Origin of the sequence: Pseudomonas akapageensis (assembly GCF_011355085.1) — a bacterium.
Classification (GTDB): Bacteria; Pseudomonadota; Gammaproteobacteria; order Pseudomonadales; family Pseudomonadaceae; genus Aquipseudomonas; species Aquipseudomonas akapageensis.
Window position 1 is genome coordinate 55,376 of the sequence record NZ_VXCP01000041.1, and the last position, 57,671, is coordinate 113,046.

The following is a 57,671-nucleotide window of genomic DNA, read 5'->3' on the forward strand; positions in this document are numbered from 1 at the left end:
TGCACTAAGTCCTGCGCAAAAAATACAAAGCGGAGCGAGCGTCGTATTGGGGGCTCTATCGCGTTGTGCTGGCCGGTTAGGACACAATCACGAGAGATGATTCCCTGAGCCTGGAACGTGCCAAGCGGCTTTCGTGCCAGGTTTCAAAGATGGTCACAAATTGAAATAAATTGCCTGTTGCAGGGATGTTTGGTCGCGCTTCAGATGAAAGCTTTGCGCTAATGGTTCCCAAATCTGGGGGGGCCATCACCGAACTCGGGGGAATGCAGGGGGATTAAAAAATTGCAGGTCAGGTGAGGCGTATAACCTTGTTCCCACGCTCTGCGTGGGAATGCAGTGTCAGGCGCTCCAGCATCGACTTGTGCGATCGCGACGCCGAGCGTCGCTGGAGGCATTCCCACGCGGAGCGTGGGAACGAGGGGAGGGTTAAAGCGGTCGCCTACCGCAAAAATGCCAACCTGTATTCCCCAGGCGTCGCCCCCACCACCTGGCGAAATCTATTGGTGAAATGACTGGCACTGGCAAACCCGCAAGCCAATGCAATCTCACCCAACGGCAAGCAGCCCCCGCGCAACAACTCCCGCGCTCGCCCCAAACGGCGGGCCAGCAGGTATTGGTGTGGTGGCAAGCCAAAGCTTTCCCGGAACATCCGCGCAAAGTGGTACTCGGAAAGGCTGCACAGCCCCGCCAACTGCCCCAGGCTCAGCGGATCTGCCAGGTGCGTGTCGATGTAGTCGGCCAACTGCCGGCGCTGATGCGCGGCCAATCCGCCCTTGAGCTTGAGCCCCGAGCGAACGCCGACCTGGCTGAGCAAGGCATGGCTGAGCATTTCGTGGGCCAGGCTGCTGGTCAGCAGGCGCTCGCCGGGTTCGTCCCAGTTCATGGCGATCAGCTGGCGAAAGCGCCGGGCCTGTACTGGGTCGTCGAGGAAAGTGCTTTCACGCAATTGCAATTCGCGGGGTTCGCGGTCCAGCAGGCTGATGCAGCCGAGGGCGAACTGTTCCTGAGTGAAATACAGGTGGGCCAGGCGGATCTTGCCGTTGATCACCCAGGCCGATTCATGCCCGGCCGGCAGGACGCACAACTTGTCCGGAGCGCCTTTGGTGCCGGGTTGCTCGCGACGGAACGTCTCGGTGCCGCCGGCGATATAGCACGATAGGGTATGGTGGCTTGGTCCGTGATAGTCCCGGGCGTCGTGATGGTTGTTCCACAGGGCTGCGACCATGCCATCGCCCAGCTCGGCGCTGTGCTCAAGGCGAGCATTGGGCGAGCTGTTCAGTGCTTGAAAAACTTGTAGGTGGTCCAGGGTCATGGTCGTTTCCTCAAGGCCTATCCTACTCTGCCGGCCTGACGCTGCCAGCGTTGCGCGCTAAAAAGCGCAAGATTATGCAAGCGGCGACGCAGCTGCGCCTTGAAACTGAAGGCTCTGCCGAGGAGCCCGATCATGAACCTTTCGCTTTATCTGTTGACTGTACTGATCTGGGGCACCACCTGGATCGCCCTGAAACTGCAACTGGGCGTGGTCGCCATTCCCGTGTCGATCGTCTATCGCTTCGGCCTTGCTGCACTGGTGCTGTTCGGCATCCTGCTGATCAGCCGTCGCTTGCAGAAGATGGGCCGGCGTGGGCATCTGATCTGCCTGGCGCAGGGCTTGTGCCTGTTCTGCGTCAACTTCATGTGTTTCCTGACGGCCAGCCAATGGATCCCCAGCGGTTTGATCGCGGTAGTGTTTTCCACGGCGACCCTGTGGAACGCGCTCAATGCCCGGGTGTTCTTCGGACAGAAGATCGCGGCCAACGTCCTGGGTGGTGGGGCCTTGGGGCTGCTCGGGCTGGGGTTATTGTTCTGGCCTGAACTGTCCGGCCACGCGGCCAGTCGCGAGACGGTGATAGGCCTGGCGCTGGCCTTGCTCGGCACCCTGTGCTTCTCCGCCGGCAACATGCTCTCGAGCCTGCAACAGAAAGCGGGCCTCAAGCCATTGACCACCAATGCCTGGGGCATGCTCTACGGGGCATCGATGCTCGCGCTGTATTGCCTGTTCAGCGGCATTCCTTTCGCGATGGAGTGGAATGCGCGCTACATCGGCTCGCTGCTGTACCTGGTGATTCCGGGATCGGTGATCGGGTTTACCGCCTACCTGACCCTGGTCGGACGCATGGGGCCGGAGCGGGCGGCCTATTGCACGGTGCTGTTCCCGTTGGTGGCGCTGAACGTGTCGGCCTATGCCGAGGGCTACCAGTGGACGGCACCGGCCCTGTTCGGGCTGGTGCTGGTGATGCTGGGCAATGTGCTGGTGTTTCGCAAAGCCAAGGCCACCAAGCCATTGCCGGCAATGCCCAACGCGTTGAAAACCCGCTAGGCAAAGTTCGACTACACTCCTGGCGGCGGCAGTCATGGGGAGCGGCTAAGCGATGATTGCCCTCCTCATGAGGTCTGACGATGGGCAGCAATTCACTGTTCGAGCGGGCGCTTTCGCCCCGTGAAACACTGGTCTTTTTTGCAGTCGCAGCTTTTCTCTTCGTCTATCCGCTGTTCCTGGCGGATAACTTCTATATCGATGACAGTTGGCGTTCGCAGCTGGCCGGCACTCACTGGAAAGAAGAGGGCCGCTTGTTCGTCGAGTGTTTCTATGGAGTGCTGACGTTCACCGCGGCGGCTCCCAATATTTTTCCGCTGCCGCTGATCATTGCGACCCTCGCCATGGCATTGGCGCTGAGGCGACTGGCACAGCATTATTTCAAGACGCCCAATTTCAGCGCGTGCCTGGTGGTCTTGCCGTTGTGGTACAGCCCCTACTTCCTGCAGAACCTGTCGTATCAATACGACGGGCCGACCATGACCCTGAGCCTGGTCGCCGTCATTTACGCCATCACATTCAACTCACGTCACGCAGTATTGAATGTCCTGTTGCCCGGTGCGCTGATTGCCCTCGCGCTGGGGTTTTATCAACTGAGCCTGAATGTGTTCATCGGTTTGTGCTGCATCGAGGTGGTCCGGCAAGTGGCCGGGGGCGCGCCGTTCAAGGTCGTGCGCTGGACAGTTGGGCACAAGGCGATGCAGTTGCTCGCGGGCCTGGTGATCTATTACCTGACGGCTTACCCGTTCATGGCCGAAATGCGCCAGGGATTGCTGGGGTTGAACCCGCAAATAGTGGGAGACCTGGCAGCGCGGCAGACTCTGGTCATGGAGCGTCTCGGGTTGTTGTTCAACGATGGCAATCGCTGGTTCTACATGGCATTGGCCGTCGGCGCGGGCATCGCCTGGCTGTGGGCAGGCATGCGGGCCGCTGCCAGTGGCCAGGGCCTTGCACAAAAGGTGGGCCTGATTTTGCTTTACGGGCTCTCGTTGCCCCTGTTGCTGCTTTGCGTTTCCGGCGCTGCGTTATTGTTCAAGGTTTTCAACGATGGTGCCAGAACCTTGATGGGGCTCTCGGCACTCTTGGTGGCGATGTTCTACCTGAACCACTGGCTGCTGGAAAAGATCCACCCGCGATGCTGCCTGCTGCTGTTGGTGCCGGTGTTGAGCATGCTGTCGTTTTCCTACGCTTACGGGCGAGTCATGAGCGTGCAGAAAGAGCTCACCAACTCGGTCATGCAGCAGCTGAGTTACGACATCGCCTCACGCCAGGAACTGCGCGAAGCCCAAAAGCTTTACATGGTATCGATTGGAGTGAGCGGCAACTGGCTGCCGGCGGCGAGCGGCTCCACCCGGCTGATGCCTGCGCTCAAGTATGTGTTGAACATCAATTACTTCGTACTGGCGGAAATGTTGCCCAGGGTCGGGCTGGTCAATGTGTCGGGAGACAAACCACCGCTGACGGCACGCAGTTTTGCCGAAGGTAGCTTCGTACCGCTGGTGGAGAACAAGTTCTATCGGCTCTATGCCCTCGATGGTAATGGCTACATCGTCATGAAGCATGTGGACGATGCCGAGGTGCTCCGATGGTAACAGGGAGCGGCATCAGGACATCTCGGGAGATCTCATCGATGTTCAGGCAATTTCGCCGGTATGTCGCCATCGGCCTGTTCAATACGGGTCTGCATTGGATGGTTTTCCTGCTGTTGTGCTTGCACTTCCAGATGGCCCAGGCACCGAGCAACTTGCTGGCATTTTGCGTGGCCGTCAGCTTTTCTTTCTTTGCCAACGCCCGCATCAACTTCCGGGTTCGCCCCTCGGGTTGGCGCTATGTATTGTTCACTGGTTTTTTGGGGTCGGTCAGCCTGCTGATCGGGAATGTGGCCGACCATTTGACGCTGCCACCCATGTTGACACTGGTGCTGTTCTCTTCCTTCAGCCTGGCGGTCGGCTTTTTCTTTTCCAAGTTCGTGGTGTTCAGGAGCGCATGAACCGTGAAAATTTCGCTGATCGTCCCGGTGTTCAATGAAGAACAGACCATCGAAGTATTCTACCGGACCGTGCGCAACGAGCCCTCGCTATCGGAATTTACCGTCGAGATAGTCTTCGTCAACGACGGCAGCAGCGACCGCACGGAAACCCTCATCAACAGCCTGGCCGAGGTCGATGATGAAGTACTCGTCATCACCTTTTCCCGTAACTTCGGCAAGGAGTCGGCCTTGTTCGCCGGTCTGGAACATGCCACCGGCGAGGCGGTGATTCCCATCGACGTTGACCTGCAGGATCCTATCAATGTGATTGCCCTGTTGATCGAAAGGTGGCAAGCAGGCGCGGAGGTCGTCCTGGCCAAGCGCCGTAACCGCACCAGCGACAGCTACCTCAAACGCCACTCGGCGGCGATTTTCTATCACCTGCACAACCGCATTGCCTTTACCAAGATCGAGGAAAACGTCGGGGACTTTCGGCTTATGGACCGCAAGGTCGTGGATGCGATTCTGCAGATGCCGGAACACCAGTTGTTCATGAAAGGGGTGCTTTCCTGGGTGGGGTTCGACACCGTCATCGTCGAATACGACCGTGCCCCGCGCGTGGCCGGCGTCAGCAAGTTCAACGGCTGGAAACTCTGGAACCTGGCGCTGGAAGGCATTACCTCATTCAGCACCGTGCCCTTGCGCTTGTGGACCTACATCGGCGGCGCCGTTTCGTTGTTCGCTTTGAGTTATGCGGTCTACATGGTGCTGAAGAAAATATTCCTGGGTAATGATGTGCCCGGGTATCCGTCGCTGATGACGGCCATTCTGTTTCTGGGTGGGGTGCAGTTGATCGGCATAGGCGTACTGGGGGAATACATCGGGCGGATCTATCTGGAGACCAAGCATCGGCCCAGGTATGTGTTGAAGCATGTGGTGGGGCACAAGCGGCTAAGTGTCTTGTTGTCCGGGTCGGACCCGTCCCGGACAACAAATCCGGCGAGCGTTAGCCCTTCCACACCTGCGGATTGACCAGATCCCGCGGTCGCTCGCCCAGCAGCGCACTGCGCAGGTTGTCCACAGCGCGGTTGGACATGGCATCGCGGGTTTCCGAGGTAGCCGAACCGATGTGCGGCAGGGTCACCGCATTCTTGAGTTGGAACAGCGGCGACTCGGCCAGGGGCTCCTTCTCATACACATCCAGGCCGGCACCGCGAATGGTGCCTTGCTGCAATGCCTGGATCAGCGCCGGTTCATCGACCACCGGCCCGCGAGAGATATTGATCAGGTAGGCGCTGGGTTTCATCAGCGCCAGTTCGCGGTGGCTGATCATGTGTTTGGTCTTTTCGCTGAGCGGCACCACCAGGCAAACAAAATCCGCTTCGGCCAGCAGTTGCTCGAGGCTGCGGTATTGCGCGCCAAGCTCCTGTTCCAGGGCGGTCTTGCGGCTGTTGCCGCTGTAGATGATCGGCATGTTGAAGCCCAGGCGACCGCGGCGGGCGATGGCGGCGCCGATGTTGCCCATGCCGACGATGCCCAGAGTCTTGCCGAACACATCGCTGCCGAACTCCGCCGGCGACACGGTGGCCTTCCACTGGCCGGCCTTGGTCCAGGCATCCAGTTCGGCGACGCGGCGGGCGCTGGCCATGATCAGTGAAAAGCCCAGGTCGGCGGTGCTTTCGGTCAGCACGTCCGGGGTGTTGGTCAGCATGATGCCGCGTTCGTTGAAGTAACCCAGGTCGTAATTGTCGTAACCGACCGAGACACTGGAGACCACCTGCAACTGGCTGGCGTTCTCCAGTTGCGCGCGACCAAGCTTGCGACCGACGCCGATCAAACCGTGAGCCTGGGGCAGGGCTTCGTTGAACTGGGCCGCGATATCGCCCTGTTTCGGGTTCGGCACAATCACATCGAAATCTTGCTGCAGGCGCTCGATCATGGGGGCAGTGATGCGGCTGAAGGCAAGTACAGTCTTTTTCATCAGGCGAACTCTCGGCGGGCGGTAAAGAATGGCTAGCAAGCTATCATTCTCTACCGTTCTTGTGCAGTCCGAAATCAGTTGGCGATGAGCAACTGGTGCGTCTTGAGGTCCGCTTCGTGGGCGGCGAGGATTTCCGGCAGGGAGTTGCGCAGGTACTCGACCCAGGTCTTGATCTTGGCATCCAGGTACTGGCGCGATGGGTAGATGGCGTACAGGTTCAGTTCCTGCAGGCGGTACTGCGGCAGCACGCGCACCAGGGTCCCGTTGCGCAGCCCTTCGATGGCCGAGTAGATCGGCAACACACCGACGCCCATGCCGCTGCTGATGGCGGCGTTCATGGCATCGGCCGAGTTCACCTGGAACGGTGCGTGGGTGATGTTGACCAGTTCCTGGCCTTCAGGGCCGTCGAACAGCCATTTTTCCAGGGGAATGACCGGGCTGACCATGCGCAGGCAGGAGTGGTTGAGCAGTTCCTTGGGCTTCTGCGCGATACCGTGGGCTTTCACATAGTCGGGCGAGGCGCAGACGATGCTGTAGGTGATGCCCAGGCGTTGCGAGACGAAGCCCGAGTCCGGCAGTTCGCTGGCCAGCACGATGGACACGTCGTAACCCTCGTCGAGCAGGTCGGGCACGCGGTTGGCCATGGTCAGGTCGAAGGTGACGTCCGGATGGGTTTTGCGATAGCGGCTGATGGCATCGATCACGTAGTGCTGGCCGACCCCGGTCATCGAATGCACTTTCAGTTGCCCGGCAGGGCGCGCATGGGCGTCGCTGGCTTCGGCTTCGGCTTCTTCGACGTAGGTCAGGATCTGTTCGCAGCGCAGCAGGTAGCGCTTGCCGGCTTCGGTCAGGGCAATCCGCCGGGTAGTGCGGTTGAGCAGGCGGGTTTGCAGATGGGCTTCAAGATTCGAGACCGCACGCGAAACGTTGGCGGTCGTCGTATCCAGTTGCACGGCGGCGGCGGTGAAGCTGCCGACCTGGGCAACGCAACTGAAAGCACGCATGTTTTGCAGGGTGTCCATGGGGCGCTCTCTGGAAAGACGCCAAATTGTGACACGAAGTTACGGCTTCAGTCTTCCGACTAAAGACCGATTATCGCAGGATCGGTAATAAAGATTCGCAGGAATCCCGGCTTATCGGCTTTCAAGGCGCCCCCTAGAATTGCGCTTCTCAACGCCGTCTCCATCCTTTCTTCGGGAACTCGCAGCTGTGCCGCGTCGCATCATCAAAGAGCTCAGTGCTCTTAGCGTTCTGGCTTTAACCTTGAGCATCAGCGGCTGCATCGGAACCGGGGGGATTGCCCCACAAGGCAAGACACTGGCTGCCAATGGCCTGGCGACCGATGAAGCGATCCAGGCCGCTGCCCGGGATGCCCACTGGCCGAACCAGCAATGGTGGAAAGCCTACGGCGATCCGCAGCTCGATCGCTGGATCGAACTGTCCGTGCAGGGCAGCCCGAGCATGGCCATGGCGGCTGCCCGGGTACGTCAGGCCAAGGCCATGGCCGGGGTCGTCGAATCGGCCGAATCATTGCAGATTAATGGCCAATCCACACTCAAGCGGCACAACTGGCCCGCCGACCAGTTCTACGGCCCCGGCGAGTTGTCCGGCACCACCACCTGGGACAACAACGCCGCGCTTGGCTTCAGCTACGCCCTGGACCTTTGGGGCCGAGAGCACAATGCCAGTGAGCGTGCCGTCGATCTGGCGCACATGACCGTGGCCCAGGCCCGGCAGGCCCAGCTCGAATTGCAGAACAACATCGTGCGCGTCTATATCCAGCTGTCGTTGCACTATGCCCAGCGTGACATCGTCAAGGCGACACTGGTGCAACAGGAGCAAATCCTGGAACTTGCCGAGCGTCGACTCAAGGGCGGCATCGGTACTCACTTCGAAGTCAGCCAGGCGCAGACGCCCTTGCCCGAAACCCATCGCCAGCTCGATGCGCTGGACGAAGAAATCGCCCTGAGCCGCAACCAGTTGGCGGCCCTGGCCGGCAAGGGGCCGGGTGACGGTGCGCAGCTGCAGCGCCCGAGCCTGGCCTTGCACACTGCTCTGAAACTGCCGTCGGCACTGCCGGCCGAACTGCTTGGTCAGCGCCCGGATGTGGTCGCCAGCCGCTGGAACGTTGCCGCCCAGGCGCGCGGCATCGATGTTGCCCATGCCGGTTTCTACCCCAACGTCGACCTGGTCGGCAGCCTTGGCTACATGGCCACCGGTGGTGGTGCATTGGAATTCCTGACGGGCAAGAAGCTCAATTACAGCGTCGGCCCGGCCATCACCTTGCCGATTTTCGATGGTGGGCGGTTGCGTTCGGAACTGGGCGAAGCCTCGGCAGGCTATGACCTGGCCGTGGCCAACTACAACCAGACGCTGGTCGAGGCGCTGAAGAGTATTTCCGATCAGTTGATCCGCCGCGAATCCATGGACAAGCAGCAGGCCTTTGCTGCCGAGTCGGTGGCCTCGGCGCAGAAAACCTATGACATCGCCCTGATCGCTTTTCAGCGGGGGTTGACCGACTACCTCAATGTGCTCAATGCGCAAACCCTGTTGTTCCGCCAGCAGCAGATCGAGCAGAAGGTTCAGGCCGCGCGCCTGAGTGCCCATGCCGAACTGGTGACGGCGCTGGGTGGCGGCCTGCAGGCCGGCGACGACGTGCCTGCCGAGCAGAAGACCGAGGCGCCGAAAACCCCGGCGACTCTCGCCGTGTTCGACCACTGAGTAGGCGGCCATGACTGCATTGACAGTACCTTTTCGCTGGCTGGGCGCGCTTGAGTGGCGACGCGGTTTCTTTGAGTGGGCGCGCAGCGACGGCGTGACCTGGGTCTACATCTTCAAGGTGCTGACGGCGGCCTTCCTGACCTTGTGGCTGGCCATGCGCCTGGAGTTGCCACAGCCGCGTACGGCGATGATCACGGTGTTTATCGTGATGCAACTGCAGAGCGGGCATGTGTTCGCCAAGAGCTTTTACCGCTTTCTCGGCACCCTGGCCGGTTCAGCGGTGACGGTGGCCCTGATCGCATTGTTTGCACAGAACACCGAACTCTTCCTGCCGAGCCTGGCCCTGTGGGTCGGGATCTGTTCGGCGGGGGCGATGCGCCATCGCAACTTCAAGGGCTACGGTTTCGTACTCGCCGGGTACACGGCGGCGATGGTCGGTTTGCCGGTGTTGTCGCATCCTGATGGCGCCTTCATGGCGGCGGTCTGGCGAGTGCTGGAAATCTCCCTGGGGCTGGTGGTCTCGACGGCGGTCAGCGCCGCGATTCTGCCACAGTCGGCCAGTGCCTCCATGCGCAATGCGATGTACCAGCGCTTCGGCGTGTTCGCCGGTTTCGTCATCGAAGGGCTGCGTGGCACCAGCCAGCGCGATGGCTTCGAGAGCGCCAACGTGCGCTTCATTTCCGAAGCGGTGGGCCTGGAAAGCCTGCGTGGTGTGGTCGCTTTCGAAGACCCGCACATGCGCAGGCGTTCCGGCCGGGTTAGTCGCTTGAACAGCGAGTTCATGGCCATCACCACCCGCTTCAACGCCTTGCACCAATTGCTCGAGCGGATTCGCGACCGTGGCCGTGCCGAGGTGGTGACCGCCATCGAGCCGGGCCTGCATGCCCTGGCCAGCGTGCTCGAACCATTCTGCGGGCGTGCCTTGACCGATGCCGACGCTGCACGGCTGGCCGAACAGTTGGCGCTGTATAAAGAGGAACTGCCGTCGCACGTTCGGCGTTTGCGCGATCGCTTTGTCGAAACCGCTCCCAGCGATGCCGACCTGCTGGACTTTCATACCGCTTATGAACTGCTCTACCGCTTTGTCGACGACCTGCACAGTTATGCCCAGACCCACGCCTCGCTGGCCGATCACAGCCACGCCAGGGAAAACTGGGACGAGCCGTTCATGCCTCAGACCAACTGGCTGGTGTCGCTGGCAGCCGGGATTCGCGCTTCGTCGATCCTGCTGATCCTGGGCAGTTACTGGGTCGCCACCGCCTGGCCCAGTGGTGCGACCATGACCCTGGTCGCTGCCGCGACGGTGGGTTTATCAGCAGCTACGCCCAACCCCAAGCGGATGTCGTTTCAGATGGCTTGCGGCACGCTGATCGGCGCGCTGGTGGGTTTTTTCGAAACCTTTTTCGTGTTTCCCTGGATCGATGGCTTCCCGCTGTTGTGCATGGTGCTGGCACCGGTACTGGTGGTGGGGGCCTTTCTCGCCTCCAGGCCGCAATGGGCCGGTTACGGGGTGGGCTTGCTGATCTTTTTCTCGATCGGCTCGGTGCCCGACAACCTGACGCTCTACAACCCCTACGGCTTTATCAATGACTACATCGGCATGGTCATCGGCATGCTGGTGTGTGCCGCCGCCGGGGCGATCATCCTGCCGCCCAACAGCCGCTGGCTGTGGCGCCGGATGGAGCAGGACCTGCGCGCGCAGGTGGTGTTCGCCATCAGCGGTCGCCTGCGCGGGCTTGGTTCGGCCTTCGAAAGCCGCACCCGCGACGTACTGCACCAGGCCTACGGGCTGGCGGCGGGCAAGCCCGAAGTGCAACGCAACCTGCTGCGCTGGATGTTCGTGGTGTTGGAAGTCGGCCACGCGATCATCGAGTTGCGTCGCGAGCAGGCCGTATTGCCGGTGCACCCGGCCTATGCCGAAACACAACCCTGGCGCCAGGCGATCCGGGTCATGGGGCGCTCGTTGATACGTCTGTTCATCCAGCCCAATGCCAGTAACCTTTCGCGTAGCCGGGTGGCGGTCGATCATGCCATCACCAGCGTTCAGAACACTGAAGAGCCCTTCGCCCGGCACTTCGACACCTCCGCATTGCGCCGGGTGCAAAGCTATTTGCACTTCATCCGCACCTCATTGCTCGACCCGCAATCACCGCTGTCTGATCTGATACCTGCCATCGAGTCGCAAGGACTGACCCATGCCCCGTGAAATCGCCTTCCACGGCATCTACATGCCGACTGTCTCGCTGATGTTCCTGATCGCCGCGGTGGTCGCCTGGGCCTTCGACCGGTTGTTCAGCAGCCTGGATGTCTACCGCTATTTCTGGCACCCGGCGTTGCTGCGCCTGAGCCTGTTCGTCTGTATTTTCGGCGCCATGGCGCTCACTGTTTATCGTTGAGACCTACCTGATGAAAAAGCTTTTCAGCCTGCTCGGCACCTTGCTCGTCCTGGCCGTCGCCGTGGTGATCGGCCGGGAACTCTGGGTCCACTACATGAACACACCCTGGACCCGCGATGGCCGTGTGCGCGCCGATATCATCAACGTCGCCGCCGACGTGCCGGGCTACGTGGTCGACGTACCGGTGCGCGATAACCAACTGGTGAAAAAGGGCGACCTGCTGATGCAGATCGACCCCGAGCACTACGAGATCGCAGTCAAGCAGGCCCAATCGCTGGTGGCCTCGCGCAAGGCCACCTGGGAGATGCGCAAGGTCAACGCCAATCGCCGGGCCGATCTGGACAACCTTGTCATCTCCAAGGAAAACCGCGACGACGCCAGCAACATCGCCAACTCCGCATTGGCCGATTATCAACACGCCCAGGCGCAACTTGCCGCCGCCGAACTGGACCTCAAACGCACACGCATCCTGGCCACTGTCGATGGCTACGTCACCAACCTCAATGTGCACCGGGGTGACTACGCGCGCACCGGCGAAGCGAAGATGGCCGTGGTCGACAAGGATTCGTTCTGGGTTTACGGCTTCTTCGAAGAAACCAAACTGCCGAACGTGCGGGTCGGCGATCAGGCCGATCTGCAGATGATGAGCGGCGAAGTGCTCAAGGGGCATGTGGAGAGCATCTCGCGCGGTATCTATGACCGCGACAACCCGGAAAGCCGCGAGCTGATCGCCGACGTCAACCCGACCTTCAACTGGGTACGCCTGGCCCAGCGGGTGCCGGTGCGGATTCATATCGATGAAGTGCCGGACGGATTCCTGCTGGCGGCGGGGACTACCTGTACGGTGGTGGTCAAACAAGAATGAGTCGAGCAGCGAGATCCATCAAATATTGTTGTGCTGTATCGGAATGATAAAAGGAGACACCTACAAGAGCTCCGGCGCCTCTTGAGTTAACACTTCTTCAGCTATAGGCCCAAAAAACTGGCGTGTGAGACTAAAGAAAGGACTCAGTGCTTGGTTTCTAGGTAGAAGGTCAACGCCGGCGAGGCTGCGAAGACACATCTCGTCTGTGATGTGTTCTTCGACTAGATCATCAAGCTCCTCCCACCATTTGCGCCGACGGTTGGTCAGGTAGGGGCTATTGAGGTTGAGCAGTTCTATGGTGTATCTCGCTTTGCCTTGATCGCTTTCGCTTAACAGAGCTGATGGAACAACACGGCCATCGGAGAGGTATCTGAAATAACGCGCGCAATCAGTTTGCAAGGATGAAACAAAGCGTACCGGATCGTACTCACTTCGTTTGGCATGCCCTGCAAAAGTTTCATTTTTGAGTAGCATGAGATCGTCACTACTCAAGGCACTGGCAGTGAGATTCATATAATCGAAGGTTGACGGCGGGTATTTGCTCTTCGGCCGAACGTGTTCAATGTGATAGCCAATTCCTTCCATATCAGCACGCAGCTCGGAATAGCTACACAAGCGGTACTGCTCATTTAGCAATTGCTGAAGTAAATTGACCTTATCGCCAAAGCTCCCCCAGCGACTCCTTGCCTCCTGAACGGTTGCAGGTGGAGTCGCATGGGCTTTGCTTAACGCGCGGTTGTGCACACCTGATTTACGAATGAGCCTCATCCTTTGAGAGCCTCTTGGCGCTTGATGCTGCGCTGTAGACGCAAAATTGCGGGATGATTCTCCCCTAAACGGTGCGTCAACTGGATGAACAAATTCTTCGCCTCGTTGTGCTGGTATTGTCCTTGATCGACAAGCTCGGTCAGATGTCTAAGATCTTCACGTTCTGCAATTGGTGGGTAGGGGTCTACCAGCATTATGGTTTCAAGCACGTCGCTGCTCAATTCACCATAGGAGCGTGCCAAGGGGACTTCGGCCGTAAATTGACCTTGTGCGTTGCGCCCAAGCGTGCGAATACACTCTCGCCGTACAGAGGAAAGTACCTGGGGGCTGTGGGTGGTTACGATGAACTGTACGCAAGGAAAGGCTTGCAGCAACTGACCTAGAATCAGCTGCTGCCAGTGCGGATGCAAATGCATGTCCACTTCGTCAATTAGTACTACGCCACAGCTCAACCGTGCGGCTTCAACGCCCAGGTGGGGATTGAGTTTTATGCAGCGGTAGGCGATGTCACCAATCATCGCCAGCACACTACGAATACCATCGCTTAGTAGATCGACCTCCAATGTGCCGTGAAAGTCGTGTTGCAAAACCAGAGAATTCTCGTGACTCACGCTGTACTCCAGGGAGTGCCACCCGGTTGTCGGCTGCAGAAAACTATCAATAGCTTGCTGCACAACCTGAATTCGCTGTTGCGCTGTACTCAGATCCTCCCCCGTAGAGCGCTTTTCCAAGAGTTTGATCTGTTGCTCGCGATAACTTTGGAATGCCCAGATAAACCATTCCTTGAAGTGCTTGTAGGAGGAAGCCGGGTCAAGACAATTGAGATAGGCGAATGTCCTCATATAAAAGTCAGCTGCTTGGGTGTCATCTTTCCCCTTTAGTGTCTCGGTCAAGCGCTTTTGCGCCCAGAGTCGGCCGGTGCCGTAATACCCAAATACAGGTAGATCGAGCGCTGGTTTATCCGGGTTGCGTATCTCGGCTTGTACTGCTCCAGCCCATTGCTTCATGAAGGCCGTATCGCCTTCATCTTTGGTTTTTGTGGCCCGAGCCTCTTTGTCGCGATAGCGAATCCACGTTTTTTCCGTAGTGGAATCAAACGCCCCCGTCATTGAGATCCGAGCAGGCAGCTGCCTGGCCATATCACCGCTGCCAAGTTTGAGTAGGCGAACGTCATCAATAGCAATACCGTTGCCTGGGTCGCTGAAGGCGTTTTTAGCAAGGTCAAAACTACTGACATAAGGCCACAAGGCAATTCGAACCGCATCCAGTACTGTCGATTTACCTTGACCGTTTTCAGCTACTAAAACCGTTAGCTGAGGGTGCAGCTCAACCTCCAACTGATCAAAGCAGCGGAAGTTTTCAAGTTGCAGTTTTCTCAGCCTCACAGGCTTGCCTCCGGTTTGATTTCCCCATGGTTTGAAGCGATTGCAGGGGCTAAAGTCAATGCTGGTAGCATCCAGCTTTGGGTGGATGCGGCCTCTAAAAAACATGCGGAAACCGCCCCGCGATCACGGAGTAGCATATCAGCGAACAGATCGGTTTTGTGGGGCATCGCTTGCTGGATTGAGCACCTCTCCCTATTCGACTTTGGAAGGTTTCCCACTTTCAATAAGCTAGGCCTGCCGTAACCATGGGGAAACAACAAAGTATCTCCGGTTTCTCGGAATTTTCTTACCTGATTTGAGTCTTCCGCTACGCGACCTGGAACAATGATCAGCCTCTGTAGGCGGGTTTCATAAAGGTTGGCTTCTTTAATAGACAGTTTGGATGCGGTTATGCCTATCGGTTCGCCTTGTCGAGACTGGGTTAGGGGCATATAGTTCGGCCCGTCATCGCTTTGCGGTGACAGGGTTTGGCGACCCGTAACAATTACCGCGCGTTAGCGCCATTTCTCCGTTGCCTGCTTTTGTGCTCGCAGCGGGGCGTTATGGCAGCTGTGCGCGGGAGACCTCAGGGTCTGCCGGTTTGGTAATTGACCGGTTCGCCAACCTGCGTACAGCTGCCACCCTCTCGTTTGGCGACGAACTGTGGCTGCATTCAATTACCTTGGTGAGATATGCCACATGACTATCGAATTCAGTGCCTCTTCAAATCCCGTTCTCTGCCTCAATCCGCATGCGCCCCTTGCCGATATCTACGCGTATGCCGATCGCCGCATCCGCTTGGCTAGAAATCTGGCGCGATCCCTTAGCGGTATGACACCGGCCTCTACTGAGGATGGGGACGTTCACGCTATCTCTGAAACGTTCTCGATCCTGCTGGAGGATGGCTGTAACGCGCTTGAAGTCATAGAGCGGCGGTTGGTGGAGCTACAGTAACCTCTGAATCAACTGCCATATAAGGTTACACCGTGTTCGGGGAATGGGCTTTGTAGTCTCGGGGTTCATCAATAACCCAAGGACGAGCACTATGGAAACCACAAGCGAGCACGGGACGCCTCAGGCCGGGGAGCAGGCCGAGGCTGACCTGTACAACGAACAGTTTATCCGGCAGCAAATGCCAGCCTGGTTGACGCGCGCTGATGATCAAATACTCAAGGTGTTGAGCAAAAGCCTGCGTTTGAGTCAGCGCTATCAGGCCCGCGTGGTTGAGTTGTTGAGGCCACTTCAGCCGCTGGAAAGCTTTGCCGGCCCGCGCCTGGATGCCGCATTGCAGCAGGCATTCGGCAATGCGCTGGATAGGCGTAGGGATGTTTTTGTTCGTGGACGTGAAGTACCGAAGTTTTCCGAAACGATTCCCGTCGGCAGCCCTTTCTGGACGGTGCGTTATACCCGGCAGCCTCTATTGCAGGCAGCCTTGCATAACTTTGACAGGTCCGAGGCATCGGCAGCAACGGCATCGAAGCTGGCCATGGTGGCGCGCGACGGGCGACGCATCGATGAGGTCCCGGCACACCGATTCGCCTCGGTTTGCCGCGACCTCGATCTGGGCGGGCAATATCAATCCCATCTGAACGGCATCTTTTCTCCGCCGGCGACGGGCGAGCTGACAGCGGATGAAGCCAAGGCCAAAGTGGATGCGCTTTTCAAGAACAGCCATCGTTTCGACTTACTGGCCGAGGTTCATCTGGCCCGGATCAAACAGCGTATCGACGCGCAGTGGCATCGGGTATTACAGGAGCTGATCGCACTGAAGGCGGAGGTCAAATACGACAACATGCCGGTGACCTGTCATCGGGTGCATCTGTTTGGCGTGCCCTTGACGGGTGTCATCGCTTTTCAGGCGCGTTTCCTGCCATTGGGACCCTTTGCCGGCATCTCCAATCCCGTGCTCAAACTGGTGGTGTATATCCCCGGCGACCCACAGGGTTCGCTTATGCAATATGACTCCTGGGCAGCCTTTGAACAGGCCTTGAAAGGCAAACTGACTTCGGCGGACTACCGCCGGTTTTTCGCCCGATTCATTCTTCGCAGAAACCTGCCGAAGTTTTTGGGGGAACTTGAAACCCTCAAGAGCGATGCCCGCCTGTCACTGGATTGGCCACTGCTCAGTGGCCAGCCGTTCGACGCGCTCTGCGAACAGCGCTTGATGAAGATCAAGGATGATGCGCGCTTCCTCGCCGTACCCACCGACGACATCGACCAGCGCGAGCGCCAGGCGATATTGCGCCAGGCGCTGGAGATTGGTCTGGATGTACTGGGGCTTGCTGCCTTGGTGGTGCCGGGGCTCGGGGAGGTAGTGCTTGGCGTGGCCGCCGCCGAATTGATGGGTGAGGCGTTCCACGGCCTCGAAGACTGGGCGCAAGGGCAGCGCCATGAAGCGTTCGAGTGTCTGACCGATGTACTGGAGAACCTGGCAGGGCTGGCGGTTGGCGCGGCGGCCGTGGGCGCCGCGGCAAGCCTGGTCAAGCGTTCGGCGTTCTTCAAGCAATTGATGCCGGTCAAACTGGCTGACGGGCAGGTCCGATTGTGGAACCCGGATCTGCGGCCTTATCAATGGGATATCGAACTGCCCGAAGCCAGTGCGCCTTCACCCCAAGGTATCCATACGCTGGGGGATCGCCAGTTCATTCGCATCGATGGCAAGCACTATGCCGTTGAGCGAGAGGGGGAGCATGGTCGATGGCGCCTGCGCCATCCCACGCGCTCCGATGCCTATTCACCGAACCTGGAGCATGATGGGCATGGCGCCTGGCGGGCCAGCATCGAAAACCCTTTGCAGTGGCAGCAGGCAAGCTACGCGTTTCGCCGGTTCGGGCATGAGTTCGGTGATTTTTCCGACGTGGAGATCAACAGGATTCTGGCGATAACAGGCACGGATGTCACAGACTTGCAGCGACTTCATCTGGAGAATCGCCAGCCGAGCGGGGCGCTTCGTGACTGTTATGAGCGGTTTCGCCTGGATCGTCGTATCGGTCAGTTTATCCACAACCTCGATCAAGATGCCGCTGCGCTCGATGAGTCCCTGCTGCAGACGTTACGTGACGGGTTGGCTGCAGATGACCAATCGGCCTTGCTCGACGAAGAGCAGGCGCCTCTTGTGGCAGACGCTGAATCACGTCAACGCATAGGTCGCTGGGTTCGGGAAAACCGGGGCGATTTCTTCACACGCTGCCGAGCGGCTTCGGAGCTTGCACTGGGACCGGTGGAGTCTGTGCTGAGTCGCGATTTTCCAGGTCTGTCCTCGACAGTGGTCCGCTCGCTGGTGGCCGAGGCCAGCGACGCGGAGCGCTTGCGTCTGGCCGACGAGCTTCGCGTGCCCTTGCGGTTGGCCGAGCAGGCGCGTGTGCAGTTGCAACAGGTGCGCTTGAATCGGGCCAATGAAGGCTTTTATCTGGCCTCGGTCGTCAACCCCGATACCGACCTGTTGTTGCGGCATTTCCAGGCGCAACATCCGGATTGGCCCGAGGGCCTGGCCACTCGCAATGCCTTGGCCGAACTGGCTTGCTCCCAGCGTGGCGAGGCGGCACGCATCCTCGGAATACATGAGCGCCCCAGGGTTGTCCTGCCCAGGCGTCAGGGCAATGGCTCGATCGGTTATCCACTGAGCGGTCGTGGGCAGGCCAGCTGGAATGTCGAGTCGACTGGAGGGCTGGTTCGAGAGCTCTACCCCAACTACTCCGATGCCGATGTCAGAGAGTTCCTGGAAACCTATAGGCTCTCGCTAGCGGATGTGCGCACGGTGTTGCTGCGCAAGCGCGAGGAATTGATACGTCTTGATGAAGTGTTAAGCCGGTGGCAAAGCGCCTCGGTATCGATACGCCAGAGGGAAAGCCGGCTGCAGGTCTCGCGAATGCTGCGTCAGGCATGGCGCAGGCAAACCAGCGCCATTTATTCCCCCCTCGGGCGACGGCTGGGTTCCAGCCTGGTACTCGATGGCATGCGCATCGGGCGCTTGCCGGAACTGGGCGCTTCGATCGAATTCGAGGATGTGAACGAGCTGAGTCTGCGCAATATGGAACTGGCCGAGGTGAGCCCGGGCTTTCTTGGACGCTTCCACCAGTTGCGCTTGCTGGATCTTTCCAACAACAACTTGACGGTTGTGCCCGAAGCGCTCGCTTCCTTGTCGCAACTTCGTGGTTTGCGCTTGCGCGGTAATCGTATCCGCTTGACGGCGAACACCGCAGTGCCGCTGGAAAATCTGCGTTATATCGATGATCTGGATCTTGGGGGCAATCCGTTGGGGCGATTGCCGGACCTGAGCCAAATGACCCACCTGCGTCAGCTCGGGATGCGGGGCACGGCTATCACCGAGCCGCCTGAGGGGTTGTGGCGTCATCCGTTTCTGGAAACAGTGGACCTGCGCGACAATCTGATCGAGCGATTGCCCGACGCGTACTTCTCCGAGCCTCCTGCCTTTTTACAAAGGATTGTACTGGACGGTAATCCTTTGCCCCGGCGCACACGCGAGCGGATCTGGGCATACCTCAGTCTCCCGGCCATGCTTGAGGGGCCGGCTGTTGAACTCGTCGATCATGGGGAAAAGTTCTGGTTGCCGCTCGATACGCGCACCAGAGAACAGTTGGTGCGATGGCGTAACTTGCAGCGTGAGGAAGGCTCACTGGAGTTTTTCCGACTGCTCGAGCGACTGACCAGGACCAGCGAAGCACGCGTGGCACGGGCGGGGCTGACGGTGCGGGTCAATGCTGTTCTGGAGGCAGCCAGCGAAAAATCGGAATGGCGCACCGACCTGTTTGCGCTGGCTGGAAATGTACGGTCCTGTTCCGACAGCGTGATCAGCAATTTCAGCGCGCTGGAAGTCAAGGTCCTGGTGCTTCGCGCAGAAGATCTGGCGGTGGACGCCGACGCCGGGCCAGCACTCGTGGAGTTGGCGCGTGGGCTTTTCAGGCTTGATCAGCTGGAAATCATTGCTCAAGCCGATATCGCTGCACGCGCTCAGGCTCTGGTCGATCCCGTCGAAGTCAACCTCGCGTATCGCACTCGCTTGGCTGCGCGTCTGGAGTTGCCGGCACAGCCGCAAACCATGGCCTACGGTGACGTTGCTGAAGTCTCGGTGGCCCAGTTGCGTCATGCCGAAAAAGAGGTGCGGCGTGCCGAGCAGACCGATGCCTGGCCGCGTTTTCTGGCGTCGCGAGATTTCTGGGGGGATTACCTCAGGAATCGTTACGCCGATCAGTTCAATACCTTGCTGAGCGCCTTTTACCGAGAGTTGGAGACCCTGGAGCAACGACTGGAATCCCTTGACGAAGGGCAATACATCACTGAGGCCAAGGCACTGAAGGAAAGGCAGAAACTGGCCGAACAGACGCTACTTTTAAGGTTGAGTCGGCAGGAGCTGGAGCGTCTTCGCGCCCCTCTGGACGATTGATTGCAAAGTCAGCGTCGGTTACAGCGCACCATTCAGCCCGAAGCGCTTCTTCAGAGCTTTTTCCAGCAGGGCCTTGGGCAGCAGCCGCTCCATCAACGGCAGGGCGCGGCTGCCGTTGCCAATGCGTACCAGCCTGGGTGGGTTCGTTTGGCGCACGGCCTTGAGCATCTCACGAGCGAAATCCGTCGCCGGGGTAGGGCGATCCTGGGACGCCTTGGCCCGCGCGCGGATGCTTTCGCGCAGTGGCCACCAGGGCGACTCCTGCGCGATGACCTGCTCGGCCTCGCGGCCGGCATTGCTGGCGAAGCTCGAAGCGATGGCGCCGGGCTGCACTTCCATCACACGGACACCGAAGGGTGCAAGTTCCAGGCGTAGAACGTCGCTCAAGGCATGCACGGCAGCTTTGGACGCGCAGTAAGCCCCGGCGAATGGCGTGACCAACACACCGGAAACGCTGCCGACATTGACTACCAGCCCACGGCTGCGACGCAGGACCGGGAACAATGCCCGGGTTACCCCGACTACCGCGAACACATTGGTTTCGAACTGCCGGCGCATCGCCTCGACGCCGCCATCGAGCAACGGCCCCATGGCACCGTAACCGGCATTGTTGATCAACACATCGAGACCGCCGCTGCGCCGGTTGATCGCATCACTCAGCTGCTCCAGCGCCCCGGCATCATTGACATCCAGTTGCCGCGCAATGAAACCGGCAGCCTCCAGTTGGGCGACATCTTCGGGTTTGCGCGCAGTGGCCCAGACTTCATATCCCGCGCCTTTGAACGCGTCGGCCAAAGCGCGGCCGATGCCGCTGGAGCAACCGGTGATGAGGGCGATGGGCATGGCGCTGTCCTTTTGCGTCAGAGAAGGGGAGATCAGTGACAGCTGATCAATCAGAGAAAGTACCTTGCAAACGCTCGGCGCGAAACTCCAGGGTTTGCGGGCGGTAGCCGGGGCGCAGGGGAGGCAGCGGCAGGCAGTCTTCCCAACTGGCGCCGGCCTGCAGTTCGCCGGGGCCACGATAGTGGGGCGCAGCGTAGAGGTTATCCGCAAGGTTCACCGTATCGCCCGGCGCATAGGCGGCCACGCGCCATTTCAACTCAAGCAGCGGAACCTTGTTGCCATTGTTCAATTGCACCAGCAAGGGGCGGTCTTCCGGACAGCGCTGCGGGTTGCTGCTGCTCGGTGCGTAGCTCAGGCGCAGGTCCAGGCGTGCCAGTTGACTGGCTTCGCGATTGTCCAGCCAGACGACCCAGAGCGCGACCAGACCCAGGCCGAACAAGGCTGCCAGCGAGACCGGAAAGGCCTTGGCCGGGTAGCGCAGCAGCAGGACGAACCAGGTCAGGATGAGCAGGACGCCGATGAACATGCAGGGGAACCTTGTGTGGTGGTGTAGTGCCATCCTAACCGAACTGATATCAGAAGGCGCATCCTTACTGAGTTAGCATGTAATCTGATTGTTGGCTAGTTGGTATTGGCGAAAAAACTGAGCGTACAAAATCAACCGCATTCTCCTACTTGAGTAATCTTTGTCCACGCTGTTCTGGAGGACAGGGTTCCGGCAGACCTGGCGCCTACTTATCGATATAACTCTATAGCCAAAAGAGGTGAATCAGAACCAGTAAGAAATGGAGTGTGTTGCGTTATGGAAAGTGATCAAAAGTCTGTGTTGTCGCGACTGGATGCAGCAGTCGCCAGGGTATTGGAAAAGCAACCTGGGTACATGATTGTTTTACAGAGGGAACTGAGAGAAAGATTTCCCCTTCTCGCAGCCGAGACTTTGCTGGAGAATATTTATATAACTATTCAACAGGGCGTCGAAGGTCGTGCACTAAAGTCCCAGTCATTCCTTGAGTTGTTTAAGAAGTGTTTGTCCGATGCACATATCCCAACGTACGACCTGGGGGTGGGGGGGATTTATGTTCGGTCTGATACATTGGACGTCAACTATAAAATTCCTGGTATGGACCTGGTTGCCCTGGAAAAATTCATAGACGACTTCATATCAGGGGGGGAACGGGCATTCAAACGCCAGTTGCAAGTGTTCTGGCAGGGCGCCGGGTTGGCTTCCATCCGTTCAGCGCAATTGGCTGCCGAAGCCGGGTTGCGTTTTCAAGACGATACATTGAGTGGTCCATGCCATGAATTGATCAAACGGGTCATCGCCAATCCGACGGCCGAGGCCAGAGAGGTATTGATGGCGGCCGACAGACCCGGCGTCTATGCCATTTCCCTGTATGTGAGCGCCTTGAACAAGACCATTCCACTGGCAGGTGTATTTGTTCTCACGCAGAAAGACGCTACAGGCTTTCTGGATGCCGAAGGCGTTTTCATTGTTACTCCCAAGTCAACGCCAATGATTGTCAGCCATGAGGCAGACGCAGGAGCGGTGGTACTTTATTTACCGGGCAGGGGGCTGCACGAGTTTGATTCACTTGATAGTTTGCACCGTGAGCTTGCCGAACGCCTTGACGATGATGAGTTCAGTGAAACGTTGTTTGATTTCGTCGCAAACAAGGACAGGTTTCAGGCAGGCGCTGCCGATGCTCTGCACTTTACCCAAATTCATCGCAATGTGTTCGAAGATCGCCTTGAAACACAACGATTAAAGCAGCAGGACGATTTGAGGTTTGCCTGGCGTACAGCCAAATCACAAGGGCTGGGTGCGGATCTCGCACAGTTTGAGGCCACCTTGGACGAAGCAATTGATATGCACCGCGTCCTGACGTGTAGCGGAAACCTGGCTGTTCGCTACATCCGGCTAGCAGGCAAGCACTTGCCTGCATGGCTGACGGATGCAAGTGAAGAAAATCAAGTGCGCTGGTTAACTGCGGTTAATCACTTGCATAGGGAATTGGCCCTTTCAGCTGCACCCGGTTTACCTTCCGTTGCGCAATACAGTAATAGGGCGTTCATGCTCACCTATGCAAAGCAAAGGATTGAGCAACGCTTGCAGGCGGACCTGAATTTATTGAAGGAACCCGACAAGATTTTTGTTACTACATCGAGCGCCCAATACAATAACTCTTTTGAGCCATCGCCCGGCGAATTTTCTTACTTGTCGTCAAGTGAGGACAGCAGTCCGGAGTACATCGACCATGTCAGGTCATTGACCGAGCTGGCCTTGGAAAATGTCAGCGCGATCGATCTTGATTTTGTGCAGACCGCACGGATTGCTGACGAAAATAACGTACGCATAGCGCAACTATCGCCCTCCTATGTGAAGCAAATGATTCGCGACCTGGATTTTGGGGAGACTTACCTGGGCTTCTTGAAGGGGGTCTTGCTGACCTCTTCTCAAGCCCAACAGCGTAAGGATCGTTTTGCTGGCGTACTGTCAGCGCAGATGCAGGTCGATCTGATCAGCTCCGAATTGGCGGGCTATTTTCTCAATGATGGCTTGAGCCGGGGAATCTGTTGGGTACAGAACATACTCGCGCGGGCTCTCGACAGCACGCACTCTTCCCTAGTGGAGGGGCAAAGCATCGAGGCGCAACAACTATTGATTCAGGGGGCGACGGTGCGCGATGTGTTGGTTATCGCCCCGGCATCGCCGAGCATCGTTGGGGCGGTTGTCCTGTATATGCCAGAGTTACCTGAGGGGCGGCCATTTCGTGAGTATGCGAACCGCGGTGAGATGTACAGGCACCTCGCAACTGATCCGGCATTGCGTCAATACATCATTGCTCGGGTGGCTTTGGCCGAGCATTCTAATGTTCAACGCTTACTGGAACGTGGCCTGCGCGGCAGTGAGGTCAACCTTTCGATCATTTCTGGCAATCTCTTTGACGAGTTATACAAGGCGCAAGTCAGGCAAACGCTTGCCAATGCAGATGCCCAATCTACCTCTACTGTTGAAAGTAATCGTCAATTGGTTTGGGATGCGACGCTGACGCTAGTGGATATCATCAGCATGATACTTCCAACCAAAGCGTTGCTGCCCTTGGCACTGGGTAGAAGCCTGTGGTCACTCTGGGACGGTTTGCAAGCGGTTGCGCGTGAAGAGCGCGATGAAGCTATCACGCATTTTCTTGAGGCGATAACGCACCTGAGCGATGCCTCGTCGGATCTTGCCGTAGCCTCAGGCTTTACCAGATCCATTCGAAGGGGGGCACTTCTGCCCACGAAAGCGATTGATCCCAAGTTTGCCCTGAAAAAAAACATCGAAGGGCTGAAATTGCGCTCAGACGGTATTTACGAGGAAGGAATTCTGGTACGTCCCCCTGAACAGGGTGGTTTTCAGGAGTACTTTTTCCGCGACCGCGCCGAGCGACTTTATCAAGCCACTCATGATGGCCAGACGTGGAGAGTCATTGATGCACGTAGACCGGACGCGTACTACCGGCATCCGGTGATCAGGAACCCTTTGGGCGAATGGGTGATTCACTCGGATGTGGGATTGAAGGGTGGGGCAAGAGTGCTCAGTGAAGAGGCTTGGAACAATCTGCAGGTCATGGAAGTTTCCCGGCAATTTGTAGGTGTGATGTCGGTCAAGTATTTTCGGATCGATCTGGCAATATCCTCTCAGCTGGGTTTTCCCGGATCCGATGTTGAAAGGGGCTTGCCAGTGGGCACTACTTATAGGGTTGGTCCCCGGAGTCCGGAGCTCAGACTGCCACTCGAGGCATTGCACACGGTTGGTCGTAAGCCTGATGGAAACATTCTGGATTTCACCGGGCATTCGATGATGGTGAAGATACTAGGTGCTAGTGAGAAGGATTACGTGGGATTTGCAGGTGTCAAACGAGCCGATGGTGCAGTGCGCTTACGGTGGAGTTCGCGGACGCTGAACCCGGAGCATGCTTCATTGATATCGAAGTATCACTTGGGTAATCCTGGTGTGGAGCAACGCGATTATGTGCTTTCGAGAAAGTACCAGAAAATCGTGATCAAACAATTTCAGCGCACTGGCTATACGGTGCTGACAGATTGATTTCGCACGCACATGATGTTGTGCGGGCCAACCCGCTGCGGATGGGGACGCAGCGGGTTGGCCGAGCGCAAGTCGTAATGGCAGGTATTACTGCGCAATAGTCTTGATCGACACCCCTCGCGCCACCGGCGTAGACCGCCCATAAATATCCTCGAACCGCTCGATATCGTCTTCACCCAGGTAGCTGCCCGACTGCACCTCGATGATTTCCAGCGGGATCTTGCCCGGGTTGCGCAGGCGGTGCACCGAGGCGATCGGGATGTAGGTCGACTGGTTCTCGGTCAGCAGGAACACGTTTTCGTCACAGGTGACTTCAGCGGTGCCCGAGACGACGATCCAGTGTTCGGCGCGGTGGTGGTGCATCTGCAAGGACAGGCAGGCACCCGGCTTGACCGAGATGTGCTTGACCTGGAAGCGTCCGCCCATGTCTACCGAATCGTAGGAGCCCCACGGGCGATAGACTTCGCAGTGGTTCTGGGTTTCGCTGCGGCCTTGCGCGTTCAAGGTGTTGACCAGCTGTTTGACGCCCTGAACCTTGTCCTTGTGGGCAATCATCATGGCGTCCTTGGTTTCCACGACCACGATATTGTCGAGGCCGATCACTGACACCAGCTTGCCATTGCCGTGAATCATGCAATTGCGGCTGTCCTGCACCACCACGTCGCCCTTGGTCACGTTGCCGTTGTGGTCCTTTTCGTTGACATCCCACAGCGACGACCAGCAGCCCACATCGCTCCAGCCGGCGCTCAGCGGCACCACGCAGGCGCGCTGGGTCTTTTCCATCACGGCGTAGTCGATGGAGTTGTCCGGGCAGCAGGCGAAACTGGCTTCGTCGATCTCGATGTTGTCATCGTCATGCTTGCTGCGTTCCAGGGTCAGCATGCAGGTGTCATAGATGTCCGCGTCGTGCTTTTTCAGCTCTTCGAGGAAACGGCTGGCGCGGAACAGGAACATGCCGCTGTTCCAGAAGTAGCCACCGGTCTGGACGAATTCGGTGGCGCGTTTCACATCCGGCTTCTCGACGAACTGGGCCACCCGGCTGACACCCTCGGGCAGCAGGGCATCGTTGCTCGACTTGATGTAGCCGTAACCGGTCTCCGGCTTCGTCGCTGGCACGCCGAACAGCACCATCTCACCGCGCTCGGCCGCTACAGTGGCCAGAGCGAGGGCGCGTTGCAGGGCTTTCTGGTCGTCGATCACATGGTCGGCTGGCAGCACCAGCATCAACTCGTCACGTCCTTCGTTGAGCAGTTTCATCGCGGTGATGGCCACGGCGGGCGCGGTGTTGCGGCCGAAGGGTTCCATCAGGATGCCCTGGGTTTCCAGCTTCAGATTGGCCAGTTGCTCGTTGACGATGAAGCGGTGGTCCTTGTTGCAGACCACGATGGGCGCGTCCATGCCTTCGAATACCAGGCGCGCGAGGGTCTGCTGGAACAGCGTGTGCTCGCCGGTCAGGGCCAGGAACTGTTTGGGAAATTGCTTGCGCGACAGGGGCCAGAGACGGGAGCCGCTACCACCGGAAAGAATGACTGGGATCATGGGGTTTCTCCTGAAAAATTCGAATAGGGTGAGTTAGCGGGTGGACACTGGGCGCTTGACCCAGACCGGGGACAGGCTGCTGCCGGTGCCTGTCACATAGAGCACCGCCGCTTCGCCGCGCTCGAGGGCAACCGGCTTGAGGTCGCTGACCTTGGTGTCGCCGGCATACAGCGCCAGGCTGACTTTCACCGGGTTGATTTCACGCTCGCCACGGCCCTTGGCAGCCACGTCCTTGACCACGTCGGTCTTGCCGTCGGCGGTCTTGAGCGTCAGCGCCTTGTCGCTGAGGTTCTGCACGCGCACCAGGGATTTCTGCTTGTTCTTGAACGGCGGCTCTTCGACCAGTTGTGGTTGACCACCGGCATTGTTGACCAGGGTGTAGTAGTGGTCGGAAGCCAGCTTCACCGGCAAGGTCTGGCTGCCGACCTTGGCGCTGTAGTCGCCCTGGGGCATGAAGCTGAAGTCGCTGCTGGCCTGCGGTGCTACGTCGTTGAGGGTGGCGGTGCCGACACTGGCGCTCACGGCTTGGTTGCCGGCGTTGTAGATGCGCACGAAGGTCGAACCCTTCGGTGCGGTCGGGCCGTAGAGCGCGGCATCGGCACCGGCCCAGGCTTGCAGCGAGAGCAGACTGAGGCCGGCGGCCAGGGCGCAGGCTTTGGCAATACGGTTTTTCGCGGTAAGACGGGTGTGCAAGGTCATGTTCGTTTCCTCTCAGTTTTGCGTCCGATTGGACGACAGGGCCAGGTCTTGATTGGCGTTACGGGTTTTCTTCAGTTGTGCGATCCACTGCGGGTCGAACTCGCTGAGGTCGCTTTTCATTGGCAGATAACGTTCGGGGAACTCCCAGATCAGCACCTGGGGCGGCGAATTCTTGAAGGCGTCGGTTTGCAGGTACTTGAGCATCGGCAGCAGCGGGCCGTGGCCGTTCTCGGCGTAATTGACCACGTCGCTGGCGAGGGCCTGCTGCAGGGCGCCGACGAAGTTCCAGTTAGGGTTGGCGCTGTAACTGGTGCCGATCAGGGCGACTGGAATTTCGTTGTCGGCAAACAGTGCATCACCGCTGTCCGCATTGGCTTCGGCGGCCCGGGTAGTGCGCTGCTGCAGGTTGTCCGGTGCCGGCAGCAGATCGCTGAACAACGGATCGAGCGGCAGGAAGCTGGTCAAGTCGCCTTTGTAAGGGGTGCTCTGTTGGGCTTCGGTCACGAAGTGCTGTGGTTCTCCGCTCAGCGGCATGAGTTCTGCGATGGCCTGGCCCAGGTGCTGCGCCACCACTTCTGCGCCCATCGGAGTCCAGTGGGTGTCGGTGCGCAGGAAGACCTGGCCTCGGTCTTTGGCCTGTTGCAGCGGTGTCAGCAGGTCGGGGGCGAAAATCCCGGCCTGACGGGCCTGGGCATGGAACTCCTGATACAGGTCGGTGTGCAGGGTGGCAGGCACCTGCTCGCCAATGTATTCCGGATACAGGCGGGCCTTGGCCGGCACGATCGCCAGCACCAGTTGCACGCCATGTTGCTTGAGGGTGTCGAGTACGCCCTGGATCAGAGCCACGTTCTCTTGCTCGAACTGATCGCTGCCGGCGATGGGTTTGAATTCCTCATCGCTGAACAGCCACTGGTCGCGACCGAGCACCACGCCCGGACGACCTTCGTTGAACAGTTTGAAATCCAGCGCGGCCCAGAGGTTGGTGCCCAGGCGCTTGATCGGGAATTCGTCGTCGTAATGGGTCTCGACGGCCTTGGCCCAGCGGCCATTGAGCAGCGTGGCGTCGCTGTTGGTGTTGAAGCCCATGAAGCTGCGCAGGGACCAGGCCCCCAGGCACAGCAGCATGGCCAGGAACAGCGCGATATAGAGGATGCGTAATGAGCGGGTCATGGTCGGCGCCCTCAGAACTGGAAGTAAAGGAACGGCGAGAAGCTCTGCGCCGAAAGTTTGAGAATCGAGGCCACGAACAACAGCAGCACCAGCGCACGGCTGGCATACAGCGACCAGTCGATGGCGATGGCGTTGCCCTGCTGTACGTCGACAGCAATGGCGACCGGTTGGGGCTGCTGGTTGCGGTAGAAATCACGCAGGCCGAAGAACGCCAGGGTGGCGTAGGCCACAATCAGGGTGGCGACTTGCAGGCCGGTCAGGCTGGCGCGGTTGAGTTCGGACAATTGCCAGTCGCTGAAACTGAACATGGCACCGTACATACGCCCGGCCACGTGCAGGTTCTCGGCACGGAAGATCACCCAGCCCATCACCACCAGCAGGAAGGTCAGCGCCCAACGCACGAGATTGAAACGGCGCGGCGTGGTGTTGATGCCCAAGGCTTTCTCGATGGCCAGCCACGTGCCATGCCAGGCGCCCCAGACGATGTAGGTGATGTTCGCGCCATGCCACAGCCCGCCCAGCAACATGGTCAGGAACAGGTTGCGATAAGTGATCAGGGTGCCTTTGCGGTTACCGCCCAAGGTGATGTACAGGTAGTCGCGCAGCCAGGTGGACAGGCTGATGTGCCAGCGCCGCCAGAACTCGGTGATCGACTGGCTGATGTACGGCTGCTTGAAGTTTTCCATGAAGCGGAAACCCATCATCAGACCCAGGCCGATGGCCATGTCGCTGTAGCCGGAGAAGTCGAAGTACAGCTGCGCGGTGTAGGCCAGGGCGCCGAGCCAGGCGTCACCGGTAGTCGGGTTCTGCAGGGCGAAGCAATGGTCGGCGACCACCGCCAGGGTGTCGGCGATGAAAACTTTCTTGATGAAACCCTGCATGAACCGTGTGGCACCTTCACTGAACTTGTCCAGGGTATGGGTGCGGTTGTTGAACTGGTCGGCCAGGTCGCGAAAGCGCAGCACGGGGCCGGCGATCAGGTGCGGGAAGATCGCGACGAAGGCGGCAAAGTCGATCAGGTTGCGCGTGGCCGGGGTATCGCCGCGGTACACGTCGATGATGTAGCTGATCGACTCGAAGATGTAGAACGAGATCCCGATCGGCAGCAGCACGTGGGTCAGGATGAAAGGTTCCAGCCCGAACGAGGTCATGATGGCGTTGAGGCTGTCGACGCCGAAGTTGGCGTACTTGAAATAGCCGAGGATGCCCAGGTCCACGGCCACGCCAAGCAGCAGCCAGCGCTGGGCGGGCTTGCTGCGAACGCCGGCAGCGCCGACTTTCAGGCCGATCCAGTAGTTCCACAGGGTGACGGCGGCGAACAGCGCGAGGAAGTCCACCCGCCACCAGGCGTAGAACACGTAGCTGGCAACCAGCAACAGCAGATTGCGATAGCGTTGCCCGCTCAGGTAGTACAAGCCGAGAAAGACCGGCAAGAACAGGAACAGGAACACGTTGGATGAAAACACCATCCCGATCTCTCCTTGTTATTCAACAGTCGAGGGCAAAGCCCCCCCAAACCCCCCAAGAAATTAGGGAGAGTTGTATTGCATGCCGCTCTTGTGGGAGCCGGCTTGCCGGCGATCGGGCCAACGCGGTCCGTCAGTCAAATCGCATCGCTGGCAAGCCAGCTCCCACAGGGTCAGCTCCCACAGGATTAGGTGCCGCGTTTTTCATGCGCCGGGTCGTAGACCCTGGTCAGGTCTCCACCCAACCGAAAGCTCTTGAACGGCTGCATCCCACGCTTGCGCTTGATCACCTCCGGGCTGCAGGCATAAAGGCTGCACCACGGCTCAAGCCAGGCGTACTTGCTGTCGATCTTCAGGTCAGTCATGTCCTGCTTCTCGCCGTTTTTGCTCTTGAACGCACTCGGGTCCCTGGTTCCCGCCAGCACCCGGTCGCCCAGCCGTTTCAGCGCACCGTTGTTCTCCGGGCGCAGGTCGACACCGTTGGCCTGGGCGAAGCTGGCGATCATCGCCAGTGGCGGCAGGGCGTAGTTGTGGTAAGCCAGGGCGCGCTGCTTGCGCTTGAGCTCGTTGGGCAGGAAGCCCTGATCGTCGACCTGGCCGGCACCGATGCGGTATTCCTTCACGGCCCAGTCGAACAAGTCCTGGCGATCGGTCACCACGGCCGTGGACATCACCGACCAGGCCGCCCAGTACGAGTGGTTGTTGACCTGCTCTAGCGGCAGATTGCTCCAGTCGCTGACCACCTGGTCGCCCAGCTTGCCGAACCAGTTCTCGATCAATTCGGCTTCCTGCTGATGTGCGGCCAACGGGTGCGAATTGGAGAACTTCAGGTGCAACCAGGCCGAAGACAGGCTGCCCAGTGCCCATTTGCGCATGGACTTGCCGGTGTGGTTGAACTCGGTGCTGGTCAGCGCATCGGCGCGCGCCCAACTGCTCAGCCAGTCCAGCGTACAGTCCAGTTGTTCCGGGCGGCCGTCGCGCATGTATTGCATGACCTGCTTGCTCACCCCGCGCTCGAGGGTGGTGATGTCGGCGGTCGATTCGCGGAAGGCTTTTTCCGATTCCAGGTTCAGGGTCGCCCGCGCCTGGTCGGAGCCTTCGTACTTGCTGCGAAACACCAGCTTGCCGGTGTAGGGCGTGGGTACGGCGTCGCATTTGAAGGCGCTTTTGCCGGTCTTCAGTTTTTCGATGCCGGCGTAGTACCCCTGTGGTGGCACCAGCGTGGCGGCCTGCGCCGCCGGGCCGAACAGCGCCAGGCCGAACAGGGCCGGCGTGGCCAGTTTTCGAGCGGTGTTTTTCAAAGTCTGCATAAGTACCTCACAGCCCGGCTTGCGCGTTGTGTCGCGCGACGCCAGGGAACACGTTGCGTTTGCACACTTTCGCTTCGACTTTCTGCGGCGCGGTTCCGGCTTCGGGGCCCTGGACTTCCACGGCCAACAGGTTCTGCGCGGCCCAGTCCTCGTCGTCGCGCAGCTCAAAGGCGAAGCGCCCGTCGGTTTCCGCTGTAGTCGGCTTTTCGATCTTCACGTTTTCGTGGCGGCCGTTCATGTACCAGAGGGTCGCCTGCAGGGTTTTCACCGACTTGTCTTCGAACTGGATGTCGATCTGGTGGCTGCCGTTGTCGAGGTTCTTGATGTCGCCGGTCTTGCCATTGACCATCACCTCATTGCTGCCTGGCTTGAGCGAAGTGCTGGCGCTAAGCTGCGCCGGCTTGCCTTCGCAGCCGTTGTCGAGCAGGGCCATCATCTGCCGGTAGATGGTTTCCTGGTCCAGGCGATACAGCGGCGAGAATTCCCAGATCAGGATCTTCGGTGGCTTTTTCTGGAAGTCTTCGCTGCCCAGGTACTGCAGCATCGAGCCTTCCAGGCCGCCGCCGGGGAAGGCGACGTTGAGCACGTCGGCGCCGATGTATTGCTCCAGGAAACCGGCAAAGTTGTAGTTCTTGCCGCTATGGCTGGTGCCGACCAGGGTGATCTGCGGGTTACCGGCATCGCCGAACAGGTCGTCACCGCCACTTTCGCCCTTGGGCTCGGTGACGAACTGGTCCATGTACTGGATGGCATAGCTGGTGCCGCACAGCTGCCCGGCGACGGTGTGCAGGGTGCCGGTCTTGCCCATGCGTCCCGACTTGTGGGTCTCGAATTCGCGCTTGGTAACCTCGGCGAAAGCCGGCACCTGCTTGACCTTCTCGGCCACGATCTTCGCTGCGCGCTCGGCGCCATATGGCGTCCAGTGCTGGTCGCCACGGAAGTAGAAATCATGGCCTTGCTCGGCCAGCGGCAGTTGCTCGTTGGTCAGCGGCGACAGGTCGGGCACCCAGTAGCCCATCTTGCTGAAGCGGGCGAGCATGGTCTGGTAGTTCTTCAAGGCCTTGTCGTAGTTGAAGGCAGCCTTGTCGGCAGGCGCCAGCTTGTTGCGATTGACCAGCCCGCGGGTCGGTTGATAGACCACCACCAGCTCCACGCCCTTGGCCTTGAACGCATCGTGCAGTTGCTGCAGGCGCCGGTAGCCTTCGGGTGTGGTATCGAACTCGGTGCGCAGGTCTTCGCGGGTACGGAACAGCCAGTCGCCTTCAGCCTGCACCAGGGTGGTGAAGTTCTGCTGATAGCGCGTGGTGTAACGGCTGGCGTCGTGGGCTTCGGGGCAGAGGTTGCAGCAGGGTTCTGCGCTGAAGGACGGTGCCTGCACGTCACCGGCACGGGCGATGCCGCTGGCAGCCAGCATGGCAGCGGCCAGGCCCGAGAGGCTAAGTAGCTTGATCATTTGTGGATGCATAAAAATACCTTCCTCAGTCCCGCATTTCGGTCTGGCGTTCGACAGGGTCGATCAACACGGCTTTGCGCTGGCGCACCATCAGGTCGAGGATCTCGTCCTGACGCTCGCCCAGCACGCCGGAGAAACTGATACCGTTGGATTTGCTCGGTGCCAGCATGGAGACCCGATACAGCTCGACGCTCAGCGGCGAGTCGATCGACAGCGGGCCGCTGCCGTTGGCGGCCAGTTCACCGCCGACCAGGATCAGCGATACCTTGGTGTCGAAGGGGTCCAGGGCGATGTCGCGATCGGTGTCGGTGAGGTCCTTGATGTGCCCGTAGACGCCCACCAGCCCGTTGGCCATGGCGATGTTTTCGTACAGGCGGATGTTCACGCTGTTACGCACGCGGATGCCATGACGACGGTTGTTGATCACCCGGTTGCCCCAGATCAGGTTGTCGCCACTCTCGTAGAGGGTGATACCGTCGGTGTGGTTCTGGTAGATCTCGTTGTAGGCGATCAGGTTATTGACGCTGTTACGGTCAATCACGATGCCCGAGAGGTTGTTGTCGTAGGTGCGGTTGTTGAAGATCCAGCTGTCGTTGACCTCACGGGAAATGATGATGCCGTGCTTCTTTTTGGTCCCGTGGACGGTGTTCTCGGCAATGATCAGGCGGTGCGAACGGTCGTGCGGGTCAATGCCATAGACGATGTTGTCGCGGTAGGTATTGCCCTTGAGCACGAAGTCCTGGGTTTCATAGCAGTAGAAGCCGTACCACATGTCCGTGAACTCGGAACCGATGATCCAGCCGGTTGGCTCGCTGCGTCCCATGGCCTTGGCCATGTTCGGGGTGTACTGGGAAATACTGACACCGTAGGACTTACTCTTGGCATAGCCGAAGCTGGCCATCTTGCTGTTGACCACATAGGTCTCGGTGCCGCCCCAGGACAGCAGGAACGGGCGGAACTCCTTGGGCGAGCGGAAGGTGGCCGGGCCGTTGTCCTTCTCGCGCCAGGCGGTGACTTTGGTGTCGGTGACAAACAGCTTGCCGTCGTTGACCAGGAACGAACCGCTTTCCTGGGACAGGCGCAACTCGCGGGTCTGCTTGTCGATCTCGAGGATACCCTTGCGTCCGACCACGATCGGCAGGCGAGCGAGGAACACACCCGGCTCGGTTTCACTGAAGTATTGTTTGGGCAGGGTCTTGCTCAGGTCCTTGAGATTGACATGGCCGTCTTCGATGAAGATCGCCTGCGGGATGCCATGCTGACGTGCCACCCATTCGGCCATCTTGTTGTCGCCACCGATGAACTCCTTCAGGGTGTCTTCCTGCAGCATGCGCCGCACCTGGACCTTGCCCTTGTGGCTGCGATCGATCCTGGCCTGCACGGCTTCGGCGGTGTAACCGGTGAGGTCCGGCAACACCGGTTTGTCCAGGTGCAGCGGTTCGATCGGCGCACTGGTAACGGTATAGGTCTTGGCCTGTTGCAAACCCTTGGCCACCGAGACCTGTGCCTCGGTGTTGGCCAGCGCGACACTGCTGGCCAGCAGCAGGGCCGTGGCCAGCAGGCCTCGGCTGCTGTGCTGTCGAATGTTCATCTCATCGCTCCCTTGGCGTCTTGCATCAGAAGCGCCAGATCACGTCGACAAAGGCGCGGTGCATGTACGAATCCGCTTCCTTGCCGTAAGCGTCGCCGGGCTTGAACACCCCGCCGCGCAAACGTACCAGCGCCGACGGTTCGTCGATCGACTGGCTCAGGGAAGCGGGCAGCAGGCCTTGCTTGAAGTACTTGGTGACCACCAGATCCATTTCCTGGCCCAGGTCGTTCTCGCCCTGGATCAGTTGACGGTTGATGCCGTTGTCGTCGACCACGGCATTGATACCGCTGCCGGCGATGTTCTGGTCGCCGTCGACGCGCCAGAACTTGTGGTAGATCAGGCTGGCGTCGTAGTCGTCGCGTAGCTGCCAGGAGGTGAACAGCGTCGCGGCCTGCAGGTTGCCGAGCTCGCCCTGAAAGGCTTCGCCGAAACGGTGTATGCGTGAGCGGGTGCCGGTGAAGTTGGAGCGGTTGCTCTCAAGGCCGGTCTGCTCGTAGTTGCTCGAGCCGTCGTCGCCGCCACCGCCGCTGCCACGGGCATAGGCGGCACCGACCTGCCAGTTCGGGTCCAGGCGCAGGCGGATGCCGAGGTCGGTTGCCCAGGCATTGACGTCGCCGCTCTGCTGGCCGGTGGCGATTTCTGTGCCATTGATCGTGGTGGTGTTGAGCGAGTCGCGGTTGCCGGTCAGCCAGGTCACGCTGCCCCAGTAATTGAGGGTGTTCTGGTTGTGGTAGTTGTAGGCGTCGCTGTTGGCTTCCAGGCCCAGCCAGGTGAGGTCGCCGGTCTGCGTCTTGTCATTCACATCGACGACTTCGCCGGGGTTGGCCAGGTGGCCGCTGTCATCGCTGTGGTGGGCACGCAGGCCGACCCAATGGCCTGGTTGCCACTGGGTCGCGACATCGCCGTAAACATGCACGCGATCCTTGTCATCGGGGGCCAGTTCGGTCAGGTCGGTGCGGTATTCGCTGAAGCGCTCGGCCACGCCCAGGTTGGCGCGCAGCAGGGTGGTGTCGAAGGTCCAGTTGAGGGCTTCGATGTTGGTGTCGCGCCACATGCCGTCATCGTTGTGCAGGCGCTGGCGGCCGAACTTCAATTGCTCGCCAGGGTAGGGAGTCAGGCCGCTGTAGCCGATCCAGAACTCGCGCATGGCCAGGTAGCTCTTGTCCCGCTCGCGGCCGTTGTCGCTGTTGCTGGCCAGTTCGTCGGCGGTATCGGTGGGCTGCTGCAGGGTATCGGTTTCGATGATGTCGGTGGCGGTGACCGCCTGGCCCATGGCGAAGGCGCTCCAGTTGCCGCGTTCGCCGTAGACCCAGGGACGCAGGTCCAGGCCCACGCCATTGACGTCGCCGCCCGGGCGGGTGCCCAGGTCACGGTCGTCCTCGGATTGACCGGTGATTTTCACGTCGAGGCCGAAGTTCTTTTGCGCAGTCTCTGCCGCCAGGGTCGGGCACGACCAGATCAGGGCGAAGCTCAGGCCAATGCCGGCTTTCATCCAGGGATTGAGTTTCATAGGGAATCCTCACCGTCTTGTTCTTGCAGCGCGTGCAGTTGCAGGGCGTTCTGACCCTGGTTCAAAGAGCCGCGCATTTGCCGCTCCTGTTGCAACAGGCGCTGGGCCTGGGCACGTTGTGCCGGCGGCAGTTGTTCATTGAGTTGCTGGGCCAGCTCGGTGGCTTGTGGCGTGTTTTGCGCCAGCGCCAGTTGGCTGAAGACATAGGCGTTGACAGGGTCGGGCCTGGTCCCGCGCCCCTGGGAGAACAATTGCGCCAGGGCATAGTCGGCGCTGTTCTGGCCACCACGGGCGGCAGTCAGCAGGTGGTCGAGGGCCTTCTGCGGGTAGACCTCGCCCAGGTAGCCGCGACGGTACAGCTGGCCTAAGTAGTAGTGGGCATTGTTCTCGGTGGCGGCGGCCTTTTGCAGATGTTGCTCGGCCTGTTTGGCATCGGCCGGGAGCATCTTGCCGTCGTAGTAGAGCCGGCCCAGCAACAGTTCGGCGCGGGGCTGGTCGGCCGCACGGCCTTTGTCGATGTATTCCATCAACTTGTCGACATCGCCCAGTTCCGGGAAGTCGTAGAGCAATTGCGCCAGGCTGACCCAGGAGGCCGGATTGGCCGGAGCGACCTGCTCGAGCAACGCCTGGGCGGTTTTTTCATCGGTGTGACCGAGGGTGCTATCGCCCAATACGTGCGCCACGCTGTCGACCCGCGTAGCCGGGACCGCGCCGCGTTGGTAAGCACCTTGCAATTGCTTGATCAGTTCGCCTTGCTGGTCGGCCTGGCCGCGTTTCTGGTAGACGGTCGCCAGTTCCACGTAGCAAATGTCGGTACTGGCCAGCGCTGCCTTGCAGATGCGTTCGACTTCATCCAGATGCTGGTCGTAGGTCCCTTGGGTGCGGTACAGCAGCACTTGGGCCAGACCGGCTTCGGCATAGCCGGCGGCGCGCCACTGGTCGATCTTTTGCTGGGCGTTGACCTCGGGGAAGCTCTGCGGGTACTGCAGGTAGAGCATCGCCAACGGGATCAAGGTATTGCCCTCGCCATTGGCGAAGGCTTTGCTCAGCAAGGTTTCGGCTTCATGGCGCTCGGCTTCGCTGGCATCGGGTTTGGCCACCAGCAAGCGGCCCAGACGCGCCTGGGCCCTTGGCGAGGTGTCGACGGCAGCACGATAGGTCGCTTCGGCAGCCTTGATCTGCGCCGGGTCGCGGGTGCCGATCTGGATATCGGCAAGGCCCACCTGGGCATCGCTGTAGCCCAGGTCCGCCAACTGACGGTAATTGCGTTCGGCCAGCGCCGTGTCACCGCGCTTGAGGGCTTCATTGGCCAGGCGTTGGTCGGGCAGGCCGGAGCAACCAGCCAACCCGATGGCAATCGCCAACACCGCGATCCTGTAGGAGCGGCGGTGCGACGACTCGACTTGCCCGCGATCGAGTGCAACGCACTCGCCAGCTTCACGCAATTTCACCGGCATATCCCCCGTCAAAGCCCACGCGCCACAGCTTTATCAATCAACCAATCCAGCGACGGCCCACGATCACTGCTGACCGCCACCGGCCGCCCGGAAAGCTCACTGCTCAAAGGCGCATCAGGCTTGATCTGCACCCGAATATCCGAAGACAGATCCGCGCTGTTCAGGCTCGCGCTGCTGACGATCTGCCCCTGCCGAACATCGTCTTCGCCGGCGACCTGGAACTTCACCCGCGCCCCTGGCTTGACGTCGTCGAACTGGCGATAGCTGAAGCGTGCGTCCACAGTGGCCTGGCTGTTGCGCGGCAGCAGTTGGAAGATCACCGCGCCCTTGCTGGCGTACTGGCCGTCATCGACCAGTTGCTGGGCCACGATGCAGTCGCACGGGCTGGTCAGGGTGCCGCTCAACTGCTTGCCGAACAGTTCCTCGACCTTGGCCGGTTGCAATTGCTGGTCATCCAGATGGCCCTTGAGCACGTCGAGCATGCTGGTACTGAACGAGGCCAGCGGCGCGCCCTTGGCGACTTCACCGTGAACCTCGACCAGGCGCTGCACCGTGCCGTCGCGCGGCATGGTGACGTTGATGCTCGGCATGCTGACGACGCCGGACTGGGCGTGGCTGACGAAGTACAGGCCGTAGACCGATTTGGCGATGAAGCCGAAGGCCGCGACACCGACCACGAAAACGCCCAGGCTGAAGGTCACGGCGCGCAGGCGACCGAATGCGCTCAGGCCGCTGCCGCCGTCCTTTTGCTTGCGCGCCTTGGTGAAGTTGTCGCGCTGCAGGGTGCTCAGCACATCGCCCATGGTCACCAACTCACCGGACAGGTGCGAGGTGATCAGGTGGCGCAGGGTGGCTATGTCGCGTTGCTCCAGGTTCTGGAACTGGCAACCGGTGCGGCCATTGCTCGGGTCGTACGAGCGCACCTGGAACTCCACATCCATGGCCAGGCCAAGGTTGTCGATCAGAAACTGCAGGCGGCCACGGTGCACGTCACCGACGCGCAGGGGGTGCTTGGCAAGGATGCAGAAGCCACCGGCCGAGAGGTCCTCGATCCGCGCTTCCAGGGTTTGACGGTCGGCTGCGATATAGCGCAGCTTGGCCGGAATCCGCACCCGGGCGTGTTGGCGCTGGGCTTCGGACTCATGCACGACATTGACGTTCACGGCTGTATTCATGTTGGTTTTCCTACTTGATCCAATCGGGTTCCGGCTCACACCACCACGAACAGCACAGCAATGAAGATGCTGGCCGCCGAGAAGGTCATGGTCCGGGAGGACCAGGTGTTGAACCATTGTTGAAAGCTCGCCAGGTCACGCTTGAGGGTGGTGGGCTGGCGCGTCCAGGACTGTTTGTCGAGGCGGAAGAAGACGTAGATCTTCATGATCGCCCCGACGATCTGGTTGTAATAAAGGATCAGCGGGTAGGCCGGGCCGATGTTGTGGCCGGAGCACAGCAGCAAAAAGGTCAGGATCAGGCGGGTGATGCCGATCCACAGCAGGTAGGCGAGCAGGTAAGCCGGACCGAACTTGAAGCTGGCGATCAGCGCGACCGTCAGACCCAACAGGCTGGTCCACATCGACACGCGTTGATCGAACAGCACCACGCTGGTGAACACGCCCAGGCGACGAATGCCCAGGCCCAGCGCCCGGGAGTTCTGCCGCAGGTTGTTGCCATACCAGCGGTACATCAATTTGCGACTGGCTTTTACGAAGCTCTTCTCCGGTGGGTGCTCGACGGTGTTGATCGCGGCATCGGGCACATAGAAGGTGTCGTAGCCCAGGCGCATCAGGCTGAACCAGCTGGACTTGTCGTCGCCGGTGAGGAACTTGAAACGCCCCAGGCGCCAGTGCATCAGCGAGTCGCTTTCCACGTCGGCGATGAACTCGGGGTTGGTCACCACCGAGGCACGGAACACCGACATGCGTCCGGTCATGGTCAGCACGCGCTTGGACAGGGCCATCGAGCACATGTTGATGTGGCGCTGGGCGAAACGCAGCTTGTGCCACTCGCTCATGATGTAGCCGCCGCGCACTTCACAGAATTCGTTGGTGGTCAGGCCGCCGACGTTGCCGAACAACTTGAACCAGGGCACGGTCTTGCGCACCACGCCTTCTTCGAGCACGGTGTCGCCATCAATGACCGCGACCACTGCGTTTTCGTCCGGCAGGTGACGGGAAATCGCACGGAAGCCATAGGCCAGGCCATCGCGCTTGCCGGTGCCGGCGATACGCACGAAGTCCAGCTTGACCCGGTCTGGCGGGTTGAGCTTGGCCCAGAGGCTTTTCACCAGCAGCTCGTCGGACATCTCCACCAGCGAACAGACCACGGTCGTGGGGAAGCCGCAGGCGATCGCCTCGCGAATCACCGAGCTGTAGACCTGGGCGGTGGTCAGCGCGTCGATGCGAAAGCTGGTGACCATCAGAAAGACATGGGACGGGTCAGCTGCCGCACCGAGCTTGCGCACTTTACGCCGCAGGAAGGGGTAGACCACGTAGAGAAACAGCATGCCGCGCACGAAGTGCGTGGCGCCCATGGAGTAACGCCAGATACCGATGGCGCCCACCAGGAAAATGAAATCTTTCGACTCGGGGTCGAAAATGGATTTGGGCAGCATCAGGGCGATTGCCATGAGCAGGCTCAAATAGAACAGCCAACCGGCGGCCTGAAGCAGGCCTTGCTTTAGCCTGTGCATGATCTGCATCCGTCTCGTTCTCGGGCAATTTGTAACGGGTCACGAAGCCCGAATTTGGTTAAGGCAGGCATAAGGTGTCGCGCGGGCCCGAAGGTCCCGCGCGGTGCAGCGATTACCAGCAGATGCCTTCGGTACGGTTGGCCGGGGAAGTGGCCTTGGTCATGAAGCCGACCAGGTCGATGACCTGTTTGCCTTCCGGCACGGCATCGGCGAGCGGACGGAACTTCTCGTCACGGTTGCCGAGAACGATCACGTCGGCGTTGTTGATGACCTGATCGAAGTCCGAATTGAGCAGCGACGAGACGTGGGGGATCTTCGACTCGATGTAATCCTTGTTCGCGCCGTGCATGCGCGCGTACTCGACGTTGCTGTCGTAGATGTTCAGGTCATAGCCCTTGCCGATCAGCATTTCCGCCAGCTCCACCAGCGGGCTTTCGCGCAGGTCGTCGGTGCCGGCCTTGAAGCTCAGGCCGAGCAGGGCGACCTTGCGTTTTTCATGGCTGGAGATGATGTCGAAGGCGTTCTGGACCTGGGATTCGTTGCTGCGCATCAGCGAGTTGAGCAACGGTGCTTCCACGTCCAGCGAGCCTGCACGGTAGGTCAGGGCGCGCACGTCCTTGGGCAGGCAGGAGCCGCCGAAGGCGAAGCCCGGGCGCATGTAGTACTGCGACAGGTTCAGGGCCTTGTCTTGGCAGACCACATCCATCACGACACGACCATCGACGCCGACGGCCTTGGCGATGTTGCCGATCTCGTTGGCGAAGGTGACCTTGGTCGCGTGCCAGACGTTGCAGGTGTACTTGATCATCTCGGCCACTTCGATGTCCTTGCGGATGATCGGTGCGTCGAGTTCCTCGTACAGCGATTGCAGAACATCGCCGCTGGCCTTGTCGAATTCGCCAATGACGGTCATCGGTGGGAAGTCGTAGTCCTTGATCGCAGTGCTTTCACGCAGGAACTCAGGGTTGACCGCGACGCCAAAGTCGACCCCGGCCTTCTTGCCCGAGCAGTCCTCGAGAATCGGGATGACCACGTTCTTCACGGTGCCCGGCAGCACGGTGCTGCGTACGACGATGGTGTGGCGGGTGTTTTTCTCACGCAGGACCAGACCGATCTCGCGGCACACCGACTCGATGTAGTTCAGTTCCAGGTCGCCGTTCTTCTTGCTCGGCGTACCGACGCAAATCATCGACAAGTCGGTGTCGCGAATGGCAGCGGAAAAATTGGTGGTACCGCGCAGGCGACCGCTCTTGATGCCCTGCTGCAGAAGTTCTTCCAGACCGGGTTCAACGATGGGCGATTTGCCATTGTTTATCAGGTCGATCTTGGTGTCGGAAATATCAACGCCAACGACGTCATGACCACGTGCAGACAAGCAACCGGCGCAGACTGCACCGACATAACCCAAACCAAAGATGCTGATACGCATCGCATTCACCTCATGTGTTTATCACGCCGGCTCAAACAATAAGAGCCAGACTGGATTAAATAGCCAGCAGTGTTCGGGCACGCGGAAGTATGACGGCTTAATGTCATAGTGCCGTGTGCAGGCATAATGGAATTCGAGTGCCTAAGTTGTTGCACTCAAGTTGGACGCAACTTGGCCGTATTGTAAGGGCGTGCCCTTTGATATGACCGGTCTTGATGGCAGAGCGCTATCCCGTCATGCAGTGCTTGTCTGTTCGCTGGCATAAAGCCATAAATTTCAATCACTAAGGCGCATGATCAGGTGCGGCTCAAAGACGCTGGCCTGGCCGTGTAGGGGATACTTTTGGTGCGTAATCTCCTGCGTTCAACTTTTAGGGGCTCGCTATGGCCCTGACCTTGAAGTGGCCTGACGTTACTCTCAGGGCCCCTCAGGTCGTGATGTAAGTTATCTCTCACAAGTCTCCAGAGAATCGTTACGGGGTGTATGAGCGGTCGCCATTGAAATTAGTTCCAAGGCCGTTTCGCGAAAGGTGAAGATTTTTTTAATAATTCGGTGACTTTGCGTGGTTTCAATTTGATGGCACTAGTGGGTTTTGCCCAATATATAAAGGAGTATTCCGGGGTGAGATATTTTTGTGCCAGTACCGAAAAAAAATTATTGAATTGGTGGTAAAAAAAACCATGGGCGCGCAAGTTTTAAATGGCCATCAATGATAGTCGTCTATTTATTGGCGTCAGTATTTTGTCGATTTTTGAGGGCGACGCGGAGCGTCTAGGCTGGGATTCCCACGCAGAGCGTGGGAACCAGAAGGCAAGGGGAGGGGGAATTACTCTTCGGGATGATCGCGCAAAAATACCAGGTTATCCGTTTTGGAAAGTTCAGCGCTGAAGCGATACCCCTGTACATCGAACTGCTTCAATTGTTCCGGATCGTTGATCCGCTCCTGAATGACAAACCGGCTCATCATGCCCCGCGCTTTCTTGGCGTAGAAGCTGATGATCTTGTACTGGCCGTTCTTCCAGTCGCGAAATTCGGTGTTGATGACCCGTGCATTCAGTGCCGGGCGCTTCACGGCAGAGAAGTATTCGGTGCTGGCCAGGTTGAGCAGGATGTCGTCGCCCTGCTCGGCGAGGGCTTCGTTGAGCCATTCGCTGATGCGCGTGCCCCAGAACGCATAGAGGTCCTTGCCGCGGGCATTGGCCAGTTTGGTGCCCATTTCCAGGCGGTAGGGCTGCATCAGGTCCAGCGGGCGCAACAGGCCATATAACCCCGAGAGCATGCGCAGGTGGTCCTGGGCATAGCTGAAGTCATCTTCGCCGAGGCTTTCGGCATCGAGGCCCGTGTAGACGTCGCCCTTGAAAGCGAGCAGGGCCTGTTTGGCGTTGGCGGGCGTGAACGCCGGCGTCCAGCTGCCGAAACGCGCAGCGTTGAGGCCGGCGAGTTTGTCGGACAGGTGCATCAGTTCGCTGATCTGCACCGGCGACAGCTCGCGCAGTTGCAGGATCAATTCCTGGGAGTGGTCCAGGTATTGCGGCTGGGTGTGCCGCGCGGTGACGGGCGGTGTTTCGAAATCGAGGGTTTTGGCTGGGGAAATCACCGTCAGCATGGGCAGGCTCCTTTAAGCATGGCGCGGATTTTAGGGGGGATGGGCTGTGATCTCCAGCTATGGTGGCGATAGATTGGGTTTAACCGGATGAATTGCGCTGGCCCGATCGCTGGCAAGCCAGCTCCCACAGGGTCCATCACAGCCAACAAAATTCTTGTGGGAGCTGGCTTGCCAGCGATGGGCGCAGCCCGCTTAATAGCGCACCGCGCATAACCGGAGACTTGCCTTGCGCATCGCCTTCCTATTGCTGACCACCTTGCTGTGCATCTCTGCCCAGGCCGCCCCACCGCCGCCCGTCGCTACGATCGACCGCAGCACCTGGCCGGAACAGCTGAACAGCCCCGCGTTGTTCGATGTGGCATCACGCGCCGAAATCCTGGCCTTTTCCCGGGAATTGCTGGCCAGCGAGGACCTGGACGAAGCCGCGTTGTCCCAGCGCCTGGGGCTCAAGCAGGTGAACCTGGTCTCGATCAATCACCTGCGCCAGCGTCTGTGGCAGCGCCTGTGGCAGAACTTCAACCTGGCCCAGCAGAGCTGCGAGCAGGATGCTTCGTTCTGCTATGCCATTGACGATTTGCCGGGCCTGCGTGAGCAGGTGGGCAAGTTCCAGGTGGCCGCCGACTCTTTCTATAAGCGTTGGGCCGAGCCGAGCCGCACGTTCCACGAGCGCTATCTGGACGAACTATTGCGCAAGGCTGCGCTGTTCCCGCAAATACCCAGCGAGATCGAGCGCTTCTCGGATCTGGAACGCAATGGCGACGAACTCAACGACCGTCTGTTCCTGCTGACTTTCGACGGCGGTCCAGGCCCTGTGGATGGCCACACCGATGCCCTGACCCAATACCTGCGGCGGCAGAAGCTGAGTGCCATGTTCTTTGTGCTGGGCAACAGCGTGCAGCAACGCCGCGACAAGACCTCGCTCAGCGATCTCCAGGCGTTATACAAAGGCCAGTGCGTCGGCGTACAGGGCTGGCAGTACCGATCCCACAACCAGTGGCGCGACTGGCAGGATTCGGTCCTTCGCAGCGTGGCCCAGGTGCAGGGAGATCTGCCGGACAACTTTGTTCCCCTGTTTCGCCCGCCTTATGGACAACGGCGTGCCGACAGCCAGGCCTTTTTCAGCAGCCAGCAATTACAGGTAGCACTGTGGGACATCGACTCGCAGGACGGCAATGGCCAATTGACCGCCGAACAGTCTGGCCAGCGGGTTCTGACCCTGATGTTGCTATGGCGGCGGGGTGTGATTGCGTTCCACGATGCCCAGCCCAAGGCGCAAACGGCAGTGCCCTGGCTACTGCAGCAGACGGCGCAAAGCGGGATCGGTTGGGAAGAATGCGAGGATTTTGCCAAGAGCCCCTGAATAGAGGGGTTTCGGACGATGGGGTAGGAATTTTCCCACGCCATTTTTGACGGGTTGAACTCTGACTGTAGCGGTGCTTTGCCCCCTCGCCAAGTGATTTTCATGCTTGCGAAAAATAAACTTCAAAAAAGCGTCAAAGTGCTTTTTTCTGTCATACGTTTAGCGGTATAGAGAAGACAGACCGCCGAACCCTGCAACACAGGTGGCGTCCTGACCGGCCCATTCTTTGTTCGCAGCCTCGATCCGTCACAAGCGGATCGTGAGGTAGGCGGCCACTTCGCGGCGCAGCACTGCTCTGGTATTGCGTCGCCTGGCTCCCACAAAGGTGACCGAGTATGGATGATCAAGGACGTACCGCTTCTTCCGACCAGCCTATCCTTTACGTGCTCGATACCAACGTACTGATACACGATCCAAACGCGTTGCTGAACTTCGAGGAGCACCATGTCACGATCCCGATGACGGTGCTGGAGGAACTCGACAAGCTCAAGGATGGCAAGCACTCCGTCGCTGCTGAATGCCGTCAGGCCATCCGCCTGATCGACCAGACACTGGGCGACGCCACGCCTGGCGATGTCGAACAAGGCGTACCGATTCAGCGTGGCAAGAGCGGCCCCAAGGGGCTGCTGTCGATACTCATGAGCCGCCGGACAGAGCCCAACAAGCTGTTGCCCGATAATCTCAACGACAACATCATCATCAACCAGTTGGTCGACCTGCACACCAGCAACCCGGACTTGAACGTGGTGCTGGTCACCAAAGACATCAATATGCGCCTCAAGGCGCGTGCCTGCGGGATCGAAGCCGAAGACTACAGCACCGACCAACTGGTCGATGACGTTTCCCTGCTGTCACGTGGATATCACAACGTCACCGGTTCCTTCTGGGACCGGGTCAGCACCGTCGATACCCGCCAGGACCATGGCCGCACCTGGCACCGGGTGCAGTTGATCGACAACCTGCCGGCCGTCCACATCAACGAATTCATCATCGATGAACAAGGCTTCGTCGGCTGGATCAAAGGGATCGAAGGCAAGGAACTGATACTGCTCGACCTGCACCAGGAACCCCTGCTGCACCAGGAAGCCTGGGGCCTGAAGCCACGGGACATCTACCAGAGCCTGGCCCTGTTCGCGCTGCTCGACCCGGATATCCACCTGGTCAACCTGTCGGGTGCGGCAGGTTCGGGCAAGACCATCCTGGCCCTGGCCGCGGCCATCGAGCAGACCATGGTCAGCAAACGCTACCGGCGTATTATCGCTACCCGTAGCGTGCAGGGCCTGGATCAGGAAATCGGTTTCCTGCCAGGGACCGAAGCCGAGAAAATGGAGCCATGGCTCGGCGCCATCACCGACAACCTCGAAGCCCTGCACATGGATGATGAAAGCACCCACGGCAGTGTCGACTACATCCTCAGCAAGGTGCCGCTGCAGTTCAAATCCCTGAACTACATTCGCGGTCGCAGTTTCCAGCAGAGCCTGATCCTGATCGACGAGTGCCAGAACCTTACGCCGCACCAGATGAAAACCATCATCACCCGTGCCGGCGCCGGTTCCAAAGTGATCTGCCTGGGTAACCTGGCGCAGATCGATACCCCTTACCTGTCCGCGACCAGCTCGGGCCTGACCTACCTGACCGAGCGCTTCAAGGACTTCCCCAACGGCGTGCACATCACCCTGCAAGGGGTGCCACGGTCGATCCTGGCCGAGTACGCCGAAGCCAACTTGTAACTTTCACCCAGACCGGGCGACCATAAGGTCGCCCGTTTTTTATTATGCGACGTAAAGGCCCGCGTCTCGATGCGTCAATCATGCGTAGCGACGCTGACCTGATACCAATTTATGTGTTTCTACCCTGCATGAGGCGAAAGCGGACGATAACCAAGCCTGCAGCGAAGTAGTGTCCTCCACTCAAGCGGACTCCGTGGCGCAGCCTACGCACTCATCGTCGCAACGTATTTCCTGCCCTATGGCAGATCTACACAACTGCGCCGTTTCTTGATTATAGGGGCTGCGAAAAATAAGCCTTGAAGGTTTCCTTTAGTATTGATTGAGCGTCCAATACCTCTCGGGTCGGCTTTGTCTGTGAGCTACTGAACATTTTTCGCGCCCAGCTGAAAAAGAACGGACCGTCAATAATACGATCGTTGTGTTCTGCTAGATATAATTTGGTCACGGATGCATACCTGGGGAAAATATGAAAGTGCAGCTCAGGGTTGAGCTCTGAAATACGCATTATGTATATTTTTTCAGGAACAAATAGCGTGTTTAGGGCTTGCTCCGCAAACGCTAAACCATTCATCAGTTCAGCACTTTCCGCCGAACTGAATTCCGCGAGTTTAGATGTTGTCCGTTGAAGTGAAATAATCATGTAGCCAGGAATTTCACAGTCAAGGCAGTGAGAGATTACGATGTGTTTCCCCGAATAAATTGTCATAGCGGACATGACTAACCTCCCATGTGCCTTGCCTGGATTTTCGAAAATCGTTCAGTTGTAAAGGAGAAATTATTCAACGATCCCGGCTTTTTTCGGGACTGGGTTGACTGCTCGCGAGTCTGAATCAAAAAATGCAACGTGCTGAATTAAAATCTTCCTTAGCCTGAAAAGTAAAAAAAACATCAAAAGCAAAGAGGAAGTTGTAAAGCTTAAAAATATTGAGCGTAAGCTATATTCAAAATTAGACAATAATAGTATTGAGGTGGATATGCCGAAGATGTTCAGCGAGAAAATAGTAAATAGCGTAGGAACCCAGAAATCTCCTATACCTCTCAACGTGGAACGAGTGACAATGTAAATATACTCAAAAATCAAAAAAGGAATGGAAATGATAAGGCTGCTTTCGATTAATCGCCGGGTCGCTTCGTTGGATGTGTAGAGTAGGGAGATTTCGGATTTAAAGAAATAGCACGCTAGCAAGCACGGGGTTAATAAAGCAAGTCCAAATATGATGCCTCTCCAATATGTCTGCTTGAAAAGATTTATATCGGTATCATAGTGTTTTGCGGAAATGATACCTGTGGCGTTTGCTACTCCAATTGATACCATGTATATGATGCTAAGAAAGTGCAGGCAAGCTTGATAAGCAGGCAAATTTTCTCCACCTATACCCTTGGAAACGAAAGAGAAAATTAGAAATGAAATACTTTCGGCGCCAAAACATAATGCCAGGGGGAGTCCTTTTGAAAGATAGTTTATGTGCTCGTTTTTAGTAATTGGTTTAAATAAGTGAAGTTGCTTATAAAGAGCGATGCGTCGGAAAAGATAGAAAAATGCCAGGATGGTAAAAATCCATCTAATAATGACGTATGCAAAAACAAAATTAAATATGTCGAGGCTCCTTTGGTGTGTGAGGAAAAATACGGACATTCCGATAAGAGCGGTGTTGAATAACCAGGTATATACGACCTCGTGCCCAGCTTTTGTCTGGGCGTTAAAGAAGTTGAAAATAACAATTTGGATATATATGGCGGGAATGGAAAGTGAAAGCGATAGAATTAATTTTAGTCCCTGGGTGCTGTCGTTGTTAATTGAAAACAATCTAGAGGCGTATAGGGTGTATGCAAGTAAACAAAAAATTATGAGCGATCCAAAAAAAATGGCATGCCGGAATGAAGTGATTAAGTCAGAAGAAATTCGTTCGGATGAGATGTCGGTTGATCGGGATACATTCACCAACAGAAATGAAAAGTATCCAATTCCGAGAACAGTGAAAGAAGACACTACAGCCCATGCTAGTGAAGCATCACCTAATGATTCAATGATGTAATGCCCGACAAAAGAAAAATATATAAGCGATGATGTCATTTCGCCTAATCTGGATGTCACTAGAAATGTGGATGTTCTGACAATGTTCACGCCATGTCCTTTTGTTGCTTAACGTTGTTGGCTTTCGCTAATAATGGTGGGGTATGCTTCGTCTTCCCAATTTTTTGACAAGGTCCACCCGAGAGAAATTAGGATTGTTGAAAATAATTTTCCAAATATAAAGTGGAGTGATAAGTTCCTAGGGTCAAATGCGGCATTGCTTGACAAGTTGACGGGGCGTCCGCTGTTTACAATATTCACTTTCTTGTCGCGTATGATAAGAGTCGAACCGTCACCGCTCTCAAAATTCTTTTTTAGTGGTTCTTCGAACTCATCATCATAAGAAGTGACAACTGAAATGTATCCATTGTGCCGCATCGAATTAAACACATCCTCGGTAACTCCAAAATGCCCAGACATGGAAAAGCAATACTCGAAATGGTTGTTATACTGTTTTAATTCAAGGCGAGAAACAGTATGAAACCCTTCCATTTTTGCCATGAACAGACGTGCTTTAGCTGTTTCGACAACTGTGATCTTCTTCCATCCTCGCTCTCTTAATGCAAAACATAGAGATCGACCTATTCGCCCATATCCAATGACCAGCACGGCATTGCAGTTCGACCAGTTCGATATGTAGTCAGGGGCATGCGCTAAAATAATATTGGCAACCATGACGTTCTCCGCCATTTTGTAAGTGTCGTATGCGACGGATTTAAATTTTGTACTGCTCTTGAAAAAATTAGTGTTTTGATATTTTTTGTGACCGTTCGCGGTATCTTCAAGCACCAATACCAATCGGTTGTTTAATGTGTTTGACATACTGTCTATGTAGGGCGAAAAATAGCCACCGATATCAAGTATGATGATTGGGAGGTCAGTATTTGATGTGATGTCCATTATTTCTTGAATGGTCTTGCCGAATTCACTTCTTTTTCGAGGTGTTATAATGCGAGTTGGGTCGTTTATGTGTTTAAGTAGATTTGCATTAAGCGAGTTTCTTTTGGGGATTAAATAAAGGCCGTCGAAAAGGCTCATCCAGTAATTTAAAATACTTAGGTTAACCGTTGTTGATAGGTGCGAAAGACAAAAAATCAAGCAGTTATTCAGTGGCTTTGGATTTTTGGCTTCATGAGAAGTCAATATCTTCTTATAGATTTTTTCCGCTATTTTGTGGGCGTTCAAATAGGTTAACTTTTCTGGTGTGAATGGGCTTTCTGGAAAGGTTTCATAGTTATTCATGGCGTTCGTCTCCTTATCAAGGTTGCATATCCCTGTCGGGGCTATGTTTGCTTTGTATTAAGTGGGTAAATAGAGAAAATAATTCATAGTAAAGCGATGATTGTCTTTTTATTTTATTTAGGGGGTTGGAGTTATCGTGAGTTTCGTTAGGGCAGCTTTGCAACGCCTGAAGAAATTTTTGATCGAGGTTGCCGGATGTGTTGAAAGAAAAATCATTGCGGAGTGATTGCCAGATGATGTCGCGTTCACCCAAGTGTTCGCCCGGTAGATTCAGTGCAATTAACAGGTCTCTCTCTAGAGGGTTTTGATTGTTGGCGCTTTTAATGGTGATGTCGCTGGTGTCGAGTATTTCTTTTTTTAGTTGGCAAAGCGTAATGACGCACCATGCGGCTGCACTAGTGGACAGACCGTTTTTGTAATGTGTAATTATTTTGTTTGCATTGAGCGTGTAGTCGTTACGCTCTAGCTGTGGCTTGTATTTTTCCTGAATGGATAAGCAGTTTTGGTAGATTGCGCTCCAAGGGTTCTGCGTTTTTTGAAATTCTGCAAAGAAAGAGTCAAGGTCGTCTTTCATAATTCGATGGCCGTTCTCGTGGGTGTGTCCAGGTAAATTTTTTTGTCGAGGATTGTTTGCGGATCAAGATCTTTGTTATTTATAAATATCGATGGTATTTTCATTGAGCGTGCAAATAGAGATCTAATGAAAAACGTCCCTTTATCATTTCCTGAAAATATGTACGCTTCTGGGGTATTTTTTTCGTCAAAGCTAAATGCTGTGTCCTCAAAATTTAGGCTGATATGTCCTTTTCTCCAACCGTCAACCCCCTCCTTGATAACTCCGACAGAAGTTCCTGGGACTTCGCAAATGCCATTGGAAAAATTAATGCTTGGGTTATGATCTGGAAGGTGAGTGATTTCAGAGATGATTGAGTTTTGCTCATCTATATCAATGAATATTATGTTGATGCCATCAGCTTGATTTTCGTGAGTGTGAGTCAAACGGGACTTTGTCTCTCTGCTAATGACTTTAGCCATGAACAGTAATTCAGAAGCTAGCCATTTATGTTTTGTCGCTAATCCTCCTGAAAAAATGAAGGTGGATACGTCAGGTGCGAAAGATACGGCCTTGAAAATTTCTGTTGCGATGGAGCGTAAGTAGGCATCTTTTTCGATGAGGAACTGTTTGTCGCTTAATATGCTCTCTACCGTTATGCTGTCGTCGTGAGGAATATTTGCTAATCCATATATCCCACTTTTTCTGTTGAGAATGTGAGACAGCATGTTTGGGTCTAGTCCATATTTAAGCATTCTTAATGTCAGTCCAGGGGGTTGAGTCCCGGATCTGTTATGCATAATGGGTCCATCACAAGCTGCGAATTGCATAGTGTTGAATACAACCTTGCCATCCACGAATGCAGACACGCTAACACCAGAGCCAATCTGACAGATAACTCCGTTAAAGTGTTGAGTGTCACAGGTTTTACCTATTTCTTCTAGGCATGCCTTTACAGCAAGGCCATGAAAGCCGCTTGCTATTAAGCCGTATCTATTTATATGTAGTTCTTCGAAAGGTATTCTTTTCGGTGTGTGCAATGAGAGATCGTTAACGGCTTGGTCTCTCACTATTATTTGGGTGGCTTGTGGAAAGCATCGTTTGGCCTCCTGGATAACCTCCAGGCACAGACTGTTGTGTCTCGAGCTTAGATAGTCATTGAACTCCAAAATGTGCTCTTGAAATTCTGTTGCTTGTTGCGCAGGTAATCCAAATCCTGCGAATTTTACACGATGACCAATTTTTTCTGGCGTCGGCCATTTAATTTTAAATATGGTTTTATTGATTTTGTCCAGCACTGCCATCGCTGCTTTGGCTAGATTTTCACCAATGTCTAATGTGTACAGCTCTTGGCCGATTTCAAGGTCTGGGCTGTATTTGACTTTCATTGTTTGGGTAGATAGACCTATGAAGTTGAGATTGACATCAATTCGATTGCTATTGTAGAAAATAGCTGTCTTGATTGAAGAGCTTCCAACATTGACGGCCATCATGGTTGTTTTTTTGGCGTCGCGATTTTTATTCATTCTCTTACTCTCACTCTTTTAACAAGCTGTTAAGGGAGGGAGTGTCTTCAGCGGCGAAATATTTTTTTCTGAAATAATATTCGCAGGTTGAGATTTTATGCTCTGTGTGCTTTCGGCTATCGAACTCATGATTCAAGGCGTTTAACGATTCTTGCAGGGATGGGTAGATTTCGCACTTTTGTAGCAGTCCTTGCATGGCGATGAATACGGCATCTATATAATCAAGCGTTTCCTCTATGAATCGACGACACTCAATCTCTGTGACAGCTCCCTTTCGGGCCAGGCTGTAGAAGGTGCTTTTTATGTGATCGAAGCCTTGGATTCTGAACAGGTTGGAGTAAATCCATTTTGGGTGTTTGTTCGTTATGCCAGTAAGGTACGTAAAGCTCATGGTCGTTTTTAGCATTAAGTCTCTGGCTATTTCGCATCCCATCCATAAATTTCCCGACTGCCAACATCCTTGAATGTCTTGAAATGCATAAAATACGGGAAGTTTTTCGCGGTGGGCTACATATAGATGTTTCTCGACGGGTATCCTTGATTTGAAATCGTGAAATCTTGACTGGTTTACAAGTGCGCAGCCAGTTAGCGTGCGATGAATTATATTGTTTTCTCTTTCCAGTAAAGCTGGGCTGTAGAGAAATCGTTGATCGGATACGATCTCATGAAAGGTTTTTTCAATTTTCAGAATGACATCGTCTACTTCGCCAAATGTTATATAATCTGTATCGATATGCAGGCCTTCGACTCCGTAAAAATCGGTCGTATTGTGAACCTCGTCGTTTTTGCTGAGGAAGTGATAGTTGATATCAGTCACCAATGCATGACCTTGGTGTGCGACGTCGTCAGCTTTTGGTCTTTCTTCGCAAAGCACTATGCAATCAATGTCCGAATGGATAGTGCCTATTCCCTCAATCAGAGTCCCTGAAACGATGAGCACACTATTGCTGTTGAGGTGTACGTTCTGAACTATATTTTGTGTTGGTATTTTTATCGATTCATCCAGTATTGAAATTTCGTCTTTGTTTATTTTTGCTGTCGTTGTTTTTATCAATATGTGGCTTTTCATTGAGAATGTCCTTTTGTGGTTTTCTTGATTTTTGACCTGCTGAATCTAAATTGTTTAAATGCGAGTTTTGATTTTGTTATTGCTGGTGTCGTGTTGGCGTGGGGTGAACGTAGGTAGGTTAGTGTCTGGATAAGTGGGGTCAATAAGTAATTTGTAAGATGTCTCTTACGGTTTTTTCGGAGGGCATAAAAGGTTTTGTGGTTGTATATAATTAATTGTTATTTTTCATTGGGTTGAGGCTATGCCTGTTTTTGCGCGACTGTTAAATAAAATGGAGGTATTTTTATTTTTCGAAAAATTTGGTTACTTATTCATGCTGAATCCTCGCTTAAAGAGGTTCAAACCTTTCGATATAGCCCTGGCGAATTTTGATGAGAAGCCGGTTATCGAGGCATTTTCTGATCCTCCACCCAGCCTTTTGCAACGTTCGTCCAGCACTACATTGATGGTGCGAAAAACTGACCCACGGGTTTACAATCGCCTCTCCTGATCAGGAGTAAGGCTGTGCTGACTCATCTCGATTCCCAAGGTCGCGCCAACATGGTCGACGTCACCGATAAAGCCGTGACGTTCCGCGAAGCCGTGGCCGAAGCGCGTATACGCATGCTCCCGCAAACCCTGCAGATGATCGTCGATGGCGAACACCCCAAGGGTGACGTCTTCGCCGTGGCGCGGATTGCAGGGATTCAGGCGGCGAAGAAAACCAGCGACCTCATCCCACTGTGCCATCCGTTGATGCTCACCAGCGTCAAGGTCGAGCTTTCGGCCGAAGGCACCGACACCGTGCATATCGTCGCCCGTTGCAAGCTGGCCGGGCAGACCGGCGTGGAAATGGAAGCCCTCACGGCGGCCAGCGTGGCTGCGCTGACGATCTACGACATGTGCAAGGCCGTGGACCGTGGCATGACCATCGAAAGCGTGCGGGTGCTGGAGAAGCAGGGCGGCAAGAGTGGTCATTACCAGGCGGACGCACCATGAAACTGAATGTTCAGTATTTTGCCCGTTATCGTGAGGCGCTCGGCCGTGATGGCGAGGTGGTCGAAGGCAGCTTTGCCACGGTCGATCATCTGCGCCTGCATTTGCTCGAGCGCGCTGGCGCCTTTGAGGTGCTGGGCGAACAGAACCTGATGTGCGCGCGCAATCAGGACCTGTGCCAATTGGGCGAGCCCTTGGCCGACGGCGACGAAGTGGCGTTCTTCCCCACCGTGACCGGAGGCTGAGCATGGCAATCCGGGTGCAAGCGGCAGCCTTCGATCCAGGTGTCGAGCTCAACGCACTGCATGACGCCAATGTCGGCGTCGGGGCAGTGGTGGGGTTCGTCGGTTATGTGCGCGATTTCAACGATGGCCGGGAAGTGGCCGGGATGTTCCTCGAGCACTACCCGGGCATGACCGAAAAGGCATTGGCCAAGATCGCCGCAGAAGCCCAGCAGCGCTGGCCGTTGCTCAAGCTCGAGGTGCTGCACCGCATCGGCGCCCTGGAACCGGGCGAGCCGATCGTATTCGTGGGCGTGGCCAGCGCCCACCGCCAGGCGGCGTTCGACGCCTGCAACTTCGTCATGGACTACCTCAAGACCCGTGCGCCGTTCTGGAAGAAGGAAAATACCCAGGATGGGCCGCGCTGGGTGGAGGGGCGGGACAGTGATCATGCGGCGGCAGATCGGTGGGATAAGCCTTCCTGATCCCCCCGTCGAGCACGATTTCATGTAGCCGCTGCCGCACGGCTGCGCTCGCGCGCGAAGCGGGCGCAAGATCTCAAGATCGCCGAGGAGCCCCTGCGGGACTCCAGCGCAGCCTGCGGCAGCGGCTACAGGGATCGTGCGTGGCAACACGCGCTGGTGATTGACGACCAATACATAAAAGTCCAAGATGGAATTATCAGTACAAAATAATTCCAGGCACGTCCACGCCTCCACTTTCTTCTGTCTTGCAACACACCTCCAATAACGAGCGAGAGAGACCCATCATGAAGAAGTTCACCCTGATCAGCGGTCTGGCCCTGAGCCTGTTGGCCTCCAGCAGTTTGTTCGCCGCTGAGCAGACGCTGCGTATTGGCATTGAAGCCGCTTACCCACCGTTCGCTTCCAAGAATGACAAAGGCGAGATCGTTGGCTTCGACTACGACATCGGCAATGCCCTCTGCGCGCAGATGAAGGTCAAGTGCCAGTGGAACGAGGTCGAGTTCGACGGCCTGATCCCTTCGCTCAAAGTGAAGAAAATCGACGCCGCGTTGTCATCGATGACCATTACCGACGACCGCAAGAAGTCGGTGGACTTCACTCACAAGTACTACTTCACCTCATCGCGGTTCGTGATGAAGAAAGGCGCTGTGATCGATGATCAGTACGAAAGCCTCAAGGGCAAGACCATCGGCGTGCAGCGCTCCACCACCACGGACCGCTATGCCACGGAAGTGCTGGAGCCCAAGGGCGTCAAGATCGCGCGCTACAGCAATAACGAAGAAATCTACATGGACCTGGCGTCCGGGCGTGTGGATGCCATTTTCGCCGACACCATCCCGCTGGATGACTTTCTGTCGATGCCGCGAGGTGCGGATTATGCCTTCGTTGGTCCGGAGCTGAAGGACCCGAAATACGTGGGTGAGGGCGCCGGGATCGCAGTCAAGAAGGGTAATACGGAACTGGTGACCCAGCTTAACAATGCCATCGACGCAATCCGCGCCAATGGGGAATACCAGAAGATCCAGTCCAAGTACTTCAAAACGGATATTTACGGCGACTGATTGCCGCCGGATTCAAGGCCTGACGCTACGTCAGGCCTTGAGTTCCTTCAGGTGTTTGTACACCGTCGCTCTGCCCATCCCCAGCACATTGGCCACATAGTTGGCCGCGCTCTTGCCCTTGAATGCGCCTTCGGCGTGCAAGGCGAGCACCAGCTCGCGCTTGTGCTCGCGCGTCAGCAGGTTCAGGCCCAACTGGCGTTGGCGCAACCAGTTGTGCAGAAAGGTATTGATCCGTTCCTGCCAGTCGTCGCGAAACAGCGCATCGGGCTGCGGGATCAGCTTGCTCGGCGAGAGAAAGAGGTCCAGCGCCGCCTTGGCATTCTCGAACAGCGAAATATTCAAATTGATGCACAACACCGCCACTGGTGCGCCATCGGCATCACGTAATACGCTGCTGAGCGAGCGGATCTTCTGGCCATCCCAGTTGAGCTTCTCGTAGGGGCCGATGTTCCGTTCGGTGATTTCATCGCTGAGCATGTCTTCGAGCGCCGCGTCATCGCCCACTTCCCGCTTGGAAATATTGTTGGCGATGTAGTCGATCTTCTGCGTGCGCAGGTCGTGTAATACGACTTCGGCGTGGGGGAAGAACAGTGTGGCGATGGCATCGGCAATCGCCCGGTAATTATCCAGGGCAGGATCGGGACGGGATGGGCTCATGGGTAATTCTCCAGACGGCGTCAGCGCCCCGGCGTGGCGGGGCGCTGCGAGTGTGCCGCAATCGCTGGCGCGCGTCATCCGTCGACGCGCGAATGTTCCAGGCGTTTCGGCGAAAGCATTTCAGCACTCAGGCCGAACGAACGCAGGTGTTCCGACAGCGCCTGACCCTGAACCAGTGCGGCACTGGCCTGGCCCATGGCCGCCGAGGTCTGGATACCGTAACCGCCTTGTGCGGCAACCCAGTACAGGCCGGGCACCCTGGGGTCGAAACCGGACACCAGGTCGCCGTCGCCGACGAAGCTACGCAGGCCGGCCCAGGTGCGTGTCGGGCGGCGGATGCTGAGGGTCGTGGCTTCTTCGATCTGGTAGATGCCCATGGCGATGTCCAGCTCTTCGGGCTGGACGTCATGGGGCGCGACCGGGTCGGCATTGGCCGGCGAGCCCAGGAACATGCCGGCATCGGGTTTCATGTAGAAGGATTCATCCAGGCTCACCAGCATTGGCCAGTGATGGATGTCCAGGCCTTCCGGCGGGGCGAAGATGAAAGCCGCGCGGCGTTTCGGTTGCAGGCCCAGCGGCGTTGCACCGGCGAGCTCGCCAATGGTATCGGCCCAGGCGCCGGCGGCGTTGATCAGCACCGGTGCGCTGTAAACGGCGTTGGCCGTGTGTACGTGCCAGAGCCCCTCGGGAGTGCGCTCCAGGCGTACCACTTCGCTATCGGTATGAATCTGGCCCTGATTGCGTCGGATACCGCGCAGGTAGCCCTGGTGCAGGGCGTCGGTATCGATATCGCTGGCGCTGGGGTCGTACAGCGCGCCATGGACCTTTTCTGCGCGCAGGATCGGCAGGCGTGCGCAGGCTTGCGCGGCGCTGAGCAGTTCCATCTCCGGGACGCTGGCTTTGGCGCTTTCATACTGACGCTGCAGCTCTTCGGGGTCACCGTTGAAGTCCACGGTCATTTCCCCGCGTGGGGTCAGCAGCGGGTGTTCGGCGAAGCCTTCGGGTGGTGCGTCGAAAAACGCCCGGCTGGCCAGGGTCAGGGCGCGCACCTGCGGCGTGCCGTAGGCCGCGGTGTAGAGGGCTGCGGAGCGACCGGTGGAGTGATAGCCCGGGTGTGATTCGCGCTCGAGCACGATGACGCGTGCCTGCTGCGACAGCCAGAAACCGGTGGAAGCCCCGGCGATACCGCCGCCGATGATGATGTAGTCAGCCTGTTGCATTGAAGTCCTCCTGCTTGGCGTGAGGGTTAACCGGCGTGTTGCAGACGGTAGAGCGCGTTGGCCAGGGCGATGTCTTCCAGGCCCAGGCCGATCGAGCGGAAGAACGCATGGCGTTGGTAGTCGGGGCGCGGCGCCTTGCCGCTCAGCAGCTCCGGCAGGTCACCGACTATCGCTTCTTGCTGCCAGTGGAATTGCTCACTGGCGATCAGCATCTCCCCGGCCGAGCCTGGGGTGGTGCGGCGATAGTCGCAGTACACCGCCATGTCGTTCAATGCCTGCGGTGGCACTTCATGGGCGCGCGGGGCGTTGGTGCTGATGGAAGTGATCAGCGCCGGCTTGCTCAGGCTGGCCGGGTCGATGACCGGGGCGGCGGAAGAGGTGCAGAGCATGATCACGTCGGCATCGACCAGCGCGTGTTGCAGGTCGCTGACGATTTCCAGGCGTGGATCGAGTTGTTTCAACAGGGCATGGGCTGCGGCGTCTTTATTGGCCAGGGCCGGCGAGTAGATGCGAATGTCCGCCCAGCTGCGCAGGCCTTTGACATAGTGCAGGTGCGCGCGGGCGATGGGGCCGCTGCCGATGATGGTCAGGCGCCTGGCTGCGTCCGGGGCCAGGGCATCGACGGCCACGGCGGTGGTGGCGGCAGTGCGGGCGGTGGTCAGTTCACCGGCATCGCAGAGCAGCAGGGGTTGGCCGCTGTCCATGGACATCAGCAAGGTCCAGGCGGTCACCAGGGCGCCTTGGCTGCGCACGATATAGGGCGAGGTCTTGACCCCGTAGACGCGCTCTTCTGCCAGCACGCCGCCGTAGTTGATGAAG

The 57,671-nt window shown here is 57.4% G+C and carries 47 protein-coding genes (1 of these 47 cut by a window edge); 18 read left to right on the forward strand and 29 right to left on the reverse strand.

Annotated features, from left to right (window positions below; translation table 11 throughout):
• Window positions 1-439: 439 nt before the first annotated feature.
• Complete coding sequence (locus F2S13_RS23750) at window positions 440-1,312, reverse strand: helix-turn-helix domain-containing protein (protein ID WP_166365447.1); 873 nt, start codon at window positions 1,310-1,312, stop codon at window positions 440-442.
• 132 nt (window positions 1,313-1,444) lie between these two features.
• On the opposite strand from F2S13_RS23750, the gene F2S13_RS23755 reads away from it, so the two are divergent.
• The 4 genes from F2S13_RS23755 to F2S13_RS23770 all read left to right on the forward strand — a co-directional run bounded on the left by F2S13_RS23755 (window position 1,445) and on the right by F2S13_RS23770 (window position 5,357).
• A complete protein-coding gene (locus tag F2S13_RS23755; RefSeq protein WP_166365449.1) occupies window positions 1,445-2,359 on the forward strand; it encodes a DMT family transporter in 915 nt (304 codons plus the stop codon).
• A gap of 80 nt (window positions 2,360-2,439) precedes the next feature.
• Window positions 2,440-3,948 carry a glucosyltransferase domain-containing protein gene (locus tag F2S13_RS23760; RefSeq protein WP_166365451.1) on the forward strand — a complete coding sequence of 503 codons (1,509 nt, stop codon included), beginning with the start codon at window positions 2,440-2,442 and terminating at the stop codon, window positions 3,946-3,948.
• Between the two features lie 38 nt (window positions 3,949-3,986).
• On the forward strand, window positions 3,987-4,346 hold the full coding sequence (locus F2S13_RS23765) for a GtrA family protein (RefSeq protein ID WP_166365453.1): 360 nt from the start codon (window positions 3,987-3,989) through the stop codon (window positions 4,344-4,346).
• A 3-nt stretch (window positions 4,347-4,349) separates the two neighbouring features.
• Complete coding sequence (locus F2S13_RS23770; protein ID WP_166365455.1) at window positions 4,350-5,357, forward strand: glycosyltransferase; 1,008 nt, start codon at window positions 4,350-4,352, stop codon at window positions 5,355-5,357.
• On the opposite strand, the gene F2S13_RS23775 is transcribed toward F2S13_RS23770, so the two are convergent.
• Both F2S13_RS23775 and F2S13_RS23780 read right to left on the reverse strand, forming a co-directional pair.
• Complete coding sequence (locus F2S13_RS23775) at window positions 5,332-6,306, reverse strand: 2-hydroxyacid dehydrogenase (RefSeq protein WP_166365457.1); 975 nt, start codon at window positions 6,304-6,306, stop codon at window positions 5,332-5,334. The genes F2S13_RS23770 and F2S13_RS23775 overlap by 26 nt on opposite strands.
• A 74-nt stretch (window positions 6,307-6,380) precedes the next feature.
• On the reverse strand, window positions 6,381-7,328 hold the full coding sequence (locus tag F2S13_RS23780) for a LysR family transcriptional regulator (RefSeq protein WP_166365459.1): 948 nt from the start codon (window positions 7,326-7,328) through the stop codon (window positions 6,381-6,383).
• 187 nt (window positions 7,329-7,515) lie between these two features.
• Here F2S13_RS23780 and F2S13_RS23785 point away from each other — a divergent pair, with 187 nt between their 5' ends.
• The 4 genes from F2S13_RS23785 to F2S13_RS23800 are packed head-to-tail and all read left to right on the forward strand — an operon-like array spanning window position 7,516 to window position 12,288.
• A complete protein-coding gene (locus tag F2S13_RS23785; RefSeq protein WP_166365461.1) occupies window positions 7,516-9,027 on the forward strand; it encodes an efflux transporter outer membrane subunit in 1,512 nt (503 codons plus the stop codon).
• Window positions 9,028-9,037: 10 nt separating this feature from the next.
• Window positions 9,038-11,233 (forward strand): FUSC family protein, encoded by a 2,196-nt coding sequence (locus F2S13_RS23790; protein ID WP_166365463.1) that lies wholly within the window; start codon window positions 9,038-9,040, stop codon window positions 11,231-11,233.
• A complete protein-coding gene (locus F2S13_RS23795) occupies window positions 11,223-11,423 on the forward strand; it encodes a DUF1656 domain-containing protein (protein ID WP_166365465.1) in 201 nt (66 codons plus the stop codon). Before F2S13_RS23790 ends, F2S13_RS23795 begins: the two co-directional genes overlap by 11 nt.
• A 10-nt stretch (window positions 11,424-11,433) precedes the next feature.
• Entirely contained in the window at window positions 11,434-12,288 is an 855-nt protein-coding gene (locus F2S13_RS23800) for an efflux RND transporter periplasmic adaptor subunit (protein ID WP_166365467.1), read from the forward strand.
• Window positions 12,289-12,348: 60 nt separating this feature from the next.
• Here the strand turns inward: F2S13_RS23800 and F2S13_RS23805 are convergent, their stop codons facing one another.
• Window positions 12,349-13,056: a retron system putative HNH endonuclease gene (locus F2S13_RS23805; protein WP_166365469.1), complete on the reverse strand. Its 708-nt coding sequence runs from the start codon at window positions 13,054-13,056 to the stop codon at window positions 12,349-12,351.
• Window positions 13,053-14,546, reverse strand: a complete 1,494-nt coding sequence (locus F2S13_RS23810; RefSeq protein ID WP_166365471.1) for an AAA family ATPase — start codon at window positions 14,544-14,546, stop codon at window positions 13,053-13,055. The genes F2S13_RS23805 and F2S13_RS23810 overlap by 4 nt, the downstream gene beginning before the upstream one ends.
• Window positions 14,547-15,119: 573 nt before the next feature.
• On the opposite strand from F2S13_RS23810, the gene F2S13_RS23815 reads away from it, so the two are divergent.
• Complete coding sequence (locus tag F2S13_RS23815; RefSeq protein ID WP_166365473.1) at window positions 15,120-15,374, forward strand: hypothetical protein; 255 nt, start codon at window positions 15,120-15,122, stop codon at window positions 15,372-15,374.
• 91 nt (window positions 15,375-15,465) lie between these two features.
• A complete protein-coding gene (locus tag F2S13_RS23820) occupies window positions 15,466-19,824 on the forward strand; it encodes an NEL-type E3 ubiquitin ligase domain-containing protein (RefSeq protein ID WP_166365475.1) in 4,359 nt (1,452 codons plus the stop codon).
• An 18-nt stretch (window positions 19,825-19,842) separates the two neighbouring features.
• Here the strand turns inward: F2S13_RS23820 and F2S13_RS23825 are convergent, their stop codons facing one another.
• Both F2S13_RS23825 and F2S13_RS23830 read right to left on the reverse strand, forming a co-directional pair.
• Complete coding sequence (locus F2S13_RS23825; RefSeq protein ID WP_166365477.1) at window positions 19,843-20,667, reverse strand: SDR family oxidoreductase; 825 nt, start codon at window positions 20,665-20,667, stop codon at window positions 19,843-19,845.
• Window positions 20,668-20,713: 46 nt separating this feature from the next.
• Window positions 20,714-21,193, reverse strand: coding sequence for a multidrug transporter (locus tag F2S13_RS23830; RefSeq protein WP_166365479.1), 480 nt, complete (start codon window positions 21,191-21,193; stop codon window positions 20,714-20,716).
• 276 nt (window positions 21,194-21,469) lie between these two features.
• Between F2S13_RS23830 and F2S13_RS23835 the strand changes: the two genes are divergently transcribed.
• Window positions 21,470-24,757 (forward strand): dermonecrotic toxin domain-containing protein, encoded by a 3,288-nt coding sequence (locus F2S13_RS23835; RefSeq protein WP_166365481.1) that lies wholly within the window; start codon window positions 21,470-21,472, stop codon window positions 24,755-24,757.
• 87 nt (window positions 24,758-24,844) lie between these two features.
• Here the strand turns inward: F2S13_RS23835 and F2S13_RS23840 are convergent, their stop codons facing one another.
• The 13 genes from F2S13_RS23840 to yaaA all read right to left on the reverse strand — a co-directional run bounded on the left by F2S13_RS23840 (window position 24,845) and on the right by yaaA (window position 42,679).
• Window positions 24,845-26,296 carry a mannose-1-phosphate guanylyltransferase/mannose-6-phosphate isomerase gene (locus F2S13_RS23840; protein WP_166365483.1) on the reverse strand — a complete coding sequence of 484 codons (1,452 nt, stop codon included), beginning with the start codon at window positions 26,294-26,296 and terminating at the stop codon, window positions 24,845-24,847.
• Between the two features lie 33 nt (window positions 26,297-26,329).
• Entirely contained in the window at window positions 26,330-26,995 is a 666-nt protein-coding gene (locus F2S13_RS23845) for an alginate O-acetyltransferase AlgF (RefSeq protein WP_166365485.1), read from the reverse strand.
• 12 nt (window positions 26,996-27,007) lie between these two features.
• Window positions 27,008-28,165, reverse strand: a complete 1,158-nt coding sequence (locus F2S13_RS23850) for an alginate O-acetyltransferase (protein WP_166365487.1) — start codon at window positions 28,163-28,165, stop codon at window positions 27,008-27,010.
• An 11-nt stretch (window positions 28,166-28,176) separates the two neighbouring features.
• Window positions 28,177-29,634 (reverse strand): MBOAT family O-acyltransferase, encoded by a 1,458-nt coding sequence (locus tag F2S13_RS23855; RefSeq protein WP_166365489.1) that lies wholly within the window; start codon window positions 29,632-29,634, stop codon window positions 28,177-28,179.
• A 185-nt stretch (window positions 29,635-29,819) separates the two neighbouring features.
• Entirely contained in the window at window positions 29,820-30,941 is a 1,122-nt protein-coding gene (locus F2S13_RS23860) for a mannuronate-specific alginate lyase (protein WP_166365491.1), read from the reverse strand.
• Window positions 30,942-30,948: 7 nt separating this feature from the next.
• Window positions 30,949-32,406: an alginate O-acetyltransferase gene (locus F2S13_RS23865; protein ID WP_166365493.1), complete on the reverse strand. Its 1,458-nt coding sequence runs from the start codon at window positions 32,404-32,406 to the stop codon at window positions 30,949-30,951.
• A gap of 13 nt (window positions 32,407-32,419) precedes the next feature.
• A complete protein-coding gene (algG, locus tag F2S13_RS23870) occupies window positions 32,420-33,985 on the reverse strand; it encodes a mannuronan 5-epimerase AlgG (protein WP_166365495.1) in 1,566 nt (521 codons plus the stop codon).
• 25 nt (window positions 33,986-34,010) lie between these two features.
• Window positions 34,011-35,495, reverse strand: a complete 1,485-nt coding sequence (locus F2S13_RS23875) for an alginate export family protein (RefSeq protein ID WP_166365497.1) — start codon at window positions 35,493-35,495, stop codon at window positions 34,011-34,013.
• Window positions 35,492-36,868 carry an alginate biosynthesis TPR repeat lipoprotein AlgK gene (algK, locus tag F2S13_RS23880; protein ID WP_425500244.1) on the reverse strand — a complete coding sequence of 459 codons (1,377 nt, stop codon included), beginning with the start codon at window positions 36,866-36,868 and terminating at the stop codon, window positions 35,492-35,494. Before algK ends, F2S13_RS23875 begins: the two co-directional genes overlap by 4 nt.
• A 92-nt stretch (window positions 36,869-36,960) precedes the next feature.
• Window positions 36,961-38,127 (reverse strand): alginate biosynthesis protein Alg44, encoded by a 1,167-nt coding sequence (locus F2S13_RS23885; RefSeq protein ID WP_166365501.1) that lies wholly within the window; start codon window positions 38,125-38,127, stop codon window positions 36,961-36,963.
• Between the two features lie 35 nt (window positions 38,128-38,162).
• Complete coding sequence (gene alg8, locus F2S13_RS23890) at window positions 38,163-39,644, reverse strand: mannuronan synthase (RefSeq protein ID WP_425500243.1); 1,482 nt, start codon at window positions 39,642-39,644, stop codon at window positions 38,163-38,165.
• 112 nt (window positions 39,645-39,756) lie between these two features.
• Window positions 39,757-41,073 (reverse strand): nucleotide sugar dehydrogenase, encoded by a 1,317-nt coding sequence (locus tag F2S13_RS23895; RefSeq protein WP_166365505.1) that lies wholly within the window; start codon window positions 41,071-41,073, stop codon window positions 39,757-39,759.
• Window positions 41,074-41,899: 826 nt separating this feature from the next.
• Window positions 41,900-42,679 carry a peroxide stress protein YaaA gene (gene yaaA / locus F2S13_RS23900; protein ID WP_166365507.1) on the reverse strand — a complete coding sequence of 260 codons (780 nt, stop codon included), beginning with the start codon at window positions 42,677-42,679 and terminating at the stop codon, window positions 41,900-41,902.
• Between the two features lie 226 nt (window positions 42,680-42,905).
• On the opposite strand from yaaA, the gene F2S13_RS23905 reads away from it, so the two are divergent.
• Both F2S13_RS23905 and F2S13_RS23910 read left to right on the forward strand, forming a co-directional pair.
• Window positions 42,906-44,039: a polysaccharide deacetylase family protein gene (locus F2S13_RS23905; protein ID WP_166365509.1), complete on the forward strand. Its 1,134-nt coding sequence runs from the start codon at window positions 42,906-42,908 to the stop codon at window positions 44,037-44,039.
• A gap of 335 nt (window positions 44,040-44,374) precedes the next feature.
• Window positions 44,375-45,769 (forward strand): PhoH family protein, encoded by a 1,395-nt coding sequence (locus F2S13_RS23910; protein ID WP_166365511.1) that lies wholly within the window; start codon window positions 44,375-44,377, stop codon window positions 45,767-45,769.
• Window positions 45,770-46,040: 271 nt separating this feature from the next.
• On the opposite strand, the gene F2S13_RS23915 is transcribed toward F2S13_RS23910, so the two are convergent.
• Both F2S13_RS23915 and F2S13_RS23920 read right to left on the reverse strand, forming a co-directional pair.
• Window positions 46,041-46,484, reverse strand: coding sequence for an HIT family protein (locus tag F2S13_RS23915; RefSeq protein ID WP_166365513.1), 444 nt, complete (start codon window positions 46,482-46,484; stop codon window positions 46,041-46,043).
• Window positions 46,485-46,544: 60 nt separating this feature from the next.
• Window positions 46,545-47,405, reverse strand: a complete 861-nt coding sequence (locus tag F2S13_RS23920; RefSeq protein WP_246237987.1) for an MATE family efflux transporter — start codon at window positions 47,403-47,405, stop codon at window positions 46,545-46,547.
• A 16-nt stretch (window positions 47,406-47,421) separates the two neighbouring features.
• Here F2S13_RS23920 and F2S13_RS29510 point away from each other — a divergent pair, with 16 nt between their 5' ends.
• Entirely contained in the window at window positions 47,422-47,805 is a 384-nt protein-coding gene (locus F2S13_RS29510; protein ID WP_246237988.1) for a hypothetical protein, read from the forward strand.
• Between the two features lie 107 nt (window positions 47,806-47,912).
• Here F2S13_RS29510 and F2S13_RS23925 read toward each other — a convergent pair whose 3' ends face one another.
• Genes F2S13_RS23925 through F2S13_RS23940 form a run of 4 tightly spaced genes read right to left on the reverse strand, consistent with a single transcriptional unit; the run spans window position 47,913 to window position 52,233 of the window.
• Complete coding sequence (locus F2S13_RS23925) at window positions 47,913-49,085, reverse strand: NAD-binding protein (RefSeq protein WP_166365517.1); 1,173 nt, start codon at window positions 49,083-49,085, stop codon at window positions 47,913-47,915.
• A 16-nt stretch (window positions 49,086-49,101) separates the two neighbouring features.
• The gene (locus F2S13_RS23930) at window positions 49,102-49,659 is read right to left on the reverse strand and encodes a hypothetical protein (RefSeq protein ID WP_166365519.1); all 558 of its coding nucleotides are present in this window, start codon (window positions 49,657-49,659) and stop codon (window positions 49,102-49,104) included.
• The gene (locus F2S13_RS23935) at window positions 49,656-51,164 is read right to left on the reverse strand and encodes a hypothetical protein (RefSeq protein WP_166365521.1); all 1,509 of its coding nucleotides are present in this window, start codon (window positions 51,162-51,164) and stop codon (window positions 49,656-49,658) included. Before F2S13_RS23935 ends, F2S13_RS23930 begins: the two co-directional genes overlap by 4 nt.
• Before the next feature lie 10 nt (window positions 51,165-51,174).
• Complete coding sequence (locus F2S13_RS23940) at window positions 51,175-52,233, reverse strand: hypothetical protein (protein WP_166365523.1); 1,059 nt, start codon at window positions 52,231-52,233, stop codon at window positions 51,175-51,177.
• Between the two features lie 504 nt (window positions 52,234-52,737).
• Between F2S13_RS23940 and moaC the strand changes: the two genes are divergently transcribed.
• The 4 genes from moaC to F2S13_RS23960 all read left to right on the forward strand — a co-directional run bounded on the left by moaC (window position 52,738) and on the right by F2S13_RS23960 (window position 54,975).
• Window positions 52,738-53,211 (forward strand): cyclic pyranopterin monophosphate synthase MoaC, encoded by a 474-nt coding sequence (gene moaC, locus F2S13_RS23945; RefSeq protein ID WP_166365524.1) that lies wholly within the window; start codon window positions 52,738-52,740, stop codon window positions 53,209-53,211.
• Window positions 53,208-53,453 (forward strand): MoaD/ThiS family protein, encoded by a 246-nt coding sequence (locus tag F2S13_RS23950; protein ID WP_166365526.1) that lies wholly within the window; start codon window positions 53,208-53,210, stop codon window positions 53,451-53,453. Before moaC ends, F2S13_RS23950 begins: the two co-directional genes overlap by 4 nt.
• A 2-nt stretch (window positions 53,454-53,455) precedes the next feature.
• Window positions 53,456-53,914 carry a molybdopterin synthase catalytic subunit MoaE gene (moaE, locus tag F2S13_RS23955; protein ID WP_166365528.1) on the forward strand — a complete coding sequence of 153 codons (459 nt, stop codon included), beginning with the start codon at window positions 53,456-53,458 and terminating at the stop codon, window positions 53,912-53,914.
• Window positions 53,915-54,198: 284 nt separating this feature from the next.
• Window positions 54,199-54,975: an ABC transporter substrate-binding protein gene (locus tag F2S13_RS23960; protein ID WP_166365530.1), complete on the forward strand. Its 777-nt coding sequence runs from the start codon at window positions 54,199-54,201 to the stop codon at window positions 54,973-54,975.
• 30 nt (window positions 54,976-55,005) lie between these two features.
• On the opposite strand, the gene F2S13_RS23965 is transcribed toward F2S13_RS23960, so the two are convergent.
• The 3 genes from F2S13_RS23965 to F2S13_RS23975 all read right to left on the reverse strand — a co-directional run.
• Complete coding sequence (locus tag F2S13_RS23965; RefSeq protein ID WP_166365532.1) at window positions 55,006-55,632, reverse strand: helix-turn-helix transcriptional regulator; 627 nt, start codon at window positions 55,630-55,632, stop codon at window positions 55,006-55,008.
• A gap of 74 nt (window positions 55,633-55,706) precedes the next feature.
• Window positions 55,707-56,852: an NAD(P)/FAD-dependent oxidoreductase gene (locus F2S13_RS23970; RefSeq protein WP_166365534.1), complete on the reverse strand. Its 1,146-nt coding sequence runs from the start codon at window positions 56,850-56,852 to the stop codon at window positions 55,707-55,709.
• 26 nt (window positions 56,853-56,878) lie between these two features.
• Window positions 56,879-57,671, reverse strand: the 3' portion of a protein-coding gene (locus tag F2S13_RS23975) for an ornithine cyclodeaminase family protein (RefSeq protein WP_166365536.1). It continues 158 nt past the right edge of the window; 793 of the gene's 951 nt are visible here — the last part of the coding sequence; the start codon falls outside the window, past its right edge; it ends in the stop codon at window positions 56,879-56,881.

Bases quoted from the DNA above. Each gene is read 5' to 3' on its own strand.
- F2S13_RS23845 (WP_166365485.1), bottom strand. From the start codon at position 26,995: ATGACCTTGCACACCCGTCTTACCGCGAAAAACCGTATTGCCAAAGCC.
- F2S13_RS23810 (WP_166365471.1), bottom strand. From the start codon at position 14,546: ATGTTTTTTAGAGGCCGCATCCACCCAAAGCTGGATGCTACCAGCATT.
- F2S13_RS23910 (WP_166365511.1), top strand. From the start codon at position 44,375: ATGGATGATCAAGGACGTACCGCTTCTTCCGACCAGCCTATCCTTTAC.
- F2S13_RS23760 (WP_166365451.1), top strand. From the start codon at position 2,440: ATGGGCAGCAATTCACTGTTCGAGCGGGCGCTTTCGCCCCGTGAAACA.
- F2S13_RS23865 (WP_166365493.1), bottom strand. From the start codon at position 32,406: ATGCATCCACAAATGATCAAGCTACTTAGCCTCTCGGGCCTGGCCGCT.
- F2S13_RS23800 (WP_166365467.1), top strand. From the start codon at position 11,434: ATGAAAAAGCTTTTCAGCCTGCTCGGCACCTTGCTCGTCCTGGCCGTC.
- F2S13_RS23965 (WP_166365532.1), bottom strand. From the start codon at position 55,632: ATGAGCCCATCCCGTCCCGATCCTGCCCTGGATAATTACCGGGCGATT.
- algG (WP_166365495.1), bottom strand. From the start codon at position 33,985: ATGAACATTCGACAGCACAGCAGCCGAGGCCTGCTGGCCACGGCCCTG.
- F2S13_RS23790 (WP_166365463.1), top strand. From the start codon at position 9,038: ATGACTGCATTGACAGTACCTTTTCGCTGGCTGGGCGCGCTTGAGTGG.
- F2S13_RS23820 (WP_166365475.1), top strand. From the start codon at position 15,466: ATGGAAACCACAAGCGAGCACGGGACGCCTCAGGCCGGGGAGCAGGCC.
- F2S13_RS23950 (WP_166365526.1), top strand. From the start codon at position 53,208: ATGAAACTGAATGTTCAGTATTTTGCCCGTTATCGTGAGGCGCTCGGC.
- F2S13_RS23940 (WP_166365523.1), bottom strand. From the start codon at position 52,233: ATGAAAAGCCACATATTGATAAAAACAACGACAGCAAAAATAAACAAA.
- F2S13_RS23750 (WP_166365447.1), bottom strand. From the start codon at position 1,312: ATGACCCTGGACCACCTACAAGTTTTTCAAGCACTGAACAGCTCGCCC.
- F2S13_RS23835 (WP_166365481.1), top strand. From the start codon at position 21,470: ATGGAAAGTGATCAAAAGTCTGTGTTGTCGCGACTGGATGCAGCAGTC.
- F2S13_RS23825 (WP_166365477.1), bottom strand. From the start codon at position 20,667: ATGCCCATCGCCCTCATCACCGGTTGCTCCAGCGGCATCGGCCGCGCT.
- F2S13_RS23970 (WP_166365534.1), bottom strand. From the start codon at position 56,852: ATGCAACAGGCTGACTACATCATCATCGGCGGCGGTATCGCCGGGGCT.
- F2S13_RS23860 (WP_166365491.1), bottom strand. From the start codon at position 30,941: ATGCAGACTTTGAAAAACACCGCTCGAAAACTGGCCACGCCGGCCCTG.
- F2S13_RS23895 (WP_166365505.1), bottom strand. From the start codon at position 41,073: ATGCGTATCAGCATCTTTGGTTTGGGTTATGTCGGTGCAGTCTGCGCC.
- F2S13_RS23885 (WP_166365501.1), bottom strand. From the start codon at position 38,127: ATGAATACAGCCGTGAACGTCAATGTCGTGCATGAGTCCGAAGCCCAG.
- F2S13_RS23855 (WP_166365489.1), bottom strand. From the start codon at position 29,634: ATGGTGTTTTCATCCAACGTGTTCCTGTTCCTGTTCTTGCCGGTCTTT.
- F2S13_RS23915 (WP_166365513.1), bottom strand. From the start codon at position 46,484: ATGTCCGCTATGACAATTTATTCGGGGAAACACATCGTAATCTCTCAC.
- F2S13_RS23765 (WP_166365453.1), top strand. From the start codon at position 3,987: ATGTTCAGGCAATTTCGCCGGTATGTCGCCATCGGCCTGTTCAATACG.
- F2S13_RS23795 (WP_166365465.1), top strand. From the start codon at position 11,223: ATGCCCCGTGAAATCGCCTTCCACGGCATCTACATGCCGACTGTCTCG.
- F2S13_RS23920 (WP_246237987.1), bottom strand. From the start codon at position 47,405: ATGTCCGTATTTTTCCTCACACACCAAAGGAGCCTCGACATATTTAAT.
- F2S13_RS23775 (WP_166365457.1), bottom strand. From the start codon at position 6,306: ATGAAAAAGACTGTACTTGCCTTCAGCCGCATCACTGCCCCCATGATC.
- F2S13_RS23960 (WP_166365530.1), top strand. From the start codon at position 54,199: ATGAAGAAGTTCACCCTGATCAGCGGTCTGGCCCTGAGCCTGTTGGCC.
- alg8 (WP_425500243.1), bottom strand. From the start codon at position 39,644: ATGCACAGGCTAAAGCAAGGCCTGCTTCAGGCCGCCGGTTGGCTGTTC.
- F2S13_RS23815 (WP_166365473.1), top strand. From the start codon at position 15,120: ATGACTATCGAATTCAGTGCCTCTTCAAATCCCGTTCTCTGCCTCAAT.
- F2S13_RS23805 (WP_166365469.1), bottom strand. From the start codon at position 13,056: ATGAGGCTCATTCGTAAATCAGGTGTGCACAACCGCGCGTTAAGCAAA.
- yaaA (WP_166365507.1), bottom strand. From the start codon at position 42,679: ATGCTGACGGTGATTTCCCCAGCCAAAACCCTCGATTTCGAAACACCG.
- F2S13_RS23840 (WP_166365483.1), bottom strand. From the start codon at position 26,296: ATGATCCCAGTCATTCTTTCCGGTGGTAGCGGCTCCCGTCTCTGGCCC.
- F2S13_RS23875 (WP_166365497.1), bottom strand. From the start codon at position 35,495: ATGAAACTCAATCCCTGGATGAAAGCCGGCATTGGCCTGAGCTTCGCC.
- F2S13_RS23930 (WP_166365519.1), bottom strand. From the start codon at position 49,659: ATGAAAGACGACCTTGACTCTTTCTTTGCAGAATTTCAAAAAACGCAG.
- F2S13_RS23850 (WP_166365487.1), bottom strand. From the start codon at position 28,165: ATGACCCGCTCATTACGCATCCTCTATATCGCGCTGTTCCTGGCCATG.
- F2S13_RS23935 (WP_166365521.1), bottom strand. From the start codon at position 51,164: ATGAATAAAAATCGCGACGCCAAAAAAACAACCATGATGGCCGTCAAT.
- F2S13_RS23780 (WP_166365459.1), bottom strand. From the start codon at position 7,328: ATGGACACCCTGCAAAACATGCGTGCTTTCAGTTGCGTTGCCCAGGTC.
- F2S13_RS23755 (WP_166365449.1), top strand. From the start codon at position 1,445: ATGAACCTTTCGCTTTATCTGTTGACTGTACTGATCTGGGGCACCACC.
- F2S13_RS23830 (WP_166365479.1), bottom strand. From the start codon at position 21,193: ATGTTCATCGGCGTCCTGCTCATCCTGACCTGGTTCGTCCTGCTGCTG.
- moaE (WP_166365528.1), top strand. From the start codon at position 53,456: ATGGCAATCCGGGTGCAAGCGGCAGCCTTCGATCCAGGTGTCGAGCTC.
- F2S13_RS23925 (WP_166365517.1), bottom strand. From the start codon at position 49,085: ATGAATAACTATGAAACCTTTCCAGAAAGCCCATTCACACCAGAAAAG.